We start from the raw sequence: 46,911 nt of genomic DNA, 5'->3' as shown, positions 1-46,911 counted from the left end.
GGCCTCTTTCGACCAGCCGGCCCCGCCCCCGGATGTGCCGCCGGCGCCTCCCGCGGACCTGGCGCCGCCCGCGCCTCCCGCCGACGCGCTACCGCCGGCACCCCCGGCCGACGCGCTACCGCCGGCACCCCCGGCCGACGCGCTACCGCCCGCGCCTCCGGCCGACGCGGTGCCACCCGCGCCGCCGGCGCCAGGTGACCTCAACACCGCTTCCGTTGACCCGCAACATGTCTCGCAAGTCGGCTACACCAGGCAGCTGTGGCAAGCGATCCAGGGCCACGACATCCACGGCAACGACGCGCTGGACGCGATCGCGCAGCCGCCCGGGACTCGCTGAGGGTCTAGGCCCCTCGATCTAGGCGGAGCCGACCCATTCGTCGGTTCCGTCGTCGAAGAACTGGTGCTTCCACACCGGTAGCCGCGCCTTGATGGTGTCCACCAGTTGGGCGCAGGTCGCAAACGCCGCCTGCCGGTGGTCGGCGGCGACCGCGGCCACCAACGCCGCCTCGCCGATGTGCAGCGCGCCGATCCGGTGGCTGGCCGCGACGGCGCGCACACCGCTGGACTGCTCGGCGACCTCCGCCACCACCTCGGCGATGACCTCCGCGGCCGACGGGTGCGCGGAATACTCCAGCCGCACCACCCTGCGTCCACCGTCGTGGTCGCGAATCATCCCGACGAACCCGACGATGGCCCCCGCCGACTGGTGGCCCACCAGCTCTTCATGCTCGGCCAGACAGATGGGTTGCTCGGTCATGGCGGCGCGCACGACGAGCGTCATCGCTCGTGATCTTTGCCTGCGAGCTGGTCGAGGGCGTGGTCGAGGACATCGGCGAGCACGCCGAGGCCGTCTTTCACCCCGCCGGGTGAGCCGGGCAGGTTGACGATCAGCGTGCGGCCCGCCACGCCGCACACTCCGCGCGACAGCATCGACGTCGGCACTTTCGGCAGCCCGGAGCGGCGGATGGCGTCAGCCAATCCGGGGATCATGTAGTCCAGCACGGCCACGGTCTGGTCCGGGGTGGAATCGCTGGGTGAGATGCCGGTGCCACCCGAGGTGATGATGACGTCGACGCCATCATCCACCGCGGCGCGCAGCGCATCACCGACCGGGTTGCCGTCGGCGACGACCTCCGGTTCCGCAGACGAAAACCCGTGTTCCCCAAGCCATTCGGCAATGATCGGCCCGCACCGATCGTCGTACGCACCGGCCGAGGCTCGGGTCGAAGCAATGATCACTCGTGCGGATCGCGCGCCCATCATCGTGTCCAATTTCCGCTTTTGCCGCCCTCTTTGCGGAGGACCCGAATGTCGTCGATGCGAGCGGACGGGTCAACCGCTTTGATCATGTCGTAGAGCGTAAGCCCGGCCACACTCACCGCGGTCAGCGCCTCCATCTCGACACCGGTACGGTCGGTGCTGCGCACCGTCGCCGTGATCTCGATGTCGGACTCACCGACGGTGAAATCCACGTCGACGCCCGTTAGCGCGAGCTGGTGGCACAGCGGAATCAGGTCGCTGGTTCGCTTTGCTGCCAGAATGCTCGCCACCCGCGCGGTGGCCAGCGCATCACCCTTGGGAAGGCCGCCGGTCGAGATCAGCGACACGACATGCGCCGAGGTCCGCAACACACCCGCGGCCACGGCGGTGCGCTTGGTCGCGCCCTTCTCGGTGACATCGACCATGTGCGCCGCCCCCCGCTCATCCAGGTGCGAGAGCGAGCCCGGTCGGGATGCCCCGGATGCCGCAGCCATGCTGGCGGGCTACCGGTTGACGACGGTGACCGGGTGAACGTACGGCAGGTCGTCGGAGGGCAGCGGGAACGTCAGGTCACCGAAAGGGGACAACGCGCCCGTCCGATCGGTTGCCAGTTCGCTCACCGCGTGGTCATCCGGGTCCGTCGTCGGCCAGCCGTTGTCGACGTACCGGGTCTTGCCCGCGTTGTCCTCAGCAATGTCAGCCACGCGGTCCATTCTGACAGGTCGCACCGGCGGGCGTGACGCAAGCCCGCGGGCACCCGATTCCGGCGTCCTCGCCGTCGCCGCGGGGGTCCGGCCGCTGCTTTACGCTGGTCAGCAATGACCGACAACACCCCGGACATCCCGCTGGGGTCCTGGCTGGCCGACTTGCCCGACGAGCGGCTCATCCGACTGCTGGAACTACGGCCGGACCTCGCCCAGCCGCCACCCGGCAGCATCGCCGCGCTGGCGGCGCGCGCCGTGGCCCGGCAGTCGGTCAAGGCTGCCACCGACGAGCTCGACTTCCTGCGGCTGGCCGTGCTCGACGCCCTGCTGGTGCTGCAGGCCGAGACGGCACCCGTGCCGATCGCAAAGCTGCTGGCGCTGATCGGCGACCGCGCTCCGGAAGCCGACGTGATGGGCGCACTCGACGATCTCCGGCAGCGCGCCCTGGTGTGGGGCGACGCCGCCGTCCGGGTGGCCGCCGACGCGGGCACGGCATTGCCGTGGCACGCGGGCCAGGTGACGCTCGAGGACACCGCGCGCACCGGCGACGAGATTGCCGGCCTCATCACCGGGCTCGACAAAGCACAGCTGGAGGTGCTGGAGAAACTGCTGCAGGGGTCTCCGATGGGGCGCACCCGCGACGCCGCGCCCGGCGCTCCAGCGGATCGCCCGGTGCCGCAGCTGTTGGCGAAGGGACTGCTGCGCCGAATCGATGCCGAGACGGTGATCCTGCCCCGCCACGTCGGACAGGTGCTCCGCGGCGAGCAGCCCGGCCCGATGCATCTGACCGCCCCGGACCCGGTGGTGTCGACGACCACGCCCGAGGACGCCGATGCGGCGGCGGCCGGGGCCCTCATCGACCTGCTGCGCGAACTCGACGTGCTGCTCGAAAACCTCGGTAGCACACCGGTTCCCGAGCTGCGCAGCGGCGGAATGGGAGTCCGCGACGTCAAACGCCTGGCCAAGACGACCGGCATCGACGAGACGCGATTGGGCCTGATCTTGGAAGTCGCGGCCGCGGCCGGATTGATCGCGAGCGGAATGCCCGATCCGGAGCCCGCCCAGGGCGACGGCCCCTATTGGGCGCCGACGGTGGCCACCAACCGGTTCAGCGCGATGTCCACCGCTGAGCGCTGGCACCTGCTGGCCAGCACATGGCTCGACCTGCCGGGGCGGCCGGCGTTGATCGGCACCCGCGGCCCGGACGCGAAACCGTATGGCGCCCTGACGGATTCGCTGTACTCGACGGCTGCCCAATTGGATCGCCGGCTGTTGCTGGGAATGCTCTCCGAGCTGCCCCACGGTGCCGGCGTCGACGCCGCGGCGGCGTCGGGGGCGCTGATCTGGCGGCGCCCGCGCTGGGCGAGACGCCTGCAGCCCGGACCGGTCGCCGACCTGCTGAACGAAGGCCATGCGCTGGGCCTGATCGGTCGTGGGGCGATCAGCACCCCCGCCCGCGCGCTACTCGACGAAGCCGTCGATCCGGCCGTCGCGATCGATGCGATGACGCTGGCGCTGCCCAAGCCGATCGACCACTTTTTCGTACAGGCCGACCTGACCGTCGTGGTGCCCGGACCGCTGCAACGCGATCTCGCCGAGGAACTGGCGGCCGTTGCCACCGTCGAATCGGCCGGCGCGGCGATGGTGTACCGGATCAGCGAGCAATCGATCCGGCACGCGCTCGACATCGGCAAAACCCGCGACCAGATGCACGCGTTCTTCGCCAGGCACTCCAAAACGGCAGTGCCACAAGGACTCACATACCTCATCGACGATGTTGCGCGCAGACACGGGCAGCTTCGAATCGGCATGGCCGCGTCGTTCGTGCGCTGTGAAGACCCAGCCCTGCTGGCCCAGGCCGTAGCGGCCGCCGACGATCTACAGCTGCGTGCCCTGGCCCCGACGGTGGCCGTGTCGCCCGCACCGATCGCCGACGTGCTCGGTGCCCTCCGGTCCGCGGGTTTCGCCCCGGCGGCCGAAGATTCCTCCGGCGCCATCGTCGACGTGCGACCCCGCGGGGCCCGGGTGCCCACGCCGCAGCACCGTCGCCCCTATCGCCCACCGCCGCGCCCCAGCGGCGAGACGCTGAACGCGGTCGTCTCGGTGCTGCGCAAGGTGACCGCCGCGCCGTTCGGCAACATCCGCGTCGATCCCGCGGTCACGATGTCGCTGTTGCAGCGCGCGGCGAGGGATCAGGACACGCTGGTGATCGGCTACCTCGACGCCGCGGGCGTCGCCACCCAGCGGGTGGTGTCGCCGATCACCGTCCGCGGCGGGCAGCTGGTGGCCTTCGACTCGGCCTCCGGGCGGCTGCGGGACTTCGCCGTTCACCGCATCACGTCGGTGGTGTCGGCAGGCGACTGAATAATGGGTTCTATGACTGACGGGCCGTTGATCGTGCAGTCCGACAAGACGGTGCTGCTCGAGGTGGACCACGAGCTGGCCGGGGCCGCGCGTGCCGCTATCGCGCCGTTCGCCGAGCTGGAGCGGGCGCCCGAGCACGTGCACACTTACCGCATCACGCCACTGGCGCTGTGGAACGCCCGCGCGGCCGGCCACGACGCCGAGCAGGTCGTCGACGCGCTGGTCAGCTACTCGCGCTACGCGGTGCCCCAGCCGCTGCTGGTCGACATCGTCGACACCATGGCCCGCTACGGCCGGCTGCAATTGGTCAAGAACCCCGCCCACGGCCTGACCCTGGTCAGCCTTGACCGCGCGGTGCTCGAGGAAGTGCTCCGCAACAAGAAGATCGCACCTATGCTCGGCGCGCGCATCGATGACGACACCGTCGTCGTCCACGGCAGCGAGCGCGGCCGGGTCAAGCAGATGCTGCTCAAGATCGGTTGGCCCGCGGAAGATCTCGCCGGCTACGTCGATGGCGAGGCGCATCCGATCAGCCTGCACCAGGACGACTGGCACCTGCGCGACTACCAGCAGATGGCCGCGGACTCGTTCTGGTCGGGCGGTTCGGGCGTAGTCGTACTACCCTGCGGTGCCGGCAAGACGCTGGTCGGCGCGGCCGCGATGGCGAAAGCCAGTGCGACGACGCTCATCCTGGTCACCAACATCGTCGCCGCCCGGCAATGGAAACGGGAACTGGTGGCGCGCACCTCGCTCACCGAGGACGAGATCGGCGAATACTCCGGGGAACGCAAGGAAATCCGGCCCGTCACCATCTCGACGTATCAGATGATCACCCGCCGCACCAAGGGCGAATACCGCCATCTCGAGCTCTTCGACAGCCGTGACTGGGGACTGATCATCTACGACGAGGTGCATCTGTTGCCGGCACCGGTGTTCCGGATGACCGCCGATCTGCAGTCCAAGCGGCGGCTGGGCCTGACCGCCACGTTGATCCGCGAGGACGGCCGCGAGGGCGACGTCTTCTCCCTGATCGGCCCGAAACGCTATGACGCGCCGTGGAAGGACATCGAGGCGCAGGGCTGGATCGCGCCGGCGGAGTGTGTCGAAGTGCGCGTCACCATGACCGACAACGAACGAATGATGTACGCCACCGCCGAACCCGAGGAACGCTACCGGTTGTGCTCGACGGTGCACACCAAAATCGCTGTGGTCAAATCGATTCTGGAAAAGCACCCCGACGAGCAGACCCTGGTGATCGGCGCCTACCTCGATCAGCTCGACGAGCTTGGGGCCGAGCTGAACGCTCCGGTCATCCAGGGGTCGACGAGGACCCGCGAGCGCGAGGAGCTGTTCGATGCGTTCCGCCGTGGCGAGGTGCCCACGCTGGTGGTGTCCAAGGTCGCCAACTTTTCCATCGACTTGCCCGAAGCCTCTGTGGCGGTACAGGTTTCGGGAACCTTCGGCTCCCGCCAAGAGGAAGCCCAGCGGCTGGGCCGATTGCTGCGACCCAAGCACGATGGCGGTGGCGCCATGTTCTATTCCGTGGTCGCGCGCGACAGCCTGGACGCCGAGTACGCCGCACACCGGCAGCGCTTCTTGGCAGAGCAGGGCTACGGCTACATCATCCGCGACGCGGACGACCTACTGGGCCCGGCGATTTAGGGTTGTGAACCGGTAGCATTCGCTGCGCTGAACGTGTACGCACTGCGAAACGCCGACGGCGGATACGCGGGGGACGCCTGGCCGACCGCGCACTGCAAGGCTTACCTTCGGTGTCATGGACGAACGTATCGCGCTCAGCAACCGTGTCGCTTTGGTCACCGGCGGATCCCGGGGAATCGGTCGGGGCATCGCGCAGGCACTGGCCCGGGCTGGGGCGGCGGTTGCCGTCAACTACCGCAATCGGCAGGACGAGGCAGCCGCAACGGTTGCCGAGATCGAACGGGCCGGAGGCAGGGCGATCTCGGTGCGGGCGGACGTGGCCATGCAATCCGAAGTGGAGGCGATGGCCGGGCAGGTCGGATCGGAGCTCGGTCCGATCGACGTGCTGGTGAACAACGCCGGTATCGCCACCATCCGCGGTGTGGACGACATCACCGAAGAGGACTTCGACCAGACGCTGACGGTCAATTTGAAGTCGGCGTTCCTGTGCATCCAGGCGGTAGTCCAGGGGATGCGGCAGCGAGGCTGGGGACGGATCGTGAACGTCTCGTCCGTCGCCGCTCGCGGCGCGGGAAACATCGGTGTGCATTACAACGCGTCCAAGGCGGGTCTGGAGGGCCTTACCCGCGGCTATGCGGCGCGCCTTGCCGCCGATGGGATCACCGTCAATGCGATAGCGCCCGGACTAATCGACACAGAAATGGCTGTGCCGCTGAAGGAATCGGGTGTCGCGGACCGTCTGCCGGTCGGCCGCATCGGCACACCCGACGAGATCGGTCAGGCGGTCCTCATGATGATCGGCAACGGTTTCCTCACCGGGCAGACACTAGCGGTGAACGGCGGCGGAAGTTTCCTCTGACGCTCGACATTCACCAGTTTCAGGCCCGGCGATTTAGAGCGACAGGATGGTCGCCGACGCGGTGCCCGGCGCGCCGTACACCTGGGCCAGGCCGACGCGCGGATTGCCGGGCACCTGGCGCTCGCCCGCCTCGCCGCGCAGCTGACGCACCAGCTCGTGCATCTGCCGCAGCCCCGACGCGCCGATCGGCTCACCGTTGGCGATCAGCCCACCGTCGGTGTTGACCGGGATCGAGCCGTGGATCTCGGTGGCGCCGTCGGCCACCAGCTTCTCCTGCTCACCGTCGGCGCATAGCCCCGTCTCGGCCATGTGGATCACCTCGGCACCGGCGTCGGTGTCCTGCAGCTGGGCGATGTCGACATCCTCAGGCCCGATGCCGGCGGCGTCGTAGGCGGCCTTGGCCGCATACACCGTCGGCGACGCATCCTCGTCCAACGGCGCCGACGTGGCGTGCACCTCATACGCGCCGTACCGGCGGGTGCGGATCTCGCAGGCTCGCACGTACACCGGCTTGTCGGTGAACTTGTGGGCCATGTCGGCGCGGCACATGATCACCGCGGCGGCGCCCTCGTCGGGCGCGCAGAACATGTACTGCGTCAACGGGTAGTTCAGCACCGTCGAATTGAGAATCTCGTCCTCGGGAATCGCCTTGCGGCGGAAGGCATTCGGGTTCAACGCGCCGTTGCGGAAATTCTTGGCGGCCACCTTGGCCAGCGTGGCCTGGGAGATGTTGTGGTCGTGGATGTACTTGTTGGCCTTCATGCCGAAGAACTTGGTGGTGACGAACTGCCCGTTCTGCGCGTACCACTGCGGCAGCGCCAGCTTGGCGGGGTCGTCGGTGAAGGCGCCGCGCGGATGCTTGTCCAAACCGATGGCGATGCCCAGGTCGTACTTGCCCAGGCGGATGGTGTCGGCGGTCTGCTGAATGGCGCTGGCCGCGGTGGCGCAGGCGTTGAAGACGTTGGTGAACGTGATGCCGGTGAGCCCGACCAGCCGCGTCACCGCGTCGGGGTTGGACACCTCGTGGCTGCCGCCGAAGCCGAACTGGATGTCCTTCCAGTCCACGCCGGCATCGCTCAGCGCCGACTGGATGGCCTCGGCGCCCATCTGCATCGCGGTCTTGTCATGCCTGCCGAATGGATGCAGGCCCACGCCGATGATGGCCACGTCGTTAGTCATCTCAGGCTCCTTCCCTCAGACAGATTGTGGCGACCCCGCTTCACCGCGCTCGCGATCGCCACTAGACCGGCCGGAACGCGAACGTGACGATCTCGTCGCCGTCGGCATCGGTGGTGAACGGCACCATGGTGAGCTCGACCTCCTGGCCGAACTGCAACTTGGCCGGGTCGTTCTCGGTCAGCCGGCCCTCCACGCGGATCACGTCGCCGAGCTGGACCAGGCCCACACCGAACGGCACGAAATCGTCACCGGTCGGGCCGGCGTAAGGAGCCCCTGGCGGGAAGCCCTGGGTCGTCCACGCCACCAGCGTTCCGCGGCGCGGCAACAACAGCTCGCTCATCTCACCGCCGCTACAGCGCGGACACCACTGCTGCACGGGAAACGTGGTGGCACCGCAGCTGCCGCAGCGGCTGCCGATCAGCTGCGGGCTCTCGTCGGGCCAGGTGGAGATGTCAGGGGCGAGTGCCTTCTGCATCGAGGAATCCTCCAGTGATCATCCGCAGTCCGCCACACAATAATGCGCTCCCTGAAAGGTACAACAGCATTCGATAAAAGTGGAAATCTCGTTCTCATCTGGTGCGCCCGTCGCGGGCCGGCGACGCGGGTCGACCAACAAGCACCTCCCCAAAGCGATATCGCCCGCGCTATCGCTTTCATAGATCGGGTCGTGGTCTCCTCCTGATACCCATGTGGCCGGTGAGGCCGATAGGACAATCGCCGCGCCGCGTGGCTCGCCGCGGTACGGCGCCGGTTATCTTGGGATCCCCGGTCGCAATACAAAGGAGACGACATGCCGGTCACGGTGCTGCTCGAACTCAGGTTCAATCCGGAAGCGGTGCCCGCGGCGCGCGACGTGATGGGCCGGGCGCTGCGCGACACCCGGGCGTTCGAGGGGAATCTCCGCACCGATGTGCTCGTCGACGAGAACGACGAAGCCCACTGGATCGTCTACGAACTCTGGGACACCGTCGAGCACGACGAGGCCTATCGCAGCTTTCGTGCCGGCGAGGGAAAACTGACCGAGCTGCCTCCCCTGCTGGCCTCGCCTCCGGTCAAAACGCGGTACGTCACATCCGACGTCTAGCTCAGCGCGGGAATGACTTCGCGCTCGAAAAGCTCGATGCCGGAGCGGTCATACGCCGCCTCCGGGAAATAGCAGATCGCATACTCACAGCCCAGGTCGCGGACCTTCGCGATCCGCTCGATCACCTGCTCCGGTGTGCCGGTCGCCGAATCCGGTCCGCTGCCACCGGCAAGCATCGCGTCGGCCGCCGATTCGGGCACATAGTCGACCATGCGGTCGCGCACTCGCCGCAGCCGGTCTTTGACGTCGGCGTCGGACGTTCCGAGCAGCGCGGTGAAGTTCGCCGAGCGCACGATGGCGTCGAACTCCGTGCCCTGCGTGCGGCAATGCTGCGCCAGCACCTCCGACTTGTGGGCGAAGGCCGCGGGTTCCGGCGAGAAGTTGGTGTACTGCGCGTATTTCGCGGCTATGCGTAGAGTCACCTTCTCGCCAGCGCCGGCGATCCAGAGCGGAATGCCGTTGGGCTGCAATGGTTTCGGGGCCACGATGGCACCGTCGACTTGATAATGCTGCCCGTCGAAGCTGACCTTGCCGTCGCGCCAGGCGTCGCGCATGATCTGCACGCCTTCGTCCAGCCGACCCAACCGCACCCCGGCCGACGGAAAGCCGTAACCGTAAGCGCGCCATTCGTGTTCGTACCAGCCGCCGCCGATTCCCATCTGGATCCGGCCTCCGGAGACGATGTCGACCGTCGCGGCCACCTTGGCCAAATAGACGGGGTTGCGGTAGCTCATCGCCGTGCACATCTGGCCGAGCTTGATCCGCGACGTGCTCGCCGCGTATGCCGCCATCAGCGACCACGCCTCGTGGGTGGCTTCACCCGTCGGCATCGGCACGGTGTGGAAGTGGTCGTAGACCCACAGCGAATCCCATGCGCTGTCGTCGGCGTAGGTGGCCAGGTCCCGCATCACCGCCCAGTGTTTTTCGGGTTCGATGCCGACCAAATCCATTCGCCAGCCCTGTGGGATGAAGAGACCGAAACGCATAGCAAGGCACTCTAGCCCCGCCGCGCTGTGCAACGATGAGCGATTACTTAACCTGGAGAGGCTCCAGGGAGGTCGCCATGCAAATTCTGATCTCCGGCGCCAGCATCTCGGGCCCCGTGCTCGCCTACTGGCTCACCCGATACGGGTTCGACGTCACCGTCGTCGAGCGCGCGCCCGCATTGCGCAAGACCGGCGGCCACGCCGTCGATCTGTTCCGCCCGGCCATGGAGATCTCGGAGAAGATGGGTGTGCTGCCGAGAATCGAGGCGCTGGCCACCGGCACCGACACCGGGACGATTTATCGGGAGGGCGCGAGGCGGCCCGTCCGCGTGGACATCACCAAGGCTGTCGGCGCCGCATCCGATCGTCACGTCGAGATCATGCGAGATGACCTGAGCGAGGCGTACTACGACGCCGGCCGCGACCGGGTCGAGTACCTGTTCGGCGACTCGATCACGGCCATCTCCCCCGACGGTGAGGTAATTTTCGAGCACGCGCCACCCCGCAGGTATGACGTCGTGATCGGCGCCGACGGGCTGCACTCGAACGTGCGGCGCCTGGTCTTCGGGGAGGACGCGGGACGGACGCAATTTCTCGGCGGGTACCTGGCAGTGCTCTCGGCGCCGAAAACCCTTGCGCGCGAGAAAGAGATGGTCGTCCACGTCGGCGTCGGCCGTCTCGCCGGAATCTACACCGCGCAACCATTGGACGACGCGCGAGTGTTGTTCATGTTTCGCAGCAAGGAAGAACTCGAATATGACTACCGAGATGCCTTGCGGCAGAAGGAGTTACTCCGCGCTGGATTTGCCGGGATGCATGCGACGGTGGACGGGTGGCTCGAGGAGCTCGACCGCGCACCGACGTTCTACTTCGACTCGATCACCCAGTTGACGCTGGACAGCTGGTCGCGCGGACGGGTCACGCTGGTGGGCGACGCCGGGTACTGCCCGGGGCCCGCGGTCGGCGGCAGCACCAGCATCGCGGTGCTGGGCGCCTACGTGCTCGCCGGTGAACTCGCGCAAGCCAACGGGGACTACGCGCAGGCGTTCGCGGCCTACGAACGGCAGATGATCGACCCGGTGCGCCGCAGCCGTGCGTTTGCGCGCACCGTGGCCAAGAGCCTGGTCCCCGGCTCCGCCGCCGGGGTGTGGGCGCTCACCCGGGGAGCCCAGCTGATCTCGATAATGCCCGCGGGGCTCACCAAGGCGCTCGCAAGGTTGAATGCCAAGGGCGTGCGGCTCTACGACTCGATGCAGTACGAAGACTACGCGGGAAGTGCTGCGAGAGGGATGACGACCGATGGAACTCACCGGTGTCGGGGTATGGAGTAGTCAGCTTCGCTACGGCGACCAAGCCGAATCCGCCGATGCAGCAGCCGAATTGGATGAGCTGGGCTTTACGGCGCTGTGGATACCGGACGTGGGCGGCCCGGTGTTCGACGCGGTGGGTCACCTGCTCGCCTCGACCAAACGCACGGTGATCGCCACCGGGATCCTCAATCTCTGGATGCACTCGGCCGGTGATGTCGCCGATTCCTATGCGGCGTTGACAGGCGAGCATGGGGAGCGGTTCCTGCTGGGGATCGGGGTCAGCCACGCGCCGCTCGTCGACGCCGGCCAGCCCGGGCGCTACCGCAAACCGCTGGCGGCGACGGCGTCGTTCCTGGACGGGCTGGATGCCGCGCCGTCACCGGTGCCCGCCGAATCGCGGGTCCTGGCCGCGCTGGGCCCCAAAATGCTGGCGTTGTCCGCGAGCCGCGCCCGCGGCGCCCACCCCTACCTCGTCACCCCGGAGCACACCGCCGCCGCCCGTGCGGCATTGGGCGAAGGACCGTTGCTGTTGCCGGAGCAGACCGCGATCTTGTGCGATACGGCCGAGGAGGCGCGCGCCATCGGAACCGATTGGCTGCGTGCATATTTGGCGTTGCCGAACTACGCCAATAACCTGCTGCGCAGTGGGTTCTCGGACGACGACTTGGCACAGGTCAGCGATCGGCTCTTCGATTCGATCATCGCCTGGGGCGACGAGGACGCGATCATGCGCCGGGTCGCCGAGCATCGTTCGGCCGGCGCCGACCACGTCTGCGTCCAGGTCCTAACCGCTGACCCGACGGCGTTCCCGCGCGAGCAATGGCGTCGAATTGCCGCGGCCTGCAAGGAGGATTAGGCATACCGTGGCGGTATGGCCTCCAAACAAACCCTGTTTCGCATCTTCTACCGGATCGGCTTCACCCCCTGGGACGGGCACGCGATCGCGCAGAGCCTGCGGGATCTGATCGAAGGAAGCCACGACAACCCCGCGCTGGCAGCGGGATCGGCCCTTGATGTCGGGTGCGGCACCGGAGATTCCTCGATCTACCTTGCTCAGCACGGCTGGAACGTCACGGGCGTTGACTTCGTGGCAAAGGCCCTCGAGAAGGCCCGCGCCAAGTCTCGCACTGCCGGCGTACCGGTCAAATTCGTCGAGGCCGATGTCACGCATTTGAGCCAAGCCGGCATCGATGCGAAGTTTGACTTAATCGTCGACAACGGCTGTCTCCACGGCATGAGCGACGAAGACCGTAATCTCTACGTCAAAGAGATCACGGCGGCCGCCGCCCCCGGCGCACGACTAGTGATCGTCGCCGCGCCACCCGGTGGCCCCATCAGACTTCTGGGACTCGATGGGTCCGAGGTCGAACGCAGATTTACACCTGGATGGACACTGCTGTCGTCAGCGGGTGAAAAGATGGTGTTTGCCAACGACGCCGGCTATCGCCACACTCCAGTTGCGTTTATTCGCAACCGATTCGCGGTTCGCTGCTACCTGCTGCAGCTCACCGGCTAATCGTTGCTGGATGGTCAACCGCCGCGGACTGCAAGGACGACGGGGCTCTAGCCGGCGCCAATGCGTACCGTGGCGGTATGGCCTCCAAACAAACCCTGTTTCGCATCTTCTACCGGATCGGCTTCACCCCCTGGGACGGGCATCCGCTCGCGCAGAGCCTGCGGGGGCTGATTGAGGGAACTCCCGACACGCCCGCGCTGCCCGCGGGACGGGCGCTGGAACTGGGATGCGGCACCGGAGACACGTCGATCTACCTCGCTCAACGCGGCTGGAAAATCACCGCGGTGGACTTTGTCACGAAGGCGCTCGACAAGGCTCGCGCCAAGGCCGGCGCCGCCGACGCTTCGGTCGACTTTGTCCGCGCCGACGTCACGCACCTGAGTCAGGAAGGCGTCGGCGCGAACTTCGAGCTGATCGTCGACAACGGCTGCCTGCACAACATGAGCGACGCGGATCGCGACGCGTACGTCCGGGAGGTCAGCGCCGTGGCGGCGCCCGACGCGCGGCTACTGATCGTGGCATTCCGTCCCGGCGGCAGGTTCGGCGTCCGCGGCATCGAGCCCGCCGAGATGGAACGGCGATTCACCCCGGCCTGGACGCTGTTGTCCACCGGCGACGAGCGGGAGCTCGACCGCGAAACCCCGACGCGGTACTACCTGTTTCAGCGCCGCGCCTGAACCTCCGAGTGCGAGCAGACGCAAAATCGCACGCGGAGGTCCCGCGCAATGCGATTCTGCGTCTGCTCGCGGCAGAAACTACGTCAACGAGTCCGGCGGCAGGAAGCGGTCGCCGTACTTCGCCGCCAACTCACGGGCGCGGGCTACGAAGGCATCCTTGCCCGTGCCGGCCGGACCGGAGTAGCCGTTGATGAACTGCGCGCTACCGCCCGTCCACGGCGGGAAGCCGATGCCCATGATCGAACCGATGTTGGCGTCGGCCGTCGACGTCAGCACGCCCTCGTCGAGGCACTTCTGCGTTTCCAGCGCCTCGGCGAACAGCATCCGATCGATCATGTCCTGCAGTGGAGGCTGCGACGAGCCGGACTTGAACGTCTCCCGCAGGCCCGGCCACAGGCCGGTGCGCTTGCCGTCGACGTATTCGTAGAAGCCGGCACCCTTCAACCGCGACGGGCGGCCGATCTCGATCATCTTCTCGACGACGGCCTCGGCCGGGTGCGGCTGGTAGGTGCCGCCGGCGTCCTCGACACCCTTGCGGGTGGCGACGGCGATCTTGTGCATCAGCTCCAGGTTGAGCTCGTCGGACAACTGCAGCGGCGGCGCCGGGTAACCGGCTTGCGAGCCGGCCTGCTCGACGCTGGCCGGCTCGACGCCCTCGCCCAGCATCGCCAGCGCCTCGTTGACGAAGGTGCCGATGACGCGTGAGGTGAAGAAGCCGCGGCTGTCGTTGACGACGATCGGCGTCTTGCCGATGGCCAGCGTGTAGTCGAACACCCGGGCCAGCGCTTCGTCGGATGTCTTCTCGCCCTTGATGATTTCGACCAGCGGCATCTTGTCCACCGGCGAGAAGAAGTGGATCCCGATGAAGTCCTCCTGCCGCTTGACGCCGGTCGCGAGGCCGGTGATCGGCAAGGTGGAGGTGTTGGATCCCAGCAGCGCGTTGGGCTCGACGATGTCCTCGATCTCCTGGAACACCTTGTGCTTGAGTTCCTGGTTCTCGAACACCGCCTCGACCACGAAGTCGACGCCCGCGAGGTCGGCCGCGTCGCCCGTCGGGGTGATGCGGTCCAGGAGTGCCTTGGACTTCTCCTCGGTGGTGCGGCCCCGCTCCAGCGCCTTGGCTTCCAGCTTCTCGGAGTAGCCCTTGCCCTTCTGGGCGGCCTCGAAGCTGACATCCTTGAGCACCACGTCGAAACCGGCCTTGGCCGAGACGTAGGCGATGCCGGCGCCCATCATCCCGGCGCCCAGCACACCGATCTTCTTGATCGGTGTCTTGCCGATGCCGTCGGGCCGCGACCCGCCGGAGTTGATGTGCTGCAGGTCGAAGAAGAACGCCTGAATCATGTTCTTGGCGACCTGGCCGGTGACGAGCGACGCGAAGTAGCGGCTCTCGATGCGGCTTGCGGTGTCGAAGTCGACCTGCGCGCCCTCGACCGCGGCGGCCAGGATGGCCCGCGGCGCGGGCATCGGGGCGCCCTTGAGCTGCTTGCGCAAGTTCGACGGGAACGACGGCAGAATGGCTGCGAGCGACGGCGACGACGGAGAGCCGCCGGGCATCTTGTAGCCCTTCTTGTCCCACGGCTGCTCGTGCGCGTCGGGGTTGGCCTTGATCCACGCCTTGGCGGCAGGCACCAGCTCCTCGACCGTCGGCAACAACTCGTCGACCAGACCGATCTCCTTGGCCTTGGCCGGCTTGAACCGCGTGCCCTGCGCCAGAATGCTCACGAACGCGGTCTGAATGCCGAACATCCGCACGGTGCGGGTCACCCCGCCGCCGCCGGGCAACAGGCCCAATGTCGCTTCGGGCAGGCCGATCTGGCTGCCCTTGACGTCGGCGGCGATGCGGTGATGACACGCCAGCGCGATCTCCAGCCCACCGCCGAGGGCGGCCCCGTTGATGGCCGCCACGACCGGCTTGCCCAGCGTCTCCAGGGTGCGCAGCTGCTTCTTGACCGTCTCGACGGTGTCGAAGACGTCACCGGCGTCCTCGGGCGTCGCCTGGATCATGGTCTTGACGTCCCCGCCGGCGAAGAAGGTCTTCTTGCCGCTGGTGATCACGACGCCGGTGATCGAATCCTTCTCGGCGACAAGGCGATCCACGGCCTTGCCCATCGACTCGATGTAGGCCTCGTTCATCACGTTGGCGGACCCGGACGGGTCGTCCATGGTCAGCGTGACGATGCCGTCGGCGTCCTTATCCCACTGGATTGTGTTGTCGGCCATGTACTTAAACCCTCTCGATGATCGTCGCGACACCCATGCCGCCACCGATGCACAGCGTGACCAATGCGCGCCGGGCGTTGCGGCGCTCGAGCTCGTCGACCATCGTGCCCAGGATCATCGCGCCGGTGGCGCCCAGCGGGTGGCCCATGGCGATGGCGCCGCCGTTGACGTTGAGCTTTTCGTCGGGGATGTTGAGGTCCTTCTGGAACTTCAGCACCACGGAGGCGAACGCCTCGTTGAGCTCGAACAGGTCGATGTCGTCGATGGTCAGGCCCGCCCGGTCGAGCACCTTGCGGGTGGCCGGCGTCGGTCCGGTCAGCATGATCGTGGGCTCGGCCCCGGTGGTGGCGGTGGCCACGATGCGGGCGCGCGGGGTCAGGCCCTGCGACTTGCCGGCCGCTTCGGAGCCGATGAGCACCAGCGCGGCGCCGTCGACGATGCCCGAGCTGTTGCCGCCCGTGTGCACGTGATCGATCTTCTCGATCCAGTGGTACTTCTGCAGCGCCACGTCGTCGAACCCGCCGAGTGCGGCGAGGCCCTCGAAGGCGGGCTTCAGCTTGCCCAGGCCCTCCTTGGTGGTGTCGGGTCGCATGTGCTCGTCGTGGTCGAGGATCAGCAGGCCGTTCTGGTCGCGCACCGGCACCACGGACTTGGCGAAGTAGCCGCCCGACCACGCCGCGGCGGCCTTCTCCTGGCTGCGCAGCGCATAGGCGTCGACGTCATCACGGGAGAAGCCCTCGATGGTGGCGATCAGGTCGGCGCCGATACCCTGCGGGACGAAGCCGACGTCGTAGTTGGTGGCCGGGTCCAGCGCCATCGCTCCGCCGTCGGAGCCCATCGGCACCCGGCTCATCGACTCGACGCCGCCGGCCAGCACCAGGTCGTCCCAGCCGGACCGCACCTTCTGCGCGGCGGTGTTCACCGCCTCGAGACCCGAGGCGCAGAACCGGTTGAGCTGCACGCCACCGACGGTGTCGGGCATGCCGGCGGCCAGCACCGCGGCCCGGGCGATGTCACCGCCCTGGTCACCGACCGGCGAAACCACGCCGAGGATGACGTCGCTGATCAGGTTCTCGTCCAGGTCGGGAAAGCGCCTGCGCAGTTCGTCGATCAGCCCAACCACCAGGCTCAGCGGCTTGACCTCGTTCAGCGACCCGTTTTTCTGCTTACCGCGCGGGGTGCGGATGGCCTCGTAGACGAAGGCTTCTTCGGACATGTCGGCTTCCTCTTCACAAATGGGGGTTCGGATCCGTACCCAGCACCCTAACAGGGTGCCCGGCCAACCTGTTGGTTGGGCAAGATTCGCTGGTCAGACGCCGAACGTGACGCTGCAGTCACGATGGCCGCCGAACGTGACGCTGCAGTCACGATCGAGGCTGAAGCTAGGCTCGACCACCATGACGGTGTCGCGCCTGCGGCCCTACGCCACCACGGTGTTCGCCGAAATGTCGGCGCTGGCCGCGCGGATCGGCGCGGTGAACCTCGGTCAGGGCTTTCCCGACGAGGACGGACCCCCCGCGTTGCTGAAGGCCGCGCAAGACGCCATCGCCGAGGGCGCCAACCAATACCCGCCCGGAATAGGCATCGCGCCGCTGCGCCACGCGATCGCCGCCCACCGCAAGCGGCACTTCGGCGTTGAATACGACCCCGACACCGAGGTGCTGGTGACCGTCGGCGCCACCGAGGCCATCGCGGCGGCGGTGCTCGGGCTGGTCGAGCCGGGCTCCGAAGTACTGCTCATCGAACCGTTCTATGACTCCTACTCCCCGGTGGTCGCGATGGCCGGCGCGCACCGGCTGGCCGTGCCGCTGGTCCCCGACGGCCGCGGCTTCGCGCTTGACACCGACGCGCTGCGGCGGGCCCTGACGCCCAGGACCCGCGCGCTGATCATCAACTCGCCGCACAACCCGACCGGTGCGGTGCTGAGCGAGGCCGAGCTGGCGGCAGTCGCCGAGATCGCGGTGGCGGCAGATCTTTTGGTGATCACCGACGAGGTCTACGAGCACCTGGTCTTCGACAACCGCCGCCACCTGCCACTGGCCGGGTTCGGCGGCATGGCCGAGCGCACCATCACCATCTCCAGCGCCGCCAAGATGTTCAACTGCACCGGCTGGAAGATCGGATGGGCATGCGGCCCAGCCGAACTCATCGCCGGGGTTCGCGCGGCCAAACAATATCTGAGCTACGTCGGCGGGGCGCCGTTACAGCCCGCCGTGGCCCTCGCGCTGGATACCGAAGACGCGTGGGTGGCCGAGCTTCGAAGCTCGCTGCAGGCCCGACGAGACCGGCTGGCGTCCGGTCTGAGCGAGATCGGCTTCGAAGTGCACGACAGCGGCGGCACCTATTTCCTGTGCGCCGATCCGCGCCCGCTCGGTTACGACGACAGCACGGCCTTCTGCGCGGCACTACCGGAGAAGGTAGGCGTGGCCGCCATCCCGATGTCGGCATTCTGCGATCCCGCCGCCCCGCACCTTGACGTGTGGAATCACCTGGTGCGCTTCACCTTCTGCAAACGCGCCGACACCCTCGACGAAGCGATCCGGCGCCTGGCCGCGCTCAACCACCCATAACTCGCCAGCGCAGTCCTTCCAGCGCGGCGTGCAGGATCTTCTTGCGGGCCCGGTTGATCAGGAACTCGGGCAACGGTGCCGACGGTTCGACGGTGATGCCGAATCGCACGCGGGTCCTGTCGTCGCCCTCACGGGTCAGGTTGTACTCGCCGTGCTGACCATGCTGGTGGATGGTCTTTTTGGCGTCCCACACCATCCAGTCCCGCCCCCAGTGGTACTCGAGAAACTGCGTGTCGACGATGCCCATCACCCGGATCGTGACCTTCACGTGGTGCGGACGGCCGTCGGGATAGGTGTCGACCACTTCGGCCTTCTTGTGCACCGCGGACCACGACGGCACCGTGTCCATGTCGGCGAGCGCGTCGATGATGACCTCCGGGGGCGCGTTGATGACGATTTCCGCCGACGCTTGTACGGCCATCGCTAATCACCCGAATCGCGGCCGCCCCTGACCAGATCGGTCAGCCCCTTCACCGAGGCGTTGAGGACGTTTTCGGCCGCCCGCTTGACGACGAAACCGGGGATCGGCCCCGCCGGTTCGACCGTGAGGTCGAAACGCACCCGCGTCTTGTCGACACCCTCGGGTTTCAGGTTGTACTCGACGTGCTGGCCATGCTGCTGGGCGGTCCCCTTGGCGTCGTAGACGACCCAATCGGGGCCCCAGTGGTATTCCAGGATCTCTCTATCGACGAGCCCCAAGATCTTGATCGTGGCCTTGACATGATGCGGCCGACCGTCGGGATAACGGTCGATCACTTCGATTTGTTTGTGGAGTGGCGACCACGATGAAAGGACGCCGACATCTGTCAGCGCCTCCATGACCACTTCTGGCGGCGCATCAACGACGAATTCCCGTGATGCTTTTACTGCCACTGATAACAACCTAACCCCGGCGACCTATCCGCGGCTGATGTTCGGCGTGATTATTTAGCTACCAGCCGATTTCGGCAATCGGTGTCGTGGTCGCCGGCGGCGGCCCCACCGGCCCGGCCGGCGTTCGGGAAAACCGCGGCGCGGGTGCGGCCTGTTCGACTCCATGGGCCGTGATCACCGTCGAGCGTGCGTTCAAATGCTCGTTGGTCGCGGCTTCGCTCCACGTCAGTACCGGGGTGACGCACGCATCGGTGCCGGCGAAAACCTCGGTCCACTCGTCGCGGGTCCGGCTGGCGAACCGTTGCGCGAGGACGTCGTACATCCGTGGGTATGACCCGATGTCGAGCTGGCCGGGCACCTCGTCTTCGGTCAGGCCCAGCCCGGCCAGCAGCGCCGCGAAGAATTGCGGCTCGATGGCACCGACGGCCATGTACTTGCCGTCGGCTGTCTCGTAGCAGCGGTAGAACGGGGCGCCGCCGTCGAGCAGGAACGACTCGCGCCGGTCGCGCAGCGCACCGGTGGACTTCATCGTCCACATCATCTGCGCGAGCAGGCTAACCCCGTCGACCATCGCGGCGTCGACGACCTGTCCCTTGCCCGACCGTTCCCGCTCATACAGCGCCACCGCGATGCCCAGCAGCACCAGCATCGAGCCGCCGCCGAAGTCGGCGACCAGATTCAGCGGCGGCATCGGCGGCCGGTCGGCATAACCGAGCGCCGACAGCGCACCGGTCTGCGACAGATAGTTGATATCGTGGCCGGCCGTCGCGGCCAGCGGCCCGTCCTGTCCCCAGCCGGTGATCCGCGCGTAGATCAGTCGCGGATTGACCGCCGCGCAGTCGTCGGGGCCGATGCCCAATCGTTCGCAAGTGCCGGGCCGGAAACAGTCCAGCAGCACGTCGGCCTTCGCGGCCAGCTCCAGCAGCGTGCCGGGGTGCGTCTTGACGTCCAGGTCGACGATCCGCTTCCCGCGGTGCAGCAGGTCGCGGTCCTCGGGCGGCATCGTGAGTCCGCCGGGTCGGCGGACCCGCACCACGTCGGCGCCCAGATCCGCGAGCACCATCCCCGCGTGCGGCCCCGGTCCGATGCCGCCGAGTTCGATGACTCTCACCCCGGCCAACGGTCCCCCGCCGGTCACGGTGGCTACTTACCCTTCTTGACCTTGAGCACGCGGTCGCGCAGGCCCTTGGTGCCGGTGTCGATCGTCCCTTTGACGGCACGCTTCAACACGAAGCCGGGCAGCGGTACCACCGGGTCGACGCTGATCTCGAATTTGACTTTCGTCTTGTCGCCCTCGGGTATCAACGTGTAGGACGCGTCCTGCGAACGCTGTTGGCCGGAGCTGACCAGCGTCCAGCTCACCTTGTTCTCGCTCCACGTGTAGGCCACCACTTGCTCGTCGGTGATGCCGGCGGCTTTGACTTTCATCTTGACCTTGCTGGGCCGGCCGTCCTCGCCCCTCTCGAGCACTTCGGAACTCTGGTGGGGCTCCGACCACTCGGGCAGCGATTCGAAATCGGCGATGACGTCGAGAATCTCCTCGGGGCTGGCTTCGATGACAATGTCGCGGGTTTCATTGATCGCCATGGCCCGCACGATAGGCCAATAGGCGTCCGGCCGGGAGGGTTTCGACCGGGCGTACCGTCGTCGTCGTGACCTACACCGTCGGCGACTATCTCCTGGACCGCCTCGCCGAGCTCGGCGTCTCCGAGATCTTCGGCGTTCCCGGCGACTACAACCTGGAATTCCTCGACCACATCGTCGCCCATCCGGCCATTCGATGGGTCGGCAGCGCCAACGAGCTGAACGCCGGCTACGCCGCCGACGGATACGACCGGTTGCGTGGAATGTCAGCCCTGGTAACGACATTCGGCGTGGGTGAACTCTCGGCGGCCAACGCGATCGCGGGCAGCTACGCCGAGCACGTGCCGGTCGTTCACATCGTCGGCGGTCCCTCAAAAGACGCCCAGGGCGCCCGGCGGGCGCTGCATCATTCGCTCGGCGATGGGGATTTCGAGCACTTCTTCCGGATCAGCCGGGAAATCACTTGCGCCCAAGCCAATCTCATGCCGGCCACCGCGTGCAGGGAGATCGACCGGGTGCTGTCCGAGGTGCGTGAACAGAAGCGGCCCGGGTACATCCTGCTGTCCACCGACGTGGCCCGCTTCCCCACCGAGCCGCCCGAGGCGCCGTTGCCCCGCTACTCCGGAGGCACCAGCCCGCGCGCGCTGGCCATGTTCGTCGAGGCCGCGACCGGCCTCATCGGCGACCATCGGCTCACCGTGCTCGCCGACCTGCTGGTGCACCGGCTGCAGGCGGTCAAGGAGCTCGAGGCACTGCTGGCCGCGGACGTGGTGCCGCACGCGACGTTGATGTGGGGAAAGAGTCTGCTCGACGAGAGCTCGCCCAACTTCCTGGGCATCTACGCGGGTGCGGCCAGCGCCGAATGGGTGCGCGCGGCGATCGAAGAGGCGCCGGTGCTGGTGACGGCCGGCGTGGTGTTCACCGACATGGTCAGCGGCTTCTTCAGCCAGCGCATCGACCCGGCCCGCACCATCGACGTCGGGCAGTACCAAAGCAGTGTGGCAGGCGAGGTTTTCGCACCGCTGGAGATGGGCGCCGCGCTGGAGGCCCTGGCTACGATCCTCGCCCGACGCGGAATCACCTCACCGCCGGTGGCATCGCCGCCGGCCGAACCGCTACCGCCACCGCCACCGCGCGATCAACCGTTGACCCAGAAGATGGTGTGGGATCGCCTGTGCGTGGCGCTCACACCGGGAAACGTGGTCCTCGCCGATCAGGGCACGTCGTTCTACGGCATGGCGGATCACCGGCTCCCGCAGGGTGTCACCTTCATCGGTCAACCGCTTTGGGGCTCAATCGGTTACACGCTGCCCGCCGCGGTCGGGGCGGCGGTGGCGCATCCGGACCGTCGGACCGTATTGCTGATCGGCGACGGGGCCGCGCAACTGACCATCCAGGAACTCGGCACCTTCTCCCGCGAGGGGTTGTCGCCGGTCATCGTGGTGGTCAACAACGACGGTTACACCGTCGAACGGGCGATTCACGGCGAGACCGCACCCTACAACGACATCGTCAGCTGGAAGTGGACCGATGTCCCCAACGCGCTGGGCGCGGTCGACCACCTGGCGTTCCGGGCGCAGACCTACGGTGAGCTCGACGACGCGTTCAACGTCGCCGCTCAGCAGCGCGACCGCATGGTGTTCGTCGAGGTGGTGTTGCCGCGGCTCGAAATCCCGCCGCTGCTCGCTCAACTCGTCGGGCCCATGTCACCGGACGGCACCCGGCGCCGCTGAAATGACTAAACCGACGGCGCCTTTCGGTCCGGCGCCGACGATCGCAGCATCGCCTGGACCGTCCGCCGGCAGCGCCCGCAGTCGGCACCCGCTCCGCACGCCTGGGCGACGTCCTTGGTCGTCGACGCCCCGGCCGCGACGGCGTCGCCCACCGTCTGGCTGGTGACTCCGTTACACAGGCACACGAACATACCGGCGAGCTCAGTCCGCCTCGATGCGCATCGTGTCAAAAAGCCGGCCGACGAACAGCGGCGGATGGGCGCCGACGCCCACGCCCGACATCCATTGCGCCGGGGCGTCGGGATGGTCGATCCAACGCCGCGCGCTGTCCTCGTCGGGAAACTCCGACAGGATCAGGACCTCGTGTTTGTCGTCGAAAGCCTGGAAGACCCAGGCCTTTCGGACGCCGGCCACGGTGAGCCCGTCCATCGCCGAACGGAACCCCGCGGTCAGGGTCGACACGTCGTCGACGGACGCGATGGCGGCCACCACGACGCCGGGCGCCCCGGTTGCCGGCGGGTCCGCCGGCACAAACCTGTCGACGATCTCGCCGGCGAAGACGGCGGGGATATCTTCGACGCCGGCGGCATCGAACCAATCGAAGAAGACGCGCGAGCGCAGCAATTCCACGATGGGCTCACGGCTGTGCACCCCGATCATGACCAGCACGCGGCCGTGGTCGTGCGTGGACGTGTACACCAGGACGTGGTGTGCTCCGATATCGGAGAGTGCCGCCTTGTTCCGCTCGAGCAGCGGCCAAACCTTGGTCGGGTCCGGGATCCGGTAGTCCGATGCGATCACCATCGAGTGAATATCGCCGGTAGTCAATGGAGTTGGTCCTTCATCACTTTCCCCGTGGCGTTGAGCGGCAGCGCGTCGAGGAACTTGATGGATCTCGGCGCTTTGAATCCCGCCATCCGCTCTCGGCACCACGCGATCAGGTCGTCTTCGGACACTGTAGTTTTTGCCACGACGAAAGCCCTACCCACCTGTCCGAGGCGATCGTCGGGGACGCCGATCACGGCGGCCTGCGCCACCGCCGGGTGCTCGAGCAGGAATCCCTCGATCTCCGCCGGATAGGCGTTGAACCCACCCACGATGAACATGTCCTTCTTGCGGCCCACCACGCGAAGGCGGCCCGTGTCGCCGAAGTTGCCCAGGTCCCCGGTGTGCAGCCAGCCCTCGTCGTCGATCGCCTGCGCGGTGGCCTCGGGCTCCCCGAGGTAGCCCTGCATGACGCCGTAGCCGCGAACCAACACCTCGCCGTCGTCGGCGATGCGCACCTCGACTCCCTCGCAGGGCAGGCCCGCGGTGGTCGCGACATCCTCGAACGAGTCGCCGGGCCGCGACAGGGTGACGTTGCCGGCCTCGGTCAGCCCATAGCCGGTCATCAACGTCTGGAAGGGCAATTCGCCATGGATGCGACGAACCAGCTCGACGGGGATGTCGGCGGCGCCCGTGACGCCCGCCCGCAACGACGCCAGCTTGCCCTTGTCGTCGACCGTCAGCAACGAGTGGTAGAGCGTCGGCGGGCCGGGCAGCATCGTGATGCGTTCGCGTTCAATGAGGTTCACTACGGCCTCGACGTCGAACACTGCGACCGGCACCATCGTTGCGCCACGCAGGAATGACGCGATGAGTCCCGCTTTCAAGCCGAATGTGTGGAAGTACGGGTTGATCTGCAGATACCGATCGCCTTCGCGCAGATCCGCGAGCGTCGCCCATTCCTCGTACATGCGCAGTGTCTGCTGATGGTTCATCATTGCGCCCTTGGGGCGGCCGGTGGTGCCGGACGTGAAGATGACGTCGGCGATGTCGGTCCCGCTCACCGCGCGCTCGAACGGCCTACCGCCGGAGAGGAAGTCGGACTTTAAGTCGATGACCGGTATACCGGCCGGTGCGGTGTAGTCCTGGTCCAGAAATCCCTTCTGCACGAGGACGGCGTTCGCCCCGCTGCGGCCGATGATGTCGCCCGCTTCTTCGGCCTTGAACCGGGTGTTGACCGGCACCAGCACGCCGCCCGCGGTGAGCAGCCCAAAGGCGGCGATTATCCACTCGGCCGAGTTGGGTGCCCAGATGGCGACCCGGTCACCCTTCCCTACCCCAAGCTCGGCGAACACGCCTGCGGCACAACGGATTCGCTCGACTACCTCGGTGAAGGTCAAGCGCAGCGGACCGTCGACAATCGCTTCCGCGTCGCCGAAACGGTCCGCCGCGCTCAAGACCATCTCGGGGATGGTCCGCCAAGCGGGGTCGGCCGGCGTCACACCGTGACGAGCCGACCGAGGTTGCCGCCCATGATCTTTGCCTGATCCTCGACGGGAAGGTGTGACAACGCGTTGACGTAGAAGGTCGGCTCAGCCAGCCCTTCGGGGTGCGGCCAGTCCGAGCCGTACAGCACCCGGTCCACGCCGACGAGGTTGACCAGATCATCGATGCCGTCCTCGAAGAACGGGCTGACATGGATGCGGTTCTTGACCATCTCGACTGGGTCGCTCGGGAAGACTTCCGGGGCCTTCCGGAAGACCTCGGCCAGGCCGTCCAATAGCGGGGTCATCCACTTCGAACCGGCCTCGACGATCGCGACTTTCAGCTTCGGGTGGCGGTAGAGCGCGCCGTGAATGACCCAGGAGCCGACCGCGTCCTGGATCGGCCGCCACTCGTTGAGGATGCCCATCGCATTGGTTTGGAACGGCAGCATCTCCTGTTCGGCGCCGTCCCACTCGGACGTGTAGCGGGAGTAACCGCTGTCGCTGGAGTGCATGCCGACCAGCACGTCGTGCTCGACGACCCGCTCCCAGAACGGGTCGAACTCGGGCACCGCGAATGACCGCGGGCCACGGAAGCCGGGGACGGGAGCCGGGCGGATCAGGATGCAGCGCGCCCCGCGCTTGACCGCCCATTCCAGCTCCTCAATCGCCTTCTCGACGATCGGCAGCGTGATGACCGGGGTGGTGAAGATCCGGTTCTGGTAGTTGAAGCCCCAGACCTCGTCGAGCCATTCATTCAGGGCATGGATCAGGACGTGGATGGCGACCGGGTCGTCGCGCAGGCGTTCCTCGAGCAGGCTGGCCAGCGTCGGAAACATCAACGTGCGGTCCAGCCCGAGCTCGTTCATTTTCTCCAGCCGCGGGCCGGGTTCGAAGAAGGCCGGGATCGCGCGCATCGGCTCGCCGAACAGCTCGCGCTTGGTTTTGCCGTCCGGGTTGCCGAACTTGAAATACTCCTCCCAGGCACCCGGCCGGGCGACGACCTCGAACGTCGGGTTGGGAATGTAGTTGCTGATGTGGCCGCGGATCGCGATCTTGGTCCGCCCATTGACCTGCACGTACTGCACGAAGTCCTTGTACTGCTTCGGCAGGAACTTAGTCAGCGCCTCGGGCGGCTCGTAGAGATGGTTGTCCGCGTCGAAGATCGGAAACGGGACGTCCTCCCGGTGCGACAACTGGCCCATGGAATCCTCCTTCTTAATTTGAGAGAATAGTATTCTCTACCCAGCCCCGACCGCAACGTGCACCCCGTCCAAGCGCATGCGATCAGCAGGTGACAGTGATTTTGAACGTGGCGGTTGCCGGTTCGTTCGGGTTGTCGGCCTTGGAGCCGTGGGCCGTACCGGAGACCGTGAGCTTGCCGTTGCTCAGGCTGGTCTGGGCGTCCTCCCCGTCGCCGTGGGAGTACCTTCCGGTGAAGCCGCCCAAATTGCGGATCTGGACGGACTCGGTAGTCGCTGATGCCGCACGCTCGTCAACGGCGACGGTGGCCCCGGCGAAATTGCCGCCGATGTCGATCGTCCGATACCACTGCATCTGGGTGCACTTCACGATCTGGAATTTTGCATCGTTTCCGTTGACGGTCACCGATGCGGTGCCGCCGAGCGGGGTTTGCGGCCGTGGGGTGCAGCCACCCAGGACGGCGACAGCGAGCGCCATACCGGCCGCCGCGATTCGGTTGACCATTGCGCCACCTCACAGCCTCGTCGCGGAAAGTTCTCGGCCCTTGCGATGATGTTATTCTCCCGATAAGAGAACGCCAATATCGGCCGTATTGGCCAGGGAGCGACGACGCATGGTGGACCTGGAGGTCGACGATGGGCTGGCCGTGCTCACCATCGATCGCCCGCACGCGCGCAATGCGATCGCGTTGGACACCATGGACCAACTGGAAAAGGCGCTCGACGCGGCCGCCGGCGCCAGAGCCCTGGTCATCACGGGCGCCGGCGATCGGGCCTTCGTCTCCGGCGGCGACCTCAAGGAACTCAGCGCATTGCGCACCGAGGAAGACGCCTCGGCGATGGCGAAGCGGATGCGGTCGATCTGCGATCAACTGGCCGGCTTCCCGGCTCCGGTGATCGCCGCCCTCAACGGGCACGCCTTTGGCGGTGGCGCCGAAGTCGCTGTCGCCGCCGACATTCGGGTGGCCGCCGACGACATCAAGATCGGCTTCAATCAGGTGGAGCTGGAAATCATGCCGGCCTGGGGCGGCGCCGAGCGACTGGCCGCGCTCGTCGGGAAGGGCAGGGCGCTACTTCTGGCCGGCACCGGCACCCCCCTCACCGCGATCGAGGCCGAACGGATCGGGCTGGTGGATCTGGTGTTGCCCCGCCCGTCGTTCGACGAGGGTTGGCGATCGGTCGCGAGGTCGCTCGCTCGTCACCCCGCGACCGAGATAAAGCGGGTAATCAGCGGAGTTTCGCCGGACGAGGCGATAGCATCCTTTGCACGGCTGTGGGTTGCCGACGCACACTGGCGGGCCGCGGAGCGGGTAATGAAGCGCAGCGGCAACCCACCCTCGGGCACCGGAGGAACGACATGACCACCGCATGCAGAATGTTGGTCGCAGTGCTATTGGCAGGGGCCGGTTTACTCACGGGCGCCGGACCCGCACACGCGGACGACCCGGTCATGCATCACGTGAAGTACACCATCAGCGTCCAGAACCCGATCTACGCCAACATCTATTACATCGATCAAGAGCCGGCGATCTTCTCCGACTACAGCCACGACCCCTACCGGTTCACGCCCAACGTCAAAACCGACATCGCACCGGACCATCCGTGGAGCTTCGAACTGAACGAGGCGAAACCCGAATACTGGGCCATGGTGGTGGTCAACACCGGCCCCGAGCCGGGCACGCCGCAGTTTCATTGCGAGCTGTCGGTGGACGGGGCCGTCGTCGTGTCCAAGGACGGGCCCCGGGGCGTGCTCTGTTCGATCCGGAACTGGTGAACCACCCAGTTCGCCGGCACACCCTCGATCGGCTGCGGCTCGCCCTCCAGGCGGCGCAGGTAACTTTCGACGAGCTCCAAGGTTTCGGCGTGACCGCCGGTAATTCCCACCGCCTGCTCGAGCACCAGAAACCGCGACAGGCTCGTCATCAGCACCGTCCACACCACCGGCGGCATATCCTCCCGGGACACCCCGTAGCGCTGCAACGCCGACGTCACCGCCTGGCATTGTTCCTCCCGGAAACGCTCCGCGTAGTAAGCGATTTCGGCCCGCATCTCCTTACGGTGATTCGCCAGCGCCATGAATTCCATGGAAATCCGGGTGAACGCTGGATCGGTGCCGAACCTCCACAGCGCCCACAGCGGCTGGGGCGATTGCAGCGCTTTCGCCTGCACTTGAAGGCCTTCCTCGGCGCGGCGCCGGAAGACCTCGAGGAACAACTCCTCCATGGTGCGGAAGTAATAGTGGACCAGCTGCGGTTTGAGCCCGGCCTTGCTCGCCAGCCGGCGCGACGTGACCCCCGCGTACCCCTCCTCCACCATCAGCTGCTCGGCCGCGTCGAGCAGCAGGCCGCGGTTCTTCGCGTCCGGCGCCCCGATCCTGCGGGCCGATGTCATGCCCCTGCTCCCCACTCTTCGCGCTGCCGCGCCGACCCCACGGATCGTAGCGTGGCGCGGCGTCGTCACCTTGACCCTGACATTACCGCCATGCTAAGCAGGTGCTCAGCACATTTTCGATTCCGAAATCGGGCGGCGCCACCGCTTGCCGCCGAACACCCAGCCCAGGGGGACGCAATCCGATGACCGACTACGAGTCGATTGACTTTTTCACCGATCAGTCACTGGTCCCCGATCCGCACCCGTACTTCGACTACTTGCGCAGCCAAAATCCGGTGCTGCGGTTGCCCCACCACGGGGTCGTCGCCGTCACGGGATACGAAGAAGCCTGCGAGGTCTACAAGGACCCCGAGACGTTCTCGAACATCGTCGCGCTCGGCGGCCCGTTTCCCCCGCTGCCCTTCGAGCCCGAGGGTGAGGACATCAGCCCGCAGATCGACCAGCACCGCAGTTATTTTCCGATGTTCGAGCACATGGTCACCATGGATCCGCCGGATCACACCCGGGCCCGATCGGTGCTGAGCAAGCTGCTGACCCCGAGCCGGTTGAAGCACAACGAGGAGTTCATGTGGCGCCTCGCCGACCGTCAGCTCGACGAGTTCCTGGACAACGGTGAGTGCGAATTCATCGGCGAATATTCCAAGCCGTTCGCCACGCTGGTGATCGCGGATCTGCTCGGCGTTCCCGAGGAGGATCACAAGGAGTTCCGCTCTGTGCTGGGTGCCGATAAACCCGGCCGGGTCGGGGCCCTGGATCACGAGTCGGTCGGCATCAACCCGCTGGAGTGGCTCGACGACAAGTTCTGTTCCTACATCGAGGACCGCCGTAGCAATCCACGCAAGGACGTGCTGACCTCGCTCGCGACGGCGAAGTATCCGGACGGATCCACGCCGGAGGTCATCGAGGTGGTTCGTTCGGCAACCTTCCTCTTTGCCGCGGGCCAGGAAACCACCGCCAAGCTACTCAGTGCGGCGCTGCACGTGCTCGGCGAGCGGCCGGACATACAGCAAGAGCTGCGCGACGACCGCAGCCTGATTCCCGGGTTCATCGAAGAATCGCTGCGCATGGAGAGCCCGGTGAAGAGCGACTCGCGGCTGGCCCGCAGGGCCACCCGCATTGGTGGTGTCGATATACCCGCCGGCACCGTCGTGATGGTGCTGCCGGGCGCCGCCAATCGCGACCCACGCCGGTTCGAAAACCCGCACGAGTTCGACCTCCGCCGCAAGAACGTCCGCGAGCACATGGCCTTTGCGCGCGGCGTGCACTCCTGCCCCGGCGGACCGCTGGCCCGAGTGGAAGGCCGTGTCTCGATCGAGCGCCTCCTGGATCGCATGTCCCACATCGAGATTGACGAAAACCACCACGGGCCGAGCGCCGATCGCCGCTACACCTACGAGCCGACGTATATCCTGCGCGGCCTGAGCGCATTGCACCTGACGTTCACGACGGCCGATTCGGTGGCGCCCGTCGGCTGAGAATTACCCGACCTGCATGCCGATGAAGTAGCAGGCGAGCATGCTTGCCGCGATGAGCACGACCCAGGCGTCGGTCAGGCGGCATAGCAAAACCGGAGCCTGACGAACCTCCATGAATTCTCGAAAGATGATGCGCACCTTGACGACTGCGATCACGATCACGCTTGACGTGACGACGGCGCTGGCGGCGTTCGATCGATCGGCGTGGTCTATCCAGAGATAGCCCAAGGTGAGCGACGCCAGCACCAGCCAAACGATCAGAAGCCGCTTGTTGAATTTGATCACCGATCACCTCACCACGTACAGCATCGCGAATATGAGCACCCAGAGGAAGTCGACAGTGTGCCAATAGGTCGCGCACGTTTCGACCAGCTCCTGGAACCGCCGCGCGGGACCTCGAAGTTGGTAGACGATGACGCCCAGAACGACAAAGCCGATCAGCAGGTGCACGAAGTGGATCCCGGTGAGGAAGAAGTAGTAGGTGAAGAAGTCGTTGCTCGCAAAGCCATTTCCCATGTGGACCAACCGGGCCCACTCGAACACCTTGAAAAACAGGAAGATTCCGGCGAATGCGGCCGTGATGTACACGTCGCGCAGCGCCGCTCGGTAGGCGCCGGCACGAGCCGACTGCACGCAGCGCGCCACCGACCAGGAGCTCAGCAGCAACACCAGGGTGTTGAAGACCCCGATACGCAGATCCAGGTGCGCCTGGGAATGCAAGAAGAGCTCCGGGCTGCGGGCACGATAGAACAGGTAAAAGCCGAAATACCCTGTGAAGACTAGGGTCTCGAACAATACGAAGGCCCACATGTCGGGCTGTCCCGGCACGAACCTGGCGCTCTTGGTCTTATCGGCAAGCTCGGTCATGACGCGGCCACCCCTTTGCGCGCAGGGTCGGGCAGCGGCCCGTCGCCGAAGTCCTCGCGCTGGATCATCCGAAACAGCATGACAATGAAGGTGACCTGGTAGACGCCGAACACGACCATGTCCAGCCACCAAGCGATCTGCCCATTCCATGCCAGCACGCCACGCCGGAAGATCCAGCACGGTGCCACGACGACCTCAGTTAGCGCATTGCACAGGTTCAGATAGCCGAACCACTTGGGGAACACCCGATTTCGGTCGAGCAGGATCGCGAGCATCCAGATCAGCGAGCCGATCAGGAAAACTCCCATGGTCCCGTCGAAAGAGAGGAAGGCGAAATCGTAGAGCCAGCCGAGCGCTTCGGGGTCTCGCTCGGGCCGCATCGTCGCGACGATCAGCGCGATGCAAAGCAGCAGCATGCCGGGAATCGCGCTGAGCGAGTAGATAACCAGATACGAGTACCCGAACGCGCGGCTGACCGACATGCGTCGCATCGAATACGCGATGAGCGCATTGCTCACCGCGGTCATGCCCGTGACGGCGAAGATGATGCCAAAGCCGATCGGTATCCCGAGGTGCCGTTCGTGAAACCAGTGGACCTGCGTCGCGAGATCCCAGGTCGGCTGCGGCGGGGGCTGGACTTGCGCCACGATGAAGAACATCGGGAAAAACAAGTTGTAAAAGACGACGACCGTCGTCCAGGCCAGCCACAGCTCGCGCTTGGGGCCGCGGAACAGGTGCCAGGCGATCCGGCGATGCAGGGGGCCCGCGGGCGGGATGGCCTCGGATGCCTGCGGTGTCAGCACCACGCTCATGCGGTGACCAGTTCTTCGTCGCGCTGCCGGTACTCAGCGCGCTCGCGATAGACGGCCCGCCCCAACACGACGCCCATCACGACGATCCAGACCGCAATGGCAACGTTTTTCACCCAGAACGACAGGAGCCCGTCCCATGCGAGCGGGCCGGTCAATGACACGCCCACGAAGGCCGCGGGGATCAGCGCGGCGGCTACCAAAAGGTTGAAGTGGGCCACCCACCGCGGGAATATCGGGCGCGGCTGATCGTCGAAATAGATTGCCACCGCGAGGATCAAGCTTTGCCCTATCAGAAAGGGGACCACGATGGTGAACGTGATCCAGCCGAAATCGTTGAGCAGCTGAGTCAACTCGGGACTGCGCTCCGGGCGAAAGGCGGCCAGCAGCCAGCAGACGTTGGCGACGAGGAACAGGGTGGGCCCGCCGGCAACACAGCCCAGCATCGCGTAGGAGAAGATCGACGTGCGATGCGCCATCCTGCGGATCTGCATCACGATGAGGGTCAGAATCGGGACGAGACACACCCCGAACCAGTTGAACACGATCATGCTGTAGCGGATCTGCGGCAGGCGGGCCGGATCGCGATAGAACGCGGCCACCTGATCGGCCGACATGCTGGGTGACATCGGCGGATTGAAGCCCGGAAACAGGAAAAAGCAGCCGACGAAGATGATCACGGTCGCGGGCAACGTCCAGAGCAGGATCAGCTCGCCGTCGATGCGCCGCAACGCAACTCGGGGCGTTCTCCAAACTTCGTTCTCGTCGACGTTGGACATCAACGACTCCTTCCACCGGCCGTTTCGCGGGATCGGCTAGTCGCGAAACTAGCCGATCGGCTATTCCCGGTCAATAGCCGATCGGCTAGGCTCTCGTTGTGGTTACGGCTCAGACCAGGAGCGGGTTTCGTTTCATCACGCGCAGCGCCGCGCAAACGCGCATCCTGGATGCCGCGCTGCAGTTGATCGCGGAGCACGGTGCCGGCGGAACCTCGCTGCAGATGATCGCCGACAAGATCGGAGTCACCAAGGCGGCGGTGTATCACCAATTCAAAACGAAGGAACAGATCGTCATCGCGCTCACCGAGCGCGAACTCGGGGGTCTCGAGGAGGCCCTGGAAGCAGCGGAGGCGCACGACCACCCGATCAAGGCACGAGAGCTGCTGCTCGACCGGGTCATCGACGTCGCCATCGAACGTCGCGGCGCGGCGAGCACCCTGCAGTTCGACCCCGTCATCGTGAGATTGCTGGCCGAGCACGAACCCTTCCAGCAATTCATTCAGCGGCTCTACGGTGTGCTGGTCAACGACTCCGCCGAGGACGCGCGGGTGTCGGCGGCGGCGCTGTCGGGTGCCATCGCGGTCGGGGTGGTGTCACCCCTGGTGGCCGACATCGACGACGACACGCTGCGGGCCCAATTGCTCCGCATAATTCATCGTCTCTTCGACGCGGTGTAGGGCGTGGTTCGCGGAATCCGTTGCGGCTAAGTGTCGGCGCGAACCCACGTCGTCACACCGTCATGCGCTATGCAGATCAGGAACAGACCATCCGGCGCCTGCGCGACGTAGTTCAGGTACTGGTGGCACTCGGCGCCTTCCTCCTTGATTCCCGCCATCGGAGGTGACCGGAACCATCGCGGCTGGTACCTTCTCGGCGAGCCGCAGAACATCAGCCGTCCAGGCTCGGACGCGAAAGATACGTAATAGTCCGCGGTCCCGAAGGCGTAGTAGGTGGTGTTGTCACACGGCGCGCCGAGGACCTGATGCGGCATGATGCCGGGAGTGCAGTCGGGATAATCGCACACCGTCGGCCCCGCGGAGGCGGGCGGCGCCGCCAGCAGACCGGCGCCGAGCAACGCAGCAAACAACGCCACGATCGATCGCACCCCATTACTTTGCCACACCCGAAAAGGACTGGAAAGAAAATTCTCCTAGTTGGAGAAGATCCTCTGAGACAACGAGCCATCGGCGCCCGGATCGCCTCGGGACCGCACACCCGCAGTTCCCTGACGGACCCGCATCTGCGCATGTTAAGAGACACTGAGGCACCCTTCCAACGACGGCGGTGTCCGCCCGGTCCAGGGTGATAAGCTCATTCTCCGTGCATGACCCGGGGGATATGAGCGATCCCGACGAACCACAATCTCGCCCAGGGGTCGACTCGGGCGCCGAAGCGCCCCCCTCGCAAGCGGACATAGAGGACGAAGTCGCCCAAGCGGAAGCGCGCGCGGAGGCGGCGCGGGCACGCCTCGAACGGCTGCGCCGGGCGGCCGAGACTACGGACGATGACGCCTACCCCGACGATGTCGAGCGGCGCCCCGGGAAGTTGTCGCGGTGGAGACGACGGTTGCTGCGCCGTCCCGCTAGGCCACGGTGGCTTCGCCGCCCAGGGCGGAAAACAGTAGCCGTTGGCGTCGGCGTCGTCCTCGCCTCCGCTTCCCTTGGCGCGAGCGGCTACATGGTGTGGCAGCACCACGCCATCACGCACAAACGGCAGGTCGCCGCGGACTTCACTGCGGCAGCCCGGCAAGCGGTCACGGCCCTGATGTCGATTGACCCCAACCACGCCAGGGACGACGTCCAGCGCATGATCGACGCCTCTACGGGCGACCTCAAGACCCAACTGTCCGCGATGTCAGCCCTCATGGTCAAGAAGGCGGAAGATTCGAAAGTCGGCAGCAAGGTGACCGTGGAAGCCGTTGCGGTGGAGTCGATGAGCGACAATTCGGGAGTCGTGCTTGTGGTGGCGAAATCCGATGCCACTGGCCCGGATAACGTCAAACCGCCACCGGCCTTGTGGCGGATGAGCGTCAACCTCAACCGCGATGGCGGTCAGTTCAAGATGTCGAAAGTCGACTACCTGCAATGACTGTCGAGCACGGCTCGTCGCTGGAAAGCAGCGAAACAGCGGTTGACAGCACGGAGGCTCCGCCCCGCGCCGAAGACGGAGGATCGGCCAGCGTCAGCAGGCTGACCGCGATCCGGCGCTGGACCCGCCGGTGCCTGGCGCGTTGGCGTTCAATAGTCGCGACAGCGTTGGTCGTTGCCGCGGTGGGAGCCGCCGCTAGTTTGTTCTTCATTCTGTACCGTCCGGATCGGCAGATCGACGATGCCGCGGCGCACCGAGCCATCCAGGCGGCTTCGGACGGCGCCGTGGCGCTGCTTTCGTACTCCTACGAGAGTCTCGATCGTGATTTCGCCAAGGCGAGATCGCATTTGACCGGCGGCTTTTTGGGCTACTACAAAAAATTCAGCGAAGAGATCGCGGCGGGGGCGCAGCAGGGGCAACTGACGGCGACCGCCAAGGTGATTCGGGCCGCCATTTCGGACTTGCATCCGGATTCGGCTGTGGTTCTGGTGTTCGTCGACCAGACCACCGCAAGCAAGAAGAAGTCAGAACCCGTAAAGACCACCAGCAGCATCCTGGTCACGCTGACGAAGGTCAACGGTTCCTGGCTGATCGCGAACTTCGACCCCATCGGATGAGCGCTGCGATGTTCGCTTCGAATCAGCATTTTGTCGGGGCCGAAGCGGTGTTAATCTCATTTCACGAAAAGCCGAAATCGGCCTAAACAATGTCGGCCAAATATTGCGCGTCGAGGAGCACCTGATGCGTTCAGTTGAAACACTCACCGCCGCAACGCTGGTGGCTGCCACCGTATTCGGCGGTTTGGCGACGGCATCCACTGCGCAGGCAACGACGAAGGAAGAAGTGGCCATCAACGGGACGTACCGCGCCACGTCCATCGGCGACTATGCCCAGCTCAATGATCAGTACTTCGGCGAGGCGACGGTCATCCAGACATGGACCATCAGCTCGTCGTGCGTGACGTTTCAGGAATGCCACGGCACGGTGACAAGCGACCAGGGATGGAGCGCGCCCCTTTATATGAATGATGGACAGATGTGGAAGATCAAACGCGATGTGCCGGACTGGGAACGGTGCGAGGACGGTAGGGCGTACACCGGGCAGCAGACCTTCTATTTCTATCCGGTGGACGTCAACGGTGAATACCAACTCGGGTCGCCGACCATGGCCGGCAAGGACAAGACGGTCGGCCCGAGTGGTGCCTGCGGGCAAAACAAGTGGCTCGACATCATGATGCCGTTACGCCTGGACAAGTTAGCCTGATCGAAGGTTTTTAGCTTCAGGTGGGAAGCAAGTCCTGCCACGTCTTGGGCGCTTTCGACGTCGCGAGATCCGACTGCTGGTACAGCTTCCCATCCGGACCAACATAACGACCCGTACGCGGATCGTATTTTGCCACCACGACCGAGGGCGCCGGCTTAGATACGTTGCCTCCGAACGAGCTTGGCGCGGCCTGGGCGCCTCCGTCGCCGGTCGAGTCCGCCGGCGCGGGATCGGGAGCCGCAGGTGGTGCCGGCGCGGCGGGTGGTGCTGGAAGTTCACCTGCCGCGGGGACGTCGAGTGGCGCTATGGCCGCGAGGTCAGCCGACATTCTCGACATGGGTGCCAGCGGGGGCGGCCCCGACGACGGCACCGGCGGAACAGCTGCGCCAATCGTGCCCGGTGGCGGATTTTCTCCGCGCGGGCCCGCGGGCGTGCCGCGCGGCACCGCCCCCGGCGGCAGTGGCGTTCCCTCGACCGGGCCGAAGGTTCTTTCGTTGGGGTTAACCCGATCATCGATCGGAATGCCCTGGGCGATCAGATTCGGATCGATCGGCGAGGGACCGAGGACGTGCTGACGCATCGCCAGCGGCATGAACGGCTTGTCGCTGTTGCAGATTTCGACGGTAGGCGCGCGCTTGCCGGGGTGACCCATGCACGGATAGTTGCGGGCGCCGCGAACCGAGAGCGGCGAATCCTGCGGGAGTTTGCAATACAACCCATCCGGTGTGTCGATGTCGGAGAGGTCGTCCGGGGATCGCCATTGGCTTTGCGGGATGAAGCCAACCGTGCAAATCGGCGGATCGTCGATCGTGAGTGCGAAGTCGCCTTGGGCCGTCCCCTCGGGATGGTTTCCGGGGGCGGCGGCTTGCTCAACGGCAACCGCGTTCGGCAGCAACACCAGCAGCTGCTCCAGCGAGGGATGGTAGGTCACGCCGATCTGGCCGATGGTGGTCAGGTTGGCAAGCAACACCGGCAGCGTCGGCTTGATTTGTTCGAGAAGCCGGGATGCTTCGTTCGCGGCTTCGGGGCCGTTTCGCAGTATGGTGCGAACGTTTGAATCATCGTTTGCGAAGACGTCCGTAATCCCGGCGAGGCTACGTGCCCACGTCCGGATCGAATCGGTGGTGCGTGCTTGCGAATCCAGCAGCGGCCCAGTGTCTTCGGTGAGGGTCTGGGTACGATCGACGACGCCGTTGGCGTCGCGGGATATCGTGGCCCCCGAGTCGAACAATGATCCCAGGTCGTATCCGGTTCCGTTGAATCCCTGGAAGGACTCGTCGAGCAATTGGCCGAGTTTGGTCTTCGGAATGCTGCCGACCAAGGCGTTGACCTGATCGAGCATCGGCCCGACCGGCTGCGGAATCGTCGTATCGCGCGCGGCGATTACCGAGCCGTCGTGCAAGTAGGGCGGCGAATCGGTTTTGGGCTGCAGGTCCACGTACTGTTCACCCACCGCGGACACACTGAGCACCTTCGCTGTCAGGTCCGCGGGGATCTTGGGTGAAGTGTTGAGCGACAGCGTCGCTTTCGCGCCGGTCGGTGTCAAACCCACCGAGGTGACCTTACCGATTTGCACTCCACGGTAGGTCACGTTGGAAAACCGGTACAGGCCGCCGGTAGCCGGCAGCTCCAGCGTCACCGTCATCCGGCCGAGGCCCAGGAGCGTCGGCACTTGGATGTAGAAGAGGACCATCGCGATCACACCAATGGCCCCGACGATCGCAAAAATCGCCAGCTGGATCCGAACGAAGCGCGACAGCATCTATCCACCCGCTCCCGTCGACGCCGAACCAGGCTGAGGGCCGGGCAGCGGGGGCGCACTCGGCGGAGGCCCCGGTAGCGGGGGCAGCGGGTGCGCATTGGGATCGACCCACGGTGGCCGCACGGGGTCATTCAGCGGATCGTGGGTGTAATTCAAGTACCACGGCTCCCCGGGCGCCGGTACCAACGGCTGGTCCAGCTGGCCCCAGTGGGTCCCCAACATCAGGCCGCGCTTGAGCCGCGGAATCGACAGGTCCAGCTGCACATGCAGATTGAAGTAGTCGCCCCGAACCGCTCGGTCGACGAAGTTCTGGGTGAACGGGAACACGAAACTCCCCGCGATCGCGGCGCCCAGCTCCGGCCCGACGTCGGCGAGCGCGCGGATGGTCGGCTCCAAGTTTTTGAGATTCGTGACCAGGTCGGCCTGGGTGTCGTTGATCAGTCCGGTGGCGGTGTTGCTGAAGACGCGAAGCTTGTCCAGGGCGGTCGTCAGGCGCGGCCGCTCCTTGATCAGCACATCGAGCGCGGGCGGTACCTTGCGCAGCGCCTGGGTTATGACGTCGCGTTGTCCGGCGAAGGTGCCGGCAAGCCGGTTCAGCGCCTGGATGGAGTCCACGATGTTGTCCCGCTGTTGGTCGAGGGTCCCCACGAACGTGTCGAGGCGAGTAAGCAGATCACGCACGGCGCCCTCACGCCCGGACAGGGCGGCGGAGAAATTGTGGACGATTTCCCCGATCTGCCCCAGTCCCCCGCCGTTGACCACCGCCCCCAGCGACGACAGCGTCTGCTCTGTCGACGGATAGACCGATGACCGGCTCAGCGGGATGGTTGCGCCCGGCTGCAGCCTTCCGCTACCCGTTTGGCCGAGCGGCGTATTGAGCTCCAGATGCATCGAGCCCAGCAGGCTGGTTTGACCGACGCTGGCCACCACGTTGGCCGGAACGACGACATCGCGCTTCACCGAGATCTCGACGTCGGCGTGCCAGCCTTGCACCCTCATCGTGCCGACACTGCCGACCACGACATCGTCGATCATCACCGGCGAATTCGATTCCATCGTACCGACATTCGGGATCTCGACGTGGTAGATGTTGGCACCCGGCCCGCGTCCGACCGCGCCGGGCAGTGGCAGTGAATTCAGGCCGTGGAATGCGCATCCCGTCGCGGACAACACCACGCAACAGCCGATAGCGAACACCCGCCGAGCCGCGACCCGGGCGATCATTGCTGCGGCCCTTCACCCGGCAGCAGCATGCCCGACACGCTCGCCGGCGCCGGCGGCGGTGGCGGCGGTTCCATCGGTGTCGACGGCGGGGGCGGCAGCGGCATCGCGGCGCCCGGTATCGGCGCCGGCGGCACCGCCCCAGGCGGTCCGACGGGATCACCCGGCAGGCCGGTGTAGGCCGACACCGCGGGCGGGATCTCGGGTGGTCCGGGTTTCGGGCCCTCGCCGCCGGGGGCCAGGCGCTGTTCGGTGTAGATGATCTTGGAAGGGTCGATCGACTTCTGCAGGAATATGTTGACGGGAATCGGCAGATTGTTGAAGTTGAGCAGCCGCAGCCCGGGACCGAGGAACAGTGAGCACAGCTTGCCGGTTTCGACGGAGGTGACGCTCTCGATGGCGCCGATTTGCGTGCAACCCGGAATCCCCGGCACTACAGGCAAAATACCCGCCCACGTGGGGTTCGCGAAATCCATGATCCCGAACCCGCCCACGATGGTTCCGGTGTCGGCGTTGTAGTCGTTGAAGAAGTTGCCGAGCGCGTTCGGCGAGGTGTGCAGAATGTTTTCCAGGGCCATTCGCTTATCGACCAGAATCTGGGTGACATCGGCCAACCGGGCGATCTGCTCGCTGGTCTGATTGCGAGTCCCGGCGATGAATCGCTGCACCTCGCCGACCGCCGTCGACAGATCGGTCAGCGCCGCGTCCAACTCGGATTTGCTGTCGTCGACCACGCTGGTGAGGGTGGCCAGGCGGTCGTTGAACTGCACGAGCTGGATGTTGCTGTCGCGCAGCGCCGTTACGAAGGTCTGCAGACCTTTGATGATGTCAACGATGTTGCCGCTGCCGTTGGCGAGGATCCGGCCGACCCCGGACAATTGACCGAGTGTTTGCCGCAGCTTGTCGCCGTTGCCCTCGAGTGCATTGGCGGCGCTGTCGATGAACCGGCCCACCGACGTGCCCGATACCCCACTCTTGGGTCCCAAATCCGTTGCCAGCCGCATCAATTGGGTTTTGACCTCGTCCCACTCGACAGGCACCGCGGTGCGTTCGACCGGTATCACCGCGCCGTCCCGCATGACCGGGCCGCTGTTCCGGTAGGCCGGTGAGAGCTGGACGTAGCGGGCGGCCACCAGGTTCGAGGCGACGACGATCGCTTTCGCGTCCGCCGGGATGGGCACGTCGCGGTCCACCTTGAGGACCATCTTGGCCTGTGTCCCCTGCGGCTGAATGGATTTGATGTTGCCGACTTTGACACCCGAGACCCGCACCTCGTCATTGGGGTAGATCGCGGTGGCGGTGGTGAAATATGCGGTGATCGTCTTTGGGCCAAAGAACGTATTACGAATGAGCACGGCCGCGCCGGCGACGATGAGCCCGACCAGGACGACCGCCGTGATGGCCGCCAGCCTGTTGCGCCGGATCATTGCGATCCCCCGATCCGCCCGCCCAACGTGCAGCCAGGGCACACGGGAATACCGTTGTACGGCCAGGGAATCAGCGTCCGAGGTACCGGCGAGGGGTAGCCGGGACCGCGAGCCGTGTCGAAGGTGCGGAATCCCCAGAGGTATTCCATGAATACCCCGAAGATTTGCGGGGTCGTAACGTTCGGGACGAACGCTGAGTAGGCGTACATGCTCGAGATTGCCTCACCGACCGTGATCTCGAATTTAGCAAGACCCGGCAGCGCTTTGCTGATGTTGTCGCGGTTCTTTTCCAGCATCGCCAGCACCGAATTCAGCCTCTCCAGCGTCGGCGCCAGCTTGCTTTCGTTGTCGTGCACCAATCCCGTCAGCTGCTTGGCGACGGCCGACGTGTTGGCCAGCAAGTCCACGATCTCCTGTCGGCGCGCCACCAGGACTTGGAGCAGATCGTCGGAGTTCAGGATGAGCTTGTTGACCTGCTGGCTACGGTCGGACAATATTCGGCTGACGTCGGCGGCACTCTTGAATAGCTCGCCCAGGGACTTGTTGCGGCCGTTGAGGGTGCGGGATAACCGGGTGAGTCCGTCGAAGGCCGGCCCCAATTGGGGTGCGATCTGGTCGAGCGTCGCCGACAGCGTGTCCAACGACTGATTCAGCGTCGCGGTGTTGGTTTCGGCGGTGTTCGATGTGAAGTCGCTAACCGCTTCCGTCAGCGAGTACGGCGAGGACGTGCGCGAGACCGGAATGACCGCCATCGGATGCATCGTGCTGCTGCCGGCAGACTCCAGTGTCAGCATCCGGGCGCCCAGCAGCGTGTCGGTGCGGATGTGCGCGGTGGTTTCCGATCCGAGCAGGATGTTGCCCTTCATCGCGAACGTCACCAGCGCATCGCCGTTGCGCAGCGAAATATTCGACACCGAGCCGACTTTCACCCCCGACACCGTCACGGCGTTGCCCACCGCGAGGCCGCCGGCTTCAGAAAACAGCGCCTGGTAGCGAACCATCGTCGCCCATGAGATGAACCGGTCGGGCGACAGGCCCACCAGGATCACCAGCACGATCAAGATCGCGCCGATGAATCCGGCCTTGATGAGCCCAGCTCCGCGATACTTAAGCATCAGGGTTCCGTGCACCTTCCAGCGTCTGACCTGAACAAGGGAGCTACCACCGTCTTGCCGTTAAGATCGGTGCCGCGCAGCTCTAACATGCAGATGTAGTACGGGATGGTGGCGCCGGCTACGCCTAGTCGGACCAGTTTGCGGTAGTTCTTTGGGGCCTTAGCGATCGCGGTGTCGAGGCGGTCCCTGTCGTTATCGAGTATCGGCGCCAGCCGACTCAGTTGGTCGATGGTGCCGGACAGCGGAGGCCGCGCGTTCGTCAGCAGATCCGCCAGCGAGGCCGTTCCGTTGTCCAACGCGTCGATCGCGGACCCAATGGTGTTGCGGTCGTCCGAGAGCCCACTGACAAGCCGCTGCAGGCGATCGATTGCGGCCGAAAAGTTGCCGCCCTCCTTGTCGATGTACGACACCACGGTGTTGAGGTTGTCGATCAGTTGCTGCACGGTTTGATCGTTGTCGGCCAAGGCGTTCGAAAACGACGTCGTCTTGGCGAACAGCGACTCAAGAGTCCCCCCCTCACCCTGAAAGACCTGCAACAACGCGGAGGTGAGCGCGTTGACATCTTGCGCATTCAGGCCCTGGATCACCGGTTTCAGCCCCCCGAGCAGCAGATCAAGGTCAAGCGCCGGCGCGGTGCGGTCGAGGGGAATCTGACCGCCGGCCGGCAGCCGCCTGGTCGAGCCCGGGCCATCGACGAGTTCGAGGTAGCGATCGCCGACCAGGTTGAGGTAACGCACCGCCGCCCTGGTGCCCTCGGTGAGGACGATGTTGCGGTCGGCGTCGAACTTCACCACAACTTTTTTGTCCGGCCGCAGCGAAACGCCGTTGACGGTGCCCACCCGGATCCCGGCGACCCGCACCGACTGTCCCGTTTTGAGGCGCGACACGTCGGTGAACACCGCCGAATACCCGGTCGTCGAACCCGTCCGGTACTGGCCGAAGATGAAGAACAGGAAGGCGGTCAGCATCGCCATCACGACGGCGAAGATCGCGAACTTGATCAGCGTGGCGCGCGTTCTCATCCGGGCATTCCAACCATTGCGGAGTTGCGCGGGGGGCCGGCGATCGGCCCGTACAGCAGCTGTTTGAGAAGGTCGGAGTTGATCAGCACCTGTGGGTTTCCGTACCCCACCGGGTTGGCACCGATATCGGCAATCAGTTGCTTCGGATTGGTGTTGAACGGGAGCTGCGGCAGGCCCATGCATTGCGGCCCGCCCGTCGCCGCAACCTTCGGCAGGTTCGTCGGATACCGATAACGTTCGCCGCCCCAGGTGAGACTCGCCGAGATGTTGATGCTCGGTTCCGACAACGGCGGGAAGTGCGAGTCCCGTGCGAGCCCGCCGAAAGCGCAGGTGAGCGCCTCGTGGTACTCGTTGGTCAGATCGGTGGTCGGCACCAGAAGATGCAGCGCACTGGTGAGCGGTTTGCGGTTCGTCGACAAGACGTCATTTCCGATGTCGGCCAAGCCAATCGCACTGATCAGCAATGCATCCAGGTTGCGCTGCTCATCGACAATCGTCTGGCTGATCCGCGTCGCGTTGGCTGCGGTCTTCACCAGGTCCGGCGCCGCGTCGGCATATGCGTTGGACACCGCCGGTAACACTGCGAGGTCATGGCTCAACGCTGGAAGGCTCGGCTCATATTTGGCCAGAAACGAATCCAAGTCGGAGAGCGATTGGCCAAGCTGTGCGCCCCGCCCGCTGAACGCTTTTGCCAGCGCGCCCAGACTCTCGTTGAGCTTCGGCGGATCGATCTGGGCCAGCACCGAGACCAGTTGCTGGAACACGGTGTTGATTTCGACCATGACGTGCTGGCCTTGCAGCGTCTGGCCGGCGTGTAGCCGCAGCGCCGAGGGCTGGTCGGGGGGCACCAGCTCGACGGACTTCGCGCCGAAGACCGTCGATGACGTGATGTTGACGAGCACGTTGCCGGGAATGTATTTCAAGTCCGACGGATTCATCGCCAAGTGAATAGCCGCTTTGCCGTCCGGCAGCGAGTCGATCGACGCGACCTTGCCCACCTGCACGCCGCGCATCTTGACCTTGGCGTCCGGGTTCATGACGAGGCCGGCGCGTTGCGAAATCACGGTCACCGGAACGGTTTCGGTGAAGCCGCCCTGAAACAGCGTTATCGCCACGGCGAAAATCGCGCAGATGATCGCGACGGTCAGCAGCCCGAGCAGGGGTGGCATGTAGCTGCGCGGCCCGACCCGACGGGTTGGCCCGAGATGGGCGGTGCGTGGGGGCCGGCCGCCGATTGAACCGCGACCCGCTGGCACGTTCTGCGTCACTGCCGTCCCACCTCCTTCGCTACCCGGACAGGTTGAAGTTGCCGTTGCTACCGTAAATAGACAGCGAGACCAGCAGCGTTACCGACACCACGACGATGAGCGAGGTGCGCACCGCGTTACCGGTCGCTTGGCCGACGCCGGCAGGTCCACCGGCGGCGAAATAGCCGTAGTACGTATGTATCAGCAAGATCGTGATCGCCATCAGCGCGGCCTGTAGGAACGACCACAACAGGTCGATCGGGTTCAAGAAGGTCGAGAAGTAGTGCTGGTACAAGCCCTCCGACTGGCCGAACAAGTACGTGGTGGTGAACTGGCTGGCTAGGAACGACAGGATAACGGCGATGCAGTACAGCGGCGTGATCGCGATCATGCCGGCCAGGATCCGAGTGCTCACCAAATACGAAATCGGGCGAATGGCCATGGCTTCCAGTGCATCGATCTCTTCGTTGATCCGCATCGCACCCAGCTGAGCGGTGACCCCGGCACCAAACGTTGCGGCCAGGCCGATCCCCGCGACGACAGGAGCCGCGATGCGCACATTGATGAAGGCGGCCAAAAAACCGGTCAGCGCCTCGATGCCGATGTTGCCCAGCGAGCTGAAACCCTGAACGGCCAGCGTGCCACCGGCGGCCAGCGTCAAAAAGCCGACAATCACGACGGTTCCGCCGATCATCGCCAAAGTGCCTGCGCCCATGCTGATCTCGGCGATCAGGCGGATCACTTCGCGCCGGTAGTGCACAGCGGCAAACGGCATCCCGCCCAGCGCCTTGCCGTAGAACTGGGTGTGGTCGCCGACCCGCCCCAACGAGGCGACCGGCCTCTCGAGTTGGCGGGTTAATCGCGGATATGCAGCCCTCAGCGCCACCGGCAGCCCCCTACTTCGCCGTCATCTTGATGCCGATCGCGGTGACGACCACGTTGACGACGAACAGGGACATGAAGGCATACACCACGGTTTCGTTCACCGCGTTGCCGACCGCCTTGGCGCCCCCGCCGGAGATGATCAGGCCGCGGTAGCAGGCGACCAACCCGGCGATGAGGCCGAAAAGCGCTGCCTTGACACAGGAAATGATCACCTCGGGCACCCCGGTGAGCAAGGTGATGCCCGCGGCGAAAGCGCCGGGATTGACGTCTTGGACAAATACCGAGAAGACGTAGCCGCCGACAATACCGATGATGACGACCAGGCTGTTCAGCAACAGGGCGACCAACCCCGAGGCCAGCATGCGCGGAGTCACCAGGCGCTGAACGGGATTGATGCCCAAGACCTCCATCGCGTCGATCTCCTCGCGGATGGTTCGCGAACCGAGGTCCGCGCACATGGCCGTGGAGCCGGCGCCGGCGACGATCAACACGGTCACCAACGGGCCGACCTGGGTGACAGCGCCGAAAGCGGCGCCCGCACCGGACAGGTCCGCGGCGCCAAGTTCACGCAACAGGATGTTGAGGGTGAAGCTGACCAGGACGGTAAACGGAATGGCGACCAACAACGTCGGCATCAGCGCGACCCGCGCGACGAACCAAGACTGTTCCAAGAACTCGCGTGCCTGGAACGGTCGCCGGAAGGCAAACTTGATCGCTTCCGCAGACATCGCGAAAAGACCACCGACCGACTGCATCGGCCCAGAAAGGTTCCTTGTCAGCCTCAGCTGGGGAAGCCCCGGTGACCAGCGGTCGTCGCTCCTATCTGCCATCGGGCTCAGTTCCTTTCAGAATTACGAGACCGATAGTCTTGTTCTTGCGCGCCGCCTCCGGTAAGTTCGGCTGAACCAAGGATTTCGGAGGGGGCCCAGCGGAGACGAAATGCTCAGCGGGCAGCCACATTCCGGCATTTTGCTCCTGCGCGACGGCCGCTACCATCCTCACGCCACTCCTCCGTTCTGTCGCGTGAGTTGGCGCTCCAAAACGGAACCGCCCGGCCACGGCCACTCGTCTTGTAGCGTCCGGCGATTATGCCTCATGCCGCGTCCAGGCGGAATGGAAAATGCATAACCGTTATCGGGCAGGCTTTAGGCACGGCCCGCGCGTAACGTGGCTGCGCCTCAACAAAAACGACGTTCGGCTCATGCATTCCAGTCAGCTCCGGTGTTAGGTGACGGCGCCGGCCGTCTTGAGTTCGATGATGCGGTCCCAGTCGAGCCCGGTTTCCATCAAGATCTCGTCGGTCTGCTCGGCGAATCCGGGCGCCGGCCCCGTCTGCGGCGGAGCGACATCGAACTGAACCGGATTGGCGACGAGTTCGAGTTCGCCTGCGCGCACTAGATACTCGTTCGCGCGGATCTGCGCGTCCTCGGCGGCCTGCAGGGTGTCCTGCACCGGCGCCCACGGTCCCGCGAGTGTGGCAAAGCGTTCGCTCCACTCGGCAAGCGTGCGGGTGGCGATGACCTTGGTCAAGATCTCGACCGCATCTGGCGTATTAGCGGCGATTTTCTCGACGGTGGCGAAGCGCGGATCGTCGGCCAGTTCGGGCCTCTCGATATGCCGGCAGACGTCGCCCCAGAACTTGGTCGGTTGCATCATCACGAAGGATATGTAGCGGCCGTCGGACGTCGCGTACAGCCCGACTAATGGATTATTGGGCGCACCGTGCACGCCCGGCGGTGGCGCCTCCAGTCGCTGGCCGAGGTGCTTTGTCAACGCCACCGTGTGGCCCATCGACCACAGGCCGCTGCCCAGCAGGGAGACGTCGACGACGGATGGCTCCCCGGTGCGCTCGCGCTTGAGCAGCGCCGCGGCAATGCCACCGGCGAGGTTGGTGCCGGAGATGGTGTCGCCGTAGGCCGGGCCGGGCGGCGCGATCATGCCGGGCATCCCCGCGGGCGTGATCGTGGCGGCGGTTCCGGCGCGACACCAAAAGGCGGTCATGTCGTAGCCGCCCTTGGTCGCCTCCCCGCCGCGCGGGCCGAGCGCGCTGCCCCGCGCGTAGATGATCGCCGGGTTCACCGCCCGGATGTCGTCGACGTCGATGCCGAACTTCTGCCGTGCGCCGGGCAGGAAACTGGTCAGGAAGACATCGGATCGGCGCGCCAGTTCGTACAGCACTTCCTTGCCCTCGGGCACCGACATATCCAACCCGATGCTGCGCTTCCCACGATTGGCGTGCTCGATGTTGGGATTCGGGTCGCCCTCCACGCGCAACATGCCGGTCTGCCGAAGCCCACGCTGCGGATCGCCGGTGACGGCGTGCTCGACCTTGATCACCTCGGCGCCCCACTCCGCCAGCACGGCGCCCGCCGATGGAACGAACCCGTACATGGCGACTTCCAGGACACGGATGCCCTCCAGCGGCCTCATGCGGAAGCCCCCGAGGGAACGGCAAAAGTCTTGCGCTCCAAGAACTCTTCGAGCCCGGCGACACCCATCTCGCGCCCGACGCCGGACTGCTTGAA

Annotated in this window: 51 protein-coding genes and 1 pseudogene (1 of these 52 cut by a window edge); 18 read left to right on the top strand and 34 right to left on the bottom strand. The window is 65.7% G+C overall.

Going from position 1 to position 46,911, the window contains the following annotated elements:
* Nucleotides 1-337 (top strand): annotated as a pseudogene (locus tag A5744_RS24595) (Resuscitation-promoting factor RpfA); the annotation flags it as partial.
* 18 nt (nt 338-355) lie between these two features.
* On the opposite strand, the gene A5744_RS05635 reads toward A5744_RS24595, so the two are convergent.
* Genes A5744_RS05635 through A5744_RS05620 form a run of 4 tightly spaced genes read right to left on the bottom strand, consistent with a single transcriptional unit; the run spans nt 356 to nt 1,964 of the window.
* Nucleotides 356-781 (bottom strand): molybdenum cofactor biosynthesis protein MoaE, encoded by a 426-nt coding sequence (locus tag A5744_RS05635; RefSeq protein ID WP_076059125.1) that lies wholly within the window; start codon nt 779-781, stop codon nt 356-358.
* On the bottom strand, nt 778-1,260 hold the full coding sequence (locus tag A5744_RS05630) for a MogA/MoaB family molybdenum cofactor biosynthesis protein (RefSeq protein WP_076059123.1): 483 nt from the start codon (nt 1,258-1,260) through the stop codon (nt 778-780). The genes A5744_RS05635 and A5744_RS05630 overlap by 4 nt, the downstream gene beginning before the upstream one ends.
* Nucleotides 1,260-1,754 (bottom strand): cyclic pyranopterin monophosphate synthase MoaC, encoded by a 495-nt coding sequence (gene moaC, locus A5744_RS05625; protein ID WP_076059121.1) that lies wholly within the window; start codon nt 1,752-1,754, stop codon nt 1,260-1,262. The genes A5744_RS05630 and moaC overlap by 1 nt, the downstream gene beginning before the upstream one ends.
* A gap of 9 nt (nt 1,755-1,763) precedes the next feature.
* The gene (locus A5744_RS05620; RefSeq protein WP_076122466.1) at nt 1,764-1,964 is read right to left on the bottom strand and encodes a hypothetical protein; all 201 of its coding nucleotides are present in this window, start codon (nt 1,962-1,964) and stop codon (nt 1,764-1,766) included.
* Nucleotides 1,965-2,078: 114 nt separating this feature from the next.
* On the opposite strand from A5744_RS05620, the gene A5744_RS05615 reads away from it, so the two are divergent.
* The 3 genes from A5744_RS05615 to A5744_RS05605 all read left to right on the top strand — a co-directional run bounded on the left by A5744_RS05615 (nt 2,079) and on the right by A5744_RS05605 (nt 6,849).
* Nucleotides 2,079-4,328 (top strand): helicase-associated domain-containing protein, encoded by a 2,250-nt coding sequence (locus A5744_RS05615; RefSeq protein ID WP_076059118.1) that lies wholly within the window; start codon nt 2,079-2,081, stop codon nt 4,326-4,328.
* Nucleotides 4,329-4,340: 12 nt separating this feature from the next.
* On the top strand, nt 4,341-5,990 hold the full coding sequence (locus tag A5744_RS05610) for a DNA repair helicase XPB (RefSeq protein ID WP_076059116.1): 1,650 nt from the start codon (nt 4,341-4,343) through the stop codon (nt 5,988-5,990).
* Nucleotides 5,991-6,105: 115 nt separating this feature from the next.
* The gene (locus A5744_RS05605) at nt 6,106-6,849 is read left to right on the top strand and encodes an SDR family oxidoreductase (protein WP_076059114.1); all 744 of its coding nucleotides are present in this window, start codon (nt 6,106-6,108) and stop codon (nt 6,847-6,849) included.
* 33 nt (nt 6,850-6,882) lie between these two features.
* Here the strand turns inward: A5744_RS05605 and A5744_RS05600 are convergent, their stop codons facing one another.
* Together A5744_RS05600 and A5744_RS05595 are read right to left on the bottom strand one after the other, a co-directional pair.
* Nucleotides 6,883-8,028 carry a thiolase family protein gene (locus A5744_RS05600; RefSeq protein WP_076059113.1) on the bottom strand — a complete coding sequence of 382 codons (1,146 nt, stop codon included), beginning with the start codon at nt 8,026-8,028 and terminating at the stop codon, nt 6,883-6,885.
* Between the two features lie 61 nt (nt 8,029-8,089).
* Entirely contained in the window at nt 8,090-8,503 is a 414-nt protein-coding gene (locus tag A5744_RS05595) for an OB-fold domain-containing protein (protein WP_076059111.1), read from the bottom strand.
* 315 nt (nt 8,504-8,818) lie between these two features.
* Here A5744_RS05595 and A5744_RS05590 point away from each other — a divergent pair, with 315 nt between their 5' ends.
* Entirely contained in the window at nt 8,819-9,112 is a 294-nt protein-coding gene (locus A5744_RS05590) for an antibiotic biosynthesis monooxygenase (protein WP_076059109.1), read from the top strand.
* Here A5744_RS05590 and A5744_RS05585 read toward each other — a convergent pair.
* Nucleotides 9,109-10,098, bottom strand: a complete 990-nt coding sequence (locus A5744_RS05585) for an LLM class F420-dependent oxidoreductase (RefSeq protein ID WP_076059108.1) — start codon at nt 10,096-10,098, stop codon at nt 9,109-9,111. The two genes, A5744_RS05590 and A5744_RS05585, sit on opposite strands and share 4 nt — an antisense overlap.
* 77 nt (nt 10,099-10,175) lie before the next feature.
* Here A5744_RS05585 and A5744_RS05580 point away from each other — a divergent pair, with 77 nt between their 5' ends.
* The 4 genes from A5744_RS05580 (at nt 10,176) to A5744_RS05565 (ending at nt 13,601) form a co-directional block, all read left to right on the top strand.
* Nucleotides 10,176-11,429 (top strand): FAD-dependent monooxygenase, encoded by a 1,254-nt coding sequence (locus tag A5744_RS05580; RefSeq protein ID WP_076059106.1) that lies wholly within the window; start codon nt 10,176-10,178, stop codon nt 11,427-11,429.
* A complete protein-coding gene (locus A5744_RS05575; protein WP_076059105.1) occupies nt 11,398-12,264 on the top strand; it encodes an LLM class F420-dependent oxidoreductase in 867 nt (288 codons plus the stop codon). The genes A5744_RS05580 and A5744_RS05575 overlap by 32 nt, the downstream gene beginning before the upstream one ends.
* Nucleotides 12,265-12,279: 15 nt before the next feature.
* Nucleotides 12,280-12,924 (top strand): class I SAM-dependent methyltransferase, encoded by a 645-nt coding sequence (locus A5744_RS05570; RefSeq protein ID WP_083679205.1) that lies wholly within the window; start codon nt 12,280-12,282, stop codon nt 12,922-12,924.
* A 77-nt stretch (nt 12,925-13,001) separates the two neighbouring features.
* A complete protein-coding gene (locus A5744_RS05565) occupies nt 13,002-13,601 on the top strand; it encodes a class I SAM-dependent methyltransferase (RefSeq protein WP_076059103.1) in 600 nt (199 codons plus the stop codon).
* Nucleotides 13,602-13,679: 78 nt separating this feature from the next.
* Here the strand turns inward: A5744_RS05565 and A5744_RS05560 are convergent, their stop codons facing one another.
* Together A5744_RS05560 and A5744_RS05555 are read right to left on the bottom strand one after the other, a co-directional pair.
* On the bottom strand, nt 13,680-15,824 hold the full coding sequence (locus A5744_RS05560; RefSeq protein ID WP_076059102.1) for a 3-hydroxyacyl-CoA dehydrogenase NAD-binding domain-containing protein: 2,145 nt from the start codon (nt 15,822-15,824) through the stop codon (nt 13,680-13,682).
* 4 nt (nt 15,825-15,828) lie between these two features.
* Complete coding sequence (locus A5744_RS05555) at nt 15,829-17,040, bottom strand: acetyl-CoA C-acetyltransferase (RefSeq protein ID WP_076059100.1); 1,212 nt, start codon at nt 17,038-17,040, stop codon at nt 15,829-15,831.
* A gap of 181 nt (nt 17,041-17,221) precedes the next feature.
* Between A5744_RS05555 and A5744_RS05550 the strand changes: the two genes are divergently transcribed.
* Nucleotides 17,222-18,394 carry a pyridoxal phosphate-dependent aminotransferase gene (locus tag A5744_RS05550; protein WP_076059099.1) on the top strand — a complete coding sequence of 391 codons (1,173 nt, stop codon included), beginning with the start codon at nt 17,222-17,224 and terminating at the stop codon, nt 18,392-18,394.
* Here A5744_RS05550 and A5744_RS05545 read toward each other — a convergent pair.
* From A5744_RS05545 to A5744_RS05530, 4 genes are read right to left on the bottom strand one after another with little or no spacing between them, the layout of a single operon-like run.
* Nucleotides 18,381-18,815 (bottom strand): SRPBCC family protein, encoded by a 435-nt coding sequence (locus tag A5744_RS05545; protein ID WP_076059097.1) that lies wholly within the window; start codon nt 18,813-18,815, stop codon nt 18,381-18,383. The two genes, A5744_RS05550 and A5744_RS05545, sit on opposite strands and share 14 nt — an antisense overlap.
* 2 nt (nt 18,816-18,817) lie before the next feature.
* Nucleotides 18,818-19,267: an SRPBCC family protein gene (locus A5744_RS05540; RefSeq protein WP_076059095.1), complete on the bottom strand. Its 450-nt coding sequence runs from the start codon at nt 19,265-19,267 to the stop codon at nt 18,818-18,820.
* 58 nt (nt 19,268-19,325) lie between these two features.
* A complete protein-coding gene (locus A5744_RS05535; RefSeq protein ID WP_076059094.1) occupies nt 19,326-20,405 on the bottom strand; it encodes a CaiB/BaiF CoA-transferase family protein in 1,080 nt (359 codons plus the stop codon).
* A 5-nt stretch (nt 20,406-20,410) separates the two neighbouring features.
* A complete protein-coding gene (locus A5744_RS05530; protein ID WP_076059092.1) occupies nt 20,411-20,854 on the bottom strand; it encodes an SRPBCC family protein in 444 nt (147 codons plus the stop codon).
* Between the two features lie 65 nt (nt 20,855-20,919).
* Here A5744_RS05530 and A5744_RS05525 point away from each other — a divergent pair, with 65 nt between their 5' ends.
* Nucleotides 20,920-22,584, top strand: a complete 1,665-nt coding sequence (locus A5744_RS05525; protein ID WP_076059090.1) for an alpha-keto acid decarboxylase family protein — start codon at nt 20,920-20,922, stop codon at nt 22,582-22,584.
* A 5-nt stretch (nt 22,585-22,589) separates the two neighbouring features.
* Here A5744_RS05525 and A5744_RS05520 read toward each other — a convergent pair whose 3' ends face one another.
* The 5 genes from A5744_RS05520 to A5744_RS05500 all read right to left on the bottom strand — a co-directional run bounded on the left by A5744_RS05520 (nt 22,590) and on the right by A5744_RS05500 (nt 26,540).
* Nucleotides 22,590-22,775 carry a (2Fe-2S)-binding protein gene (locus A5744_RS05520; RefSeq protein ID WP_076059088.1) on the bottom strand — a complete coding sequence of 62 codons (186 nt, stop codon included), beginning with the start codon at nt 22,773-22,775 and terminating at the stop codon, nt 22,590-22,592.
* A 10-nt stretch (nt 22,776-22,785) separates the two neighbouring features.
* Nucleotides 22,786-23,412 carry a fatty-acid--CoA ligase gene (locus tag A5744_RS05515; RefSeq protein WP_139331243.1) on the bottom strand — a complete coding sequence of 209 codons (627 nt, stop codon included), beginning with the start codon at nt 23,410-23,412 and terminating at the stop codon, nt 22,786-22,788.
* A complete protein-coding gene (locus A5744_RS05510) occupies nt 23,409-24,851 on the bottom strand; it encodes a FadD3 family acyl-CoA ligase (protein ID WP_076059085.1) in 1,443 nt (480 codons plus the stop codon). The genes A5744_RS05515 and A5744_RS05510 overlap by 4 nt, the downstream gene beginning before the upstream one ends.
* The gene (locus A5744_RS05505; protein ID WP_076059083.1) at nt 24,848-26,038 is read right to left on the bottom strand and encodes an amidohydrolase family protein; all 1,191 of its coding nucleotides are present in this window, start codon (nt 26,036-26,038) and stop codon (nt 24,848-24,850) included. The genes A5744_RS05510 and A5744_RS05505 overlap by 4 nt, the downstream gene beginning before the upstream one ends.
* 82 nt (nt 26,039-26,120) lie before the next feature.
* Complete coding sequence (locus tag A5744_RS05500) at nt 26,121-26,540, bottom strand: lipoprotein LpqH (RefSeq protein WP_076059081.1); 420 nt, start codon at nt 26,538-26,540, stop codon at nt 26,121-26,123.
* A 109-nt stretch (nt 26,541-26,649) separates the two neighbouring features.
* Between A5744_RS05500 and A5744_RS05495 the strand changes: the two genes are divergently transcribed.
* Nucleotides 26,650-27,396 carry an enoyl-CoA hydratase/isomerase family protein gene (locus A5744_RS05495; protein WP_076059079.1) on the top strand — a complete coding sequence of 249 codons (747 nt, stop codon included), beginning with the start codon at nt 26,650-26,652 and terminating at the stop codon, nt 27,394-27,396.
* Nucleotides 27,397-27,410: 14 nt separating this feature from the next.
* Complete coding sequence (locus A5744_RS05490; protein ID WP_083663003.1) at nt 27,411-27,809, top strand: hypothetical protein; 399 nt, start codon at nt 27,411-27,413, stop codon at nt 27,807-27,809.
* Here A5744_RS05490 and A5744_RS05485 read toward each other — a convergent pair.
* On the bottom strand, nt 27,725-28,426 hold the full coding sequence (locus A5744_RS05485) for a TetR/AcrR family transcriptional regulator (protein ID WP_076059075.1): 702 nt from the start codon (nt 28,424-28,426) through the stop codon (nt 27,725-27,727). The two genes, A5744_RS05490 and A5744_RS05485, sit on opposite strands and share 85 nt — an antisense overlap.
* 182 nt (nt 28,427-28,608) lie before the next feature.
* Between A5744_RS05485 and A5744_RS05480 the strand changes: the two genes are divergently transcribed.
* Entirely contained in the window at nt 28,609-29,901 is a 1,293-nt protein-coding gene (locus A5744_RS05480) for a cytochrome P450 (RefSeq protein ID WP_076059073.1), read from the top strand.
* A gap of 3 nt (nt 29,902-29,904) precedes the next feature.
* Here A5744_RS05480 and A5744_RS05475 read toward each other — a convergent pair whose 3' ends face one another.
* Genes A5744_RS05475 through A5744_RS05460 form a run of 4 tightly spaced genes read right to left on the bottom strand, consistent with a single transcriptional unit; the run spans nt 29,905 to nt 32,356 of the window.
* A complete protein-coding gene (locus A5744_RS05475; protein WP_076059162.1) occupies nt 29,905-30,183 on the bottom strand; it encodes a cytochrome C oxidase subunit IV family protein in 279 nt (92 codons plus the stop codon).
* 6 nt (nt 30,184-30,189) lie between these two features.
* A complete protein-coding gene (locus A5744_RS05470; RefSeq protein ID WP_076059071.1) occupies nt 30,190-30,768 on the bottom strand; it encodes a cytochrome c oxidase subunit 3 family protein in 579 nt (192 codons plus the stop codon).
* Nucleotides 30,765-31,580, bottom strand: coding sequence for a hypothetical protein (locus A5744_RS05465; protein ID WP_076059070.1), 816 nt, complete (start codon nt 31,578-31,580; stop codon nt 30,765-30,767). Before A5744_RS05465 ends, A5744_RS05470 begins: the two co-directional genes overlap by 4 nt.
* Nucleotides 31,577-32,356, bottom strand: a complete 780-nt coding sequence (locus A5744_RS05460) for a hypothetical protein (protein ID WP_076059068.1) — start codon at nt 32,354-32,356, stop codon at nt 31,577-31,579. The genes A5744_RS05465 and A5744_RS05460 overlap by 4 nt, the downstream gene beginning before the upstream one ends.
* 98 nt (nt 32,357-32,454) lie before the next feature.
* Here A5744_RS05460 and A5744_RS05455 point away from each other — a divergent pair, with 98 nt between their 5' ends.
* Nucleotides 32,455-33,033 (top strand): TetR/AcrR family transcriptional regulator, encoded by a 579-nt coding sequence (locus A5744_RS05455; protein ID WP_076059066.1) that lies wholly within the window; start codon nt 32,455-32,457, stop codon nt 33,031-33,033.
* A 26-nt stretch (nt 33,034-33,059) separates the two neighbouring features.
* On the opposite strand, the gene A5744_RS05450 is transcribed toward A5744_RS05455, so the two are convergent.
* On the bottom strand, nt 33,060-33,461 hold the full coding sequence (locus A5744_RS05450) for a hypothetical protein (RefSeq protein ID WP_240562971.1): 402 nt from the start codon (nt 33,459-33,461) through the stop codon (nt 33,060-33,062).
* 233 nt (nt 33,462-33,694) lie between these two features.
* Between A5744_RS05450 and A5744_RS05445 the strand changes: the two genes are divergently transcribed.
* From A5744_RS05445 to A5744_RS05435, 3 genes are all read left to right on the top strand, one after another.
* A complete protein-coding gene (locus A5744_RS05445; RefSeq protein WP_076059158.1) occupies nt 33,695-34,444 on the top strand; it encodes a hypothetical protein in 750 nt (249 codons plus the stop codon).
* The gene (locus A5744_RS05440) at nt 34,441-35,061 is read left to right on the top strand and encodes a hypothetical protein (protein WP_076059065.1); all 621 of its coding nucleotides are present in this window, start codon (nt 34,441-34,443) and stop codon (nt 35,059-35,061) included. Before A5744_RS05445 ends, A5744_RS05440 begins: the two co-directional genes overlap by 4 nt.
* 124 nt (nt 35,062-35,185) lie before the next feature.
* Nucleotides 35,186-35,707 (top strand): hypothetical protein, encoded by a 522-nt coding sequence (locus A5744_RS05435; protein WP_076059156.1) that lies wholly within the window; start codon nt 35,186-35,188, stop codon nt 35,705-35,707.
* A gap of 16 nt (nt 35,708-35,723) precedes the next feature.
* Here A5744_RS05435 and A5744_RS05430 read toward each other — a convergent pair whose 3' ends face one another.
* The 10 genes from A5744_RS05430 to A5744_RS05385 all read right to left on the bottom strand — a co-directional run.
* Complete coding sequence (locus A5744_RS05430; RefSeq protein WP_076059063.1) at nt 35,724-37,469, bottom strand: MlaD family protein; 1,746 nt, start codon at nt 37,467-37,469, stop codon at nt 35,724-35,726.
* Nucleotides 37,470-38,693, bottom strand: coding sequence for an MCE family protein (locus A5744_RS05425; RefSeq protein WP_076059061.1), 1,224 nt, complete (start codon nt 38,691-38,693; stop codon nt 37,470-37,472).
* Nucleotides 38,690-40,117, bottom strand: a complete 1,428-nt coding sequence (locus tag A5744_RS05420; RefSeq protein WP_076059060.1) for an MCE family protein — start codon at nt 40,115-40,117, stop codon at nt 38,690-38,692. Before A5744_RS05420 ends, A5744_RS05425 begins: the two co-directional genes overlap by 4 nt.
* A complete protein-coding gene (locus A5744_RS05415; protein ID WP_076059155.1) occupies nt 40,114-41,232 on the bottom strand; it encodes an MCE family protein in 1,119 nt (372 codons plus the stop codon). Before A5744_RS05415 ends, A5744_RS05420 begins: the two co-directional genes overlap by 4 nt.
* Complete coding sequence (locus A5744_RS05410) at nt 41,232-42,254, bottom strand: MCE family protein (protein ID WP_076059058.1); 1,023 nt, start codon at nt 42,252-42,254, stop codon at nt 41,232-41,234. Before A5744_RS05410 ends, A5744_RS05415 begins: the two co-directional genes overlap by 1 nt.
* Nucleotides 42,251-43,522 (bottom strand): MCE family protein, encoded by a 1,272-nt coding sequence (locus A5744_RS05405; RefSeq protein WP_076059056.1) that lies wholly within the window; start codon nt 43,520-43,522, stop codon nt 42,251-42,253. Before A5744_RS05405 ends, A5744_RS05410 begins: the two co-directional genes overlap by 4 nt.
* A 19-nt stretch (nt 43,523-43,541) precedes the next feature.
* Nucleotides 43,542-44,387 carry an ABC transporter permease gene (locus A5744_RS05400; protein WP_076059055.1) on the bottom strand — a complete coding sequence of 282 codons (846 nt, stop codon included), beginning with the start codon at nt 44,385-44,387 and terminating at the stop codon, nt 43,542-43,544.
* 10 nt (nt 44,388-44,397) lie between these two features.
* Nucleotides 44,398-45,216 (bottom strand): ABC transporter permease, encoded by an 819-nt coding sequence (locus tag A5744_RS05395; RefSeq protein WP_076059053.1) that lies wholly within the window; start codon nt 45,214-45,216, stop codon nt 44,398-44,400.
* A gap of 394 nt (nt 45,217-45,610) precedes the next feature.
* Nucleotides 45,611-46,816, bottom strand: coding sequence for a CoA transferase (locus tag A5744_RS05390; RefSeq protein ID WP_076059051.1), 1,206 nt, complete (start codon nt 46,814-46,816; stop codon nt 45,611-45,613).
* Nucleotides 46,813-46,911, bottom strand: the 3' portion of a protein-coding gene (locus tag A5744_RS05385; RefSeq protein ID WP_076059049.1) for an aldehyde dehydrogenase family protein. 1,404 nt of this gene lie beyond the right edge of the window; 99 of the gene's 1,503 nt are visible here — the last part of the coding sequence; the start codon falls outside the window, past its right edge; its stop codon occupies nt 46,813-46,815. The genes A5744_RS05390 and A5744_RS05385 overlap by 4 nt, the downstream gene beginning before the upstream one ends.

Source organism: Mycobacterium sp. IS-1264, assembly GCF_001954195.1.
Lineage (GTDB): Bacteria > Actinomycetota > Actinomycetes > Mycobacteriales > Mycobacteriaceae > Mycobacterium.
The sequence above is the reverse complement of the archived record's forward strand: the minus strand, read 5'-3'. Positions and strand labels throughout refer to the sequence as shown.

Coding starts and splice junctions, on each gene's coding strand:
- A5744_RS05590 (WP_076059109.1), top strand. CDS start 8,819: ATGCCGGTCACGGTGCTGCTCGAACTCAGGTTCAATCCGGAAGCGGTG.
- A5744_RS05425 (WP_076059061.1), bottom strand. CDS start 38,693: ATGATCGCCCGGGTCGCGGCTCGGCGGGTGTTCGCTATCGGCTGTTGC.
- A5744_RS05520 (WP_076059088.1), bottom strand. CDS start 22,775: ATGTTCGTGTGCCTGTGTAACGGAGTCACCAGCCAGACGGTGGGCGAC.
- A5744_RS05560 (WP_076059102.1), bottom strand. CDS start 15,824: ATGGCCGACAACACAATCCAGTGGGATAAGGACGCCGACGGCATCGTC.
- A5744_RS05570 (WP_083679205.1), top strand. CDS start 12,280: ATGGCCTCCAAACAAACCCTGTTTCGCATCTTCTACCGGATCGGCTTC.
- A5744_RS05410 (WP_076059058.1), bottom strand. CDS start 42,254: ATGAGAACGCGCGCCACGCTGATCAAGTTCGCGATCTTCGCCGTCGTG.
- A5744_RS05545 (WP_076059097.1), bottom strand. CDS start 18,815: ATGGCCGTACAAGCGTCGGCGGAAATCGTCATCAACGCGCCCCCGGAG.
- A5744_RS05530 (WP_076059092.1), bottom strand. CDS start 20,854: ATGGCGATCAATGAAACCCGCGACATTGTCATCGAAGCCAGCCCCGAG.
- A5744_RS05445 (WP_076059158.1), top strand. CDS start 33,695: ATGAGCGATCCCGACGAACCACAATCTCGCCCAGGGGTCGACTCGGGC.
- A5744_RS05575 (WP_076059105.1), top strand. CDS start 11,398: ATGGAACTCACCGGTGTCGGGGTATGGAGTAGTCAGCTTCGCTACGGC.
- A5744_RS05610 (WP_076059116.1), top strand. CDS start 4,341: ATGACTGACGGGCCGTTGATCGTGCAGTCCGACAAGACGGTGCTGCTC.
- A5744_RS05440 (WP_076059065.1), top strand. CDS start 34,441: ATGACTGTCGAGCACGGCTCGTCGCTGGAAAGCAGCGAAACAGCGGTT.
- A5744_RS05420 (WP_076059060.1), bottom strand. CDS start 40,117: ATGATCCGGCGCAACAGGCTGGCGGCCATCACGGCGGTCGTCCTGGTC.
- A5744_RS05605 (WP_076059114.1), top strand. CDS start 6,106: ATGGACGAACGTATCGCGCTCAGCAACCGTGTCGCTTTGGTCACCGGC.
- A5744_RS05415 (WP_076059155.1), bottom strand. CDS start 41,232: ATGCTTAAGTATCGCGGAGCTGGGCTCATCAAGGCCGGATTCATCGGC.
- A5744_RS05500 (WP_076059081.1), bottom strand. CDS start 26,540: ATGGTCAACCGAATCGCGGCGGCCGGTATGGCGCTCGCTGTCGCCGTC.
- A5744_RS05465 (WP_076059070.1), bottom strand. CDS start 31,580: ATGAGCGTGGTGCTGACACCGCAGGCATCCGAGGCCATCCCGCCCGCG.
- A5744_RS05600 (WP_076059113.1), bottom strand. CDS start 8,028: ATGACTAACGACGTGGCCATCATCGGCGTGGGCCTGCATCCATTCGGC.
- A5744_RS05495 (WP_076059079.1), top strand. CDS start 26,650: ATGGTGGACCTGGAGGTCGACGATGGGCTGGCCGTGCTCACCATCGAT.
- A5744_RS05585 (WP_076059108.1), bottom strand. CDS start 10,098: ATGCGTTTCGGTCTCTTCATCCCACAGGGCTGGCGAATGGATTTGGTC.
- A5744_RS05390 (WP_076059051.1), bottom strand. CDS start 46,816: ATGAGGCCGCTGGAGGGCATCCGTGTCCTGGAAGTCGCCATGTACGGG.
- A5744_RS05580 (WP_076059106.1), top strand. CDS start 10,176: ATGCAAATTCTGATCTCCGGCGCCAGCATCTCGGGCCCCGTGCTCGCC.
- A5744_RS05490 (WP_083663003.1), top strand. CDS start 27,411: ATGTTGGTCGCAGTGCTATTGGCAGGGGCCGGTTTACTCACGGGCGCC.
- A5744_RS05550 (WP_076059099.1), top strand. CDS start 17,222: ATGACGGTGTCGCGCCTGCGGCCCTACGCCACCACGGTGTTCGCCGAA.
- A5744_RS05435 (WP_076059156.1), top strand. CDS start 35,186: ATGCGTTCAGTTGAAACACTCACCGCCGCAACGCTGGTGGCTGCCACC.
- A5744_RS05555 (WP_076059100.1), bottom strand. CDS start 17,040: ATGTCCGAAGAAGCCTTCGTCTACGAGGCCATCCGCACCCCGCGCGGT.
- A5744_RS05635 (WP_076059125.1), bottom strand. CDS start 781: ATGACGCTCGTCGTGCGCGCCGCCATGACCGAGCAACCCATCTGTCTG.
- A5744_RS05460 (WP_076059068.1), bottom strand. CDS start 32,356: ATGTCCAACGTCGACGAGAACGAAGTTTGGAGAACGCCCCGAGTTGCG.
- A5744_RS05630 (WP_076059123.1), bottom strand. CDS start 1,260: ATGGGCGCGCGATCCGCACGAGTGATCATTGCTTCGACCCGAGCCTCG.
- A5744_RS05595 (WP_076059111.1), bottom strand. CDS start 8,503: ATGCAGAAGGCACTCGCCCCTGACATCTCCACCTGGCCCGACGAGAGC.
- A5744_RS05565 (WP_076059103.1), top strand. CDS start 13,002: ATGGCCTCCAAACAAACCCTGTTTCGCATCTTCTACCGGATCGGCTTC.
- A5744_RS05480 (WP_076059073.1), top strand. CDS start 28,609: ATGACCGACTACGAGTCGATTGACTTTTTCACCGATCAGTCACTGGTC.
- A5744_RS05485 (WP_076059075.1), bottom strand. CDS start 28,426: ATGACATCGGCCCGCAGGATCGGGGCGCCGGACGCGAAGAACCGCGGC.
- A5744_RS05615 (WP_076059118.1), top strand. CDS start 2,079: ATGACCGACAACACCCCGGACATCCCGCTGGGGTCCTGGCTGGCCGAC.
- A5744_RS05430 (WP_076059063.1), bottom strand. CDS start 37,469: ATGCTGTCGCGCTTCGTTCGGATCCAGCTGGCGATTTTTGCGATCGTC.
- A5744_RS05470 (WP_076059071.1), bottom strand. CDS start 30,768: ATGACCGAGCTTGCCGATAAGACCAAGAGCGCCAGGTTCGTGCCGGGA.
- moaC (WP_076059121.1), bottom strand. CDS start 1,754: ATGGCTGCGGCATCCGGGGCATCCCGACCGGGCTCGCTCTCGCACCTG.
- A5744_RS05395 (WP_076059053.1), bottom strand. CDS start 45,216: ATGGCAGATAGGAGCGACGACCGCTGGTCACCGGGGCTTCCCCAGCTG.
- A5744_RS05505 (WP_076059083.1), bottom strand. CDS start 26,038: ATGGGCCAGTTGTCGCACCGGGAGGACGTCCCGTTTCCGATCTTCGAC.